The sequence below is a fragment of the Enteroscipio rubneri genome (assembly GCF_963929405.1).
Taxonomy (GTDB): domain Bacteria; phylum Actinomycetota; class Coriobacteriia; order Coriobacteriales; family Eggerthellaceae; genus Enteroscipio; species Enteroscipio rubneri.
The window spans coordinates 571,741-628,386 of the sequence record NZ_CAWVIN010000001.1; the positions used below are offsets into that span (position 1 = coordinate 571,741).

Genomic DNA, 56,646 nt, shown 5'->3' on the forward strand with positions numbered 1-56,646 from the left:
GCGTCGCTCGTTCGCCGAGACGGCGTATGGCGAGGAAGCCTATCTGGTGTTCGGACGCGAAAGTCGAGGGCTTGATCTGCATCTCATCGAGGCACATGCAAGCCGCTGCGTGCGCATTCCCATGCGCGAGGGCCTGCGCAGTCTCAATCTGGGCAACGCCGTGGCGGTGGCCGCGTACGAGGCCCTGCGCCAGCAAGGATGGCCGGGACTTTCGTAGGATCGATGTGATCATGTGCAGGGAGAATGCTCCCGGCTGTCGCATAGCCTCGTCGACGACGAGCTGTCGCATGCGATAGGAATGCCGCCCTAGCCGCCCAGGCCCTCGTTCGCTGCTTTAGCGGGATAAAGCGTTGGCCGGCATAACGAAATGTGTATACTTAATCACATTATCATGAAGCTCGTTCAAGGAGGTCGTCACTATGGCGCGTGTCTACAACTTCTCCGCCGGTCCTGCGGTGCTGCCTGAGGAGGTGCTTGCCCAGGCCGCGTCCGAGATGCTCGACTACCAAGGCTGCGGCATGTCGGTCATGGAGATGTCCCACCGCTCCGCCGCGTTCAAAAGCATCATCGAAGGAGCCGAGCAGGATCTGCGCGACCTCATGGGCATCCCCGACAACTACCGCGTGTTATTTCTGCAGGGCGGCGCGTCCACGCAGTTCGCCGCCATCCCCATGAACCTCATGCAGAACAAAGCGGCCGACTACATCGTGAGCGGCTCCTGGTCGAAGAAGGCCTTCAAGGAGGCCAAGATGTACGGCGACGCGCGCTGCGTGGCCTCCTCCGAGGACGAGAACTTCTCCTACGTGCCCGACGTGCGCGCCCTCGAGCTCTCCGATGACGCCGACTACGTCTACATCTGCCAGAACGAGACCATCTACGGCACCGTGTACCACGAGCTGCCCGACACGAACGGCAAGCCGCTCGTGGCCGACGTGTCGTCGTGCTTCCTCTCCGAGCCCATCGACGTCGAGAGGTACGGCCTCATCTACGGCGGCGTGCAGAAGAACGTCGGACCGGCCGGCGTCACCATCGTCATCGTGCGCGACGACCTCGTCACCGAGGACGTGCTGCCCGGCACGCCCACCATGCTGCGCTACAAGACGATGGCCGACAATGACAGCCTGTACAACACGCCTCCGTGCTACGGGATCTACATCTGCGGGCTCGTGTTCAAGTGGTTGAAGGCCCAAGGCGGCCTCGAGGGCATGCAGAAGCGCAACCGGGAGAAGGCGCAGCTGCTCTACGACTACCTAGATGAGAGCAAGCTCTTCAGCGGCACGGCACGCGTGGAGGACCGCTCCATCATGAACGTGCCGTTCGTCACGGGAAGCGACGAGCTGGACGCGAAGTTCGTCGCCGAGGCGAAGAAGGCCGGCATCGAGAACATCAAGGGCCACCGCAGCGTGGGCGGCATGCGCGCGAGCATCTACAACGCCATGCCCCGCGAGGGCGTGAAGGCGCTCGTGGAGTTCATGGAGAAGTTCGAGGCCGAGAACGCCTAGGCTGCGGCTCGCCGAATCCGATCATGCGCCGGCGCCCTGCGACAATGAGTACGCAGAGCGCCGAGCTGTCGAAGAAAGGAGAGCGGTATGCTCGACGGTCCTGTTTGGATGATCACCGGTGCCAGCCGAGGATTGGGAAGCGAGTTCGCGAAGGTTGCCCTCGAAGGCGGTTGCCGCGTTGCTGCGACCGCTCGTCGGCCCGAAGCGGTGAGCGAAGCGCTTGGAAAACAGGAAGGCCTCGTGGCGGTCGCGCTCGACGTGTGCGACACCGATACAATAGCCGATGCCGTGCAGCGCGTCCTTGACGCGTTCGGCCGTATCGACGTGCTGGTGAACAACGCAGGCTACGGCATCTTCGGCGCGCTCGAGGAGACCACCGATGCGGAAACGCGCGCAATATTCGACACGAACGTGTTCGGCATGATGAACGTGACTCGTGCGGTGCTTCCCGCGATGCGCGCGCAGGGGGCGGGCCGTATCGTCAATATCGGCTCCATGGCCAGCTTCGCCTGTGATCCGGGAGGAGCGCTCTACGATTCGACCAAGTTTGCCGTGGCCGCCGTGAGCGAGGCGTTGGCGCTCGAGATGAAGGGCTTCGGTATCGAGAGCATGGTGGTCGAGCCCGGCATGTTCCGCACGAACTTCTTCGACTCGAGTTCGATCCGTTCGCCCGAGGCGCCTCTCGACGTATACGACGGCACGCCTGCGCGCGGCGCCCAGGAGTTTTGCCTCGGCCACAACCATCGGCAGCACGGCGATCCGCGCAAGGCCGCGCAGCTTGTTTTCGACATCGTCTCGGCCGACGAGCCGCTCCCTTTGTGGCTGCCTGTCGGCAAGGACTCCGTCAAGAAGTTCGAAACGAAGCTCGCCGGCATGATCGACTCCGTCCAACCCTTCAAGGAACGCTGCTGCGACTGCTTCGTCGACAAGTAGCGCGAGCCGTTGTCAGCTGCCTGTCGCCACGACGGGGGCACTTGTGAAGTTTCCCCGGCCGAGTGCATGGGTGCCCGAGGTTGCGATAGACTGGTCAGCATTATGTCTGCAACGTTGCCGTATATCATCATCAGCGTCCTGTGCTTCGTTCCGGCCATCGTGCTGCACGAGGCCAGCCACGGGTTCGCCGCCTACAAGCTGGGCGACCCGACGGCGCAGCGCGCCGGGCGGCTTTCGTTCAATCCGCTCAAGCATGTGGATCCGTTCGGCACCGTCATCATGCCGCTGCTGCTCATCGCCATGAACATGCCGGTCTTCGGCTACGCGAAGCCCGTTCCGTACAATCCAGCCTACTTCGAGGATCCCCGCAAGGGTGACCTTATCGTGGGTTTGGCCGGCCCCGCCGCCAACCTTGCCATGGCTGCGCTGGCGGGCCTGGTCGCATGGGCGCTCTACCTTGTCCTGCCGGTGGCCCAACTCGTACAGCAAAACGAGCTCTTCTATTATTTCTATCTCATGTTCCTGCCAATGTTCGCACTCATCAACCTGTACCTCATGTTCTTCAACCTGCTGCCCATCCCCCCGCTCGATGGCTCGTCGATCTTTGCGTTCTTCCTGCCGCCGAAATACCTGCCGAAGTACTACAAGGTACAGCAGTACGCGCTGCCGGTGTTCCTGGTCGTCGTGCTCCTGCTGCCCTACGTGCTCCACTTCAACCCGATCGGGCTTTATCTCGACGCCACAGCCGGCTCGGTAGCCAACCTGCTGTTCCCGTTCCGCGTCTCGTAGGACCGCCCATGTCGTACAAGGTTCGCATAGACAGCTTCGAAGGGCCGTTCGACCTCCTGCTGTACCTGGTCAGTCGCCAGAAGGTGGACATCGGCGCCATCTCCATTACGCAGATTGCCGATCAGTACCTGGCCGAGGTGTCGCGCATGGACACGCTCGATCTCGATGTGGCGAGCGATTTTTTGCTGGTGGCCTCGACGCTTCTGGAGATCAAAGCCGAGAGTCTGCTGCCGCGCGAGCGCGATGCGGCGGTCGACGAGCTGGAGGAGCTCGCACCGAGCGAGGCGCGCGATATGCTTGTGGAACGGCTCCTTGCGTACAAGCAGTACAAGAACGCCGCGAGCGCGTTGCATATGCGCTTTGTCTCGGAGGGCCGCATGCATGCGCGACCGTTCGGGCCCGACGCGTGCTTTTTGAACCTCATGCCAGACTATCTCAAAGACGTGACGCTGGACGGCCTGGCACTTCTGGCGGCGCGCGCCCTTGCGCGGCGCGACGTGTTCCTTTTGGAATCCGAGCATATCGCCGCGAAGCCCATTCCGGTGGAGGTGCACGTGCGGGCCATTCATCAGCGCATCCGCAACAAGAAGGCGTTGCGCTTTTCGGAGCTCGTGAACGAGCGCACGCCGATCCCCGTCGTGGTGGTGACGTTCTTGGCCATCCTCGAGCTGTACAAGCGCGCGATGGTGAAGATCGAACAAGCCGAGCTGTTCGGCGATATCGACATCCGCTATATCGAGGGGTCTGGCGAGCTGCTGCTCGAGGGGGAGGATGCCCTCACGTCCGTGGAGGAAGGATAGGCTCCCATGTTCCAAGGCTTGCAGGAAAACCAGCTTAAAGGGGCCGTTGAGGCGCTGCTGTTCGTTACCGACGAACCGGTGGGAACCATCGCGCTCGCCGATATGCTGGAAGTGGAGCCGCTCGAGGCAGAGCGCGCACTCGTGGATTTGCGCGAGCAGCTGGCGGAGGAGAACCGCGGCATCCAGCTGCGCGAGGTGGCCGGCGGATGGCGCTTGTACACCCATCCGGTGTACCATGAGCTCATCGAGAAGTACGTGCTGTCATGGGATACGCGCAAGCTCTCGCAGGCGGCTATGGAGACGCTCGCCATCGTGGCATACATGCAACCGGTCACGCGAAGCGGCGTGGCTAGCGTGCGCGGCGTGAACTCGGACAGCTCCATCAACTCGCTCGTGGAAAAAGGACTCGTGCGCGAAGCGGGCGTTGCCGACTCTCCGGGCAATCCCACGCTCTACGCCACGACGCGTGCGTTTTTGGAAAAGTTCGGGCTGCGTTCGACTGTCGATCTGCCCGACCTCGACCAATTCGCGCCTGACGACGATACGCGCACCTTTATCCGAGAGCGTCTTTCTGCGACGCGCGAGGACGTGCGCATCGCCGAGGGCGCGCGCCTGGGCGGAGAGGGAGACGATCCTCTCGACGGCATGGAGTTCGAGCTTGATGATGAAGCCGCGGTCGTGAGCATGGAGACGCCGCGTGAGGAGGCTGCCGCCGATGCAGCTCAGCAGATGCTCGCTGAGGCCATTTCGAGCGGGTTCGGGCTTGTGGAGAAGATCGACTTCGAAGACCTGACGTTCGAGACGGACGATGAGTAACCCCGAGCCTCGCATCGTGCCCATGCGGCTGCAGAAGTTCCTCGCTCGGGCAGGGGTGGCGAGCCGACGCGGGTCGGAGAACCTCATGACGGCCGAACGCGTAACGGTGAACGGGCGGGTGGTGACCGAGCTTGGAAGCAAGGTGGATCCGCTCGTGGACGAGGTGGCCGTAGATGGCAAAGTGGTGCGGCTTGCCGATGGGCCGGTCACGCTCATGCTGCACAAGCCGGCCGGCTTCGTGACCACGATGTCCGATCCGCAGGGGCGTCCTACCGTGGCCGAGCTCGTGCCGACGGAGGCTTGCCCGGGACTTTTTCCGGTGGGCCGGCTCGACGCCGATACGACGGGGCTTCTGCTGTTTTCCACCGACGGAGAGCTGGGAAACGGGCTTTTGCACCCTAAACGCCACGTAGTGAAGCGCTACCTTGCTTGCGTGGAAGGTCGTCCCACGGAGCGCGAACTCGAAGCGCTGCGCCATGGCATCGAACTCGACGATGGACTCGCTCTGCCGGCCGACGCGCGCCTGCTCGAAGGCGGCGCGGCGATGCGCGCAGGCCGCGTGCTCGACGTGCCGCCCGCAGTGCCGCCGCGCTCCTCCCGCGAGTACGCGGATGCGTGCCGGGGGCGCGCTGCAAAGCGCTCGTTTGTGCGCATTTGCCTGCGCGAGGGGAGGAAGCGCCAGGTCAAGCGTATGCTTGGAGCCATCGGGCACCCAGTGGTGGCGCTGCATCGCGACTCGTTCGGGCCGCTCGAGCTGGGGGAGCTTCCTCGGGGCTCCTGGCGCGAGCTCTCGGCCGACGAAGTGGCAGCGCTGCATGCGGCGGCCGAGAGCCGCGATTAATGCTAGAATGATGCCGGATACGTCCGTTCCGGACGCATTCCATAAACGAAACGCATGATCATACGAGAGGGAGAGGTGCCGTACCGCATGGCGTACAAGCAATCAGCGCAGACGGATCGGACGGGTTTCGAGCGCATTGCCGTCGTCGGTTTCGGCCTCGTCGGCGCATCGTTCGCTGCTGCGGTCCGCTCCGTGCATCCGGGCACGAAGATGCTCGCCGTCGACGTCGACGCGCGCACGCTGCAGGAGGCCGTCCAGCGCGGCTGGGCGACGGAGGGCGCGCTGCCCGATGACCCAGTGTTCGAGCGATTCGTGCGCGAAGGCTGCGACCTCGTTGTGCTTGCGGCGCCCGTGGATGCGGTGGAGGGACATCTGAAGCGTCTTGCCGCCTGGGATTTCTGCGGGATTGTCACCGATACGGCATCCACGAAGGCTCGCATTTCCGAGGCAGCTGCAAGGATCCTGCCGCATCCTGAGCACTTCGTGCCCGGCCACCCCATGGCCGGCTCGGAGAAGAACGGTATCGACGGAGCGCGCCCTGATCTGTTCAAAGGCGCGCATTGGATCCTCTGCCCGGATGCGAACACGCCCGCCGAGCATTTTCCGCGCCTGCACGAGCTTGTCACCTCGCTCGGCGCACGCGTCATCGCGCTTCCGCGCGAGGACCACGATGCGGCCGTCGCCGTCGTGAGCCACGTGCCTCACATCATGGCTTCATCGCTCATGCATCTGGCGAGCCGGCATGCCGACGACCAGCAGGCGCTCATGCGCCTGGCCGCCGGCGGCTTCAAGGATTCCACGCGCATCGCGGCCGGCTCTCCCGAGTTGTGGTGCGGCATCGCGTTTGACAATCGCGAGGCTCTGGGAGAAGGGCTGGCTGAGATGCAGGGTATCATCGGCTCGTTCGCAGATGCGCTTGCATCTGACGACCGCGCAGCGCTCACGGCACTCCTGGCCGAAGCCGCCGAGGCTCGCCGGGCGCTGCCTGCGGCGTGGGTGCCCTCCACGGAGCGCCTCTTGGAAGTGCGCATTCCCATGGAGGACCGTCCCGGCGTGGTGGCCGAGGTCACTACCGTCACGAGCTCGGCGGGCTGCAATATCCAATCCATCGAGATCGACCACGTCACCGAGGACAGCGCCGTGCTCAGCCTCGTGCTCACCGATGAGGGCGACGTCGGGCGGCTGTCCGCGCAGCTCATCAATGCAGGTTTCTCAGTTTCGTTCAGCCCGTTGACGGCAAAGGAGCATACTCATGTCGCATGAAGCCATCCATACCGTCGTGAACCCCCTGCCGGCGCCTTTGCACGGTTCTGCTTCGGTGCCCGGCGACAAGTCTATATCGCATCGCGCCGTGCTGTTCGCGGCTATGGCCGAGGGCACCTCGCGGCTTTCGGGCGTGCTCGACTCCGAGGACGTGCGCTCCTCCATCAGGGCCGTGAGCCAGCTCGGTGCCGAAGTGTCGCTTGAGAAGCAACCCGACGGGAGCCTCGCCGGCGGCATCACCGGCTGGGGCTCGCGCGGCCCGAAGCAGCCCGACGGCGCAATCGACTGCGGCAACTCCGGAACCACCGCGCGTCTGCTTATGGGCGTGCTCGCGCCTTGGGACGTGCAGGCGGAGCTTGCGGGCGACGAGTCTCTCACGCGTCGTCCCATGCGCCGCATCACCGCTCCGCTTATGAAGATGGGTGCGCGCTTCTTGCCCGAGGGGCGGGAGACGCTGCCGCTGACGATATGCGGCTCGCCGCGTCTGCGCGCCATCACCTACGACGCACCCATGGCTTCGGCCCAGCTCAAAACTGCTGTGCTTCTGGCCGGCGTCTACGCTGACGGTACGACGACCTTGAACGAGCCTGCTCCCTCCCGCAACCATACCGAGCTCATGCTGCCCGAGTTCGGCGTGACCACCACAGCAGCCGAACGCACGGCCAGCGTGACGGGCCCCGCTCGCCTTACGGCCTGCGAGGTGCGCGTGCCGGGCGATCCGTCCTCAGCTGCCTTCCTCGTGTGCGCCGCCGTGCTCAAGCCCGATAGCTCCATCCAGGTGGAGAACGTGAGCTTGAACACCGCGCGTATCGGTTTCACACGCACACTCGAGCGCATGGGCGCCGAAGTGAGCGTGCGGCACATGGGCGCAGAGGGAAAGGAGCCTTTCGGTCTCATCTCGGCGTGTTACACCTCGAATTTGCATGGCTGCGAAGTGCCTGCCGAGAAGATAGCCGCCATCGTCGACGAAGTGCCCGTACTCGCGCTCGTCGCTGCTCATGCACGAGGGGTAACGGTGTTTCGCGAGGTAGGTGAGCTGCGCGTCAAGGAGACTGATCGCCTGGCCGCCATCGTGGAAGGCCTTGAGGTGCTCGGCGTGGACGCGTGGATCGACGGAAACGATCTGTACGTTGAGGGCCAGCCCGGCCTGCATACGCCCGAAGGGGCTCTGTTCGACTCGAAAATGGATCACCGCCTGGCTATGACATGGGCGCTTGCGGGGCTTTGCGGCACCGCGCCCGTGCAGGTGGCCCACTTCGATTCCGTGAAGATCAGCTACCCCCGGTTTCTCTCCGATATCGAAAGGTTGGCACGATGATCATCGCCATCGACGGCCCAAGCGGGGCCGGCAAATCCACGGTTGCGAAAGCTGTGGCCCGCGAACTGGGCTTCTCGTGTTTGGACACGGGCGCCATGTACCGCGCCGTGGCGTGGCGTGCTCTTGAGGACGGCGTCGCGCTCGATGACGCAGAGACGCTCGGGCGCATCGCGCGCGATTGTGAGATCGCGTTTTTGCACGAATCGAACGACCCAATGCCCAAGGGTGTCACCATCGGAGGCGTCGATGTGAGCTCGGCCATCCGCACGTCTGAGATAGATCGCGCGGTGAGCCCCGTGTCGGCCGTCCCTGCCGTGCGCGCAGCGCTCGTGAAGCAGCAGCAGCGCATCGGGCGCTCGGGCGACTACGTGGTGGAGGGCCGCGACATCGGCACAGTGGTGTTTCCCGAGGCCCCGGTCAAAGTGTTCCTCACCGCGTCGGCCGAGGAGCGCGCGCATCGCCGCGTGCGCCAGAACGTCGACCGGGGCGTGGGCTCCATCGACTACGACGAAGTGCTCGCCGACATCCGCCGTCGCGACGATCATGACTCCTCGCGCGCGGCCTCGCCCCTCAAGCCCGCCGAAGACGCCGTGCGTCTCGACTCCACAGGCCGCTTCATCGAGGATGTGATCGAGGACATCGTGGGGCTTGCACGCGAGAAGGACGCCCGATGAGCCTGCTTGTTCCCTACGAGAAGATGTGGGACATGCCGTTCGGCGGTTCGTCCGACGAGAAGCAGGCGCCCCACTGGTCGGGCAACCTCATCTGGGGCTTTCTTGCCTTCGTGTTCAAGATCTGCTTCCGCTACAAGGTGGAGCACCGCGAGCGCATCCGCGCGTTTTCGGGCAAGAGCGGTCTCGTGGTGGTGGCGAATCACACCTCGTTTTTGGATGTGGCGTTCATGTACCTGGTCACGCGGCCTGGGCAATGGATCCGCTTCATGGGGCGCGAGAGCCTGTTCGGTAACGCGAACGGCCTGGTGGGCCAGATCCTCTCGCGCGTGGGGGCGTTCCCCATCAAGCGCGACTCCGCCGACCGCACCGCCATTAAACGCGCAACGCGCATGTTGAAGAACGGTGAGATCGTGGGGATACTTCCCGAAGGCACGCGCCGCGGCAAGGGAACGAAGACGCCCGAGATCCATTCCGGCGCGGCGTTCATCGCGAAGATGGGGCACGTGCCCATCCTTCCCATGACCGTGCGCAATGCCGAGAATGTGAAGCGCAAGGGCGAGCGGCTGCATTTCCCCAAGATATCCATCGAGTACGGCAACCCGATCCTCGTGGAGGACTTCGACTTTCTCCCGAAGGAGGACCGTCTGGACGGCTGCACGTGGTACGCCATGCGCGAGTGCTTCGCGTTGTCGCTGCGCGTGCCGCGCGGGCAGGTGGACATGCCGGCGCTGTTCCCGGGCGGCAAGGACTTCACGGCATCGTTTGCCGAGCATCCGATCCCCGAACGCACCTCCGAGGAGGTCATGGCGCAGATCGAAGCGAAGAAAGCCGCGAAAGCGAAGGCGGCGAAAGAGACGGCCGCATGAAGGTGATCTTGGCGGAGCATGCGGGAGCCTGTTACGGTGTGCAGCGCGCGCTCGATATGGCCGTCGAGGCCTCTGCGGAAGGGGAGGGCGCATCTACGCTCGGGCCGCTCATCCACAACCCGCAGGTGGTGGCCGACCTTGCCGAGCGCGGCGTCCGCGCGGTGTCGGGACCGGAGGATGTGGAACGCGGCTCGGTGATCATCCGCAGCCATGGCGTCACGCCGGCTGTGCGCCGTATGGTGGAAGAGCGGGGATTGCCGCTCATAGATGCCACCTGTCCGCACGTCGCCCGCGCTCAGAAGGCCGCCGCTGCGCTCGCTCGCCGTTGCGGACGCGTGGTGGTGGTGGGCGAGGAGGGCCATCCGGAGGTTGAAGGCCTCGTCGCGCATGCGCGCGAAGCAGGCGGCGAGGTAGCCGTGGTGGCCGGTCCTGCCGATCTGCCTGATGGGCTTGAGGCGCCGGTGGGCATCGTCGTGCAGACGACGCAGACCCGCGAGGCGCTCGACGCCGTGGTGGCCGCTCTCGTCGCGCGCGGCATCGAACCTGAGGTGAAGAACACCATCTGTTTCGCCACGCGCCAACGCCAGGAATCGGCTGCGGCGCTGGCCGATGCCGTGGACGCCATCGTGGTCATCGGCGGGCGCAACTCGTCGAACACGACGCGCCTCGCCGATATCTGCGCTGCCGCCTGCCCGCGCACGCACCACATCGAGGCCCCCGAGGAAATTGAGCCCGCCTGGTTCGTGGACTGTGGAAGCGTGGGCGTGACTGCTGGCGCGAGCACGCCCGAGGACCAGATCGCCGCCGTGGTCGCTCGCCTTGCGATGCTGTGAGCACCGCGCAAGCGGGACGCATGCGCATCACCGAGCCAAGGAGTGCGCAAGGGGTCCCGCGAAGAAAGTCGTCGGATCCGCGTCGGGACGCATCTTCTCGGCGCTTTCTGCTATCATGCCATGAACGGTTCGCAACCGAATCGAAAGAATAGGTGCATATGCAGAACTCGAACACAAAACGCACGCTCTTCTCATCCCTCCTCCTCGCGCTCTGTGCGCTTGTCGCGGCAGCGGCGCTCGCCGGGCTGCCCCTGTCGCCCGCGTACGCGGTGACGTCGACCGAGAAGCAAGCCGAAGCCGATCTTCTCTTCGAGAAGATCGATGCCCTGCAGACCGATCTCAATGCGGCGAATGAGAGCTATGCCGGCGCGCTCGAGCGGCACGATGCGGCCGTGGCGGCTATGGATGAGGCGCAGAAGCGCATCGATGAAGCCGAGGCGCGCATCGATGAGCTGCAGGTTCGTTTGGGCGACAGGGCCGTGAGCCTGTACAAGACCGGGGGGTCGTCGTCCTTGCTCGACGTGGTGCTGGGATCGACGACGTTCGAGGAGTTCCTGACCGCGTGGGATATGCTCGAGCGCATCGCCGATCAGGATGCTGCGCTCGTGCAGGAGACGAAGGATGTCCGCGCCGAAGCTCAGGCGGCTCACGACGAGTACGCTGCGCAAGGGCAGGCGGCGACCGACGAAATGCAGAAAGCATCCGCTCTGATGGACGAGATCGAGGCCACGCAGGAATCTCTCCGTGCAGAGGCCGACAAGATTACGGTCGAGGTGGCCGAGCTGCAGGCTCAAGAGGAACTCGAAGCCGAGGCGGCGCGCCAAGCGGCTGCTGCGGCCGAAGCGACGAAGAAGGGCTCGTCGCAGGGGAGTTCCGTCGTGTCTGGATCGGGTATCTTTACGCACCCGTGTCCTTCTGGCAGCCTGACGAGCCCTTTCGGGTATCGCGAGTTCACCGGATCGTTCCATAAGGGCGTCGACTTCGGCGCAGCCGAGGGTACGCCCTACTACGCGGCCGACAGCGGTACGGTGATCTATGCCACCTATGACGGCGGTTACAACGGGGGTGCAGGCAACTGGATCGTGATCGCGCACGGCAACGGCCTCGTGACCAAGTACATGCACTCGTCGGCCGTATTCGTCTCGGTGGGGCAACATGTTGAACGGGGCGAGCATATCGGTGCCGTCGGCAACACCGGTCACTCGTTCGGCGCGCATCTGCATTTCCAGGTCGAGGTCAACGGCGCCGCTGTCGATCCGATGCGCTACCTGTAGCGACGGCTATGGGAGGGGGCGACGTAAGGTGACGCCATGCTTTGACGGGCGGCCGAGCACGTCATCCTATCCGCCTGCCGACGTCTTGCGGGCCGCCGGCGAAGATGCCGGTGGCGGCGCTTTGCCGGCGCCGGAAGACTTGCACGCCGAAGGATCGCCGCGAGCGTTCGTGTCTTCAGTCGCGCCCGGCAGCCCCGCCGACGATGCGGGCTTCGAACCGGGTTGCTTTCTGACTGCGGTTGACGGTCGGCCTTTGCGCGATCTCATCGATTGGCGCTGGTTGTCCTCGGACGATACGATCGCGGTGGGCTACATCGACCTCGATGGCGACGTCGGCGTGGTGGAACTGGATCGCGACGAGGGCGAGGAGTGGGGCTTCGGGTTCGAGGGCGTCGTATTCGACGGCGTGAAGCAATGCCGCAATGCCTGCACGTTCTGCTTCATGCGGCAACTGCCGCCCGGCATGCGCCCCTCACTCTCTCTGCGCGACGACGACTTCCGCTTGAGCTTCCTGTCCGGCACATTTGTTACGTTCACGAACCTCTCGCCCGACGACGAGGCGCGCATCGTCGAGCAGCATATCTCGCCCTTGCGGGTTTCCCTGCATGCGGCCGACACCGACGTGCGGCGCCGGATCATCGGCAGGCACGCCGCAGACGGCCTTCAGGCCCTCGATCGCCTGCTCTCCGCAGGCATCGAGTTCCACGCGCAGATCGTGCTCATGCCCGGCGAGAACGACGGCGGAGTGTTGGCCGATACGCTCGAATGGGCCTACGCGCGTCCCGGCATCCTCGACGTTTGCATCGTGCCCCTTGGGTTCACGAGGCATCAAGGACGCTTCGACCGCAGCTTCAACGACCCTGCCGCCGCACGCGCCGTACTCAACCTCGTGGAGCCCTTCCAACGACGCGCATGCGAGGAGCGCGGAACGGCATGGGCGTTCACGGCCGACGAGTTCTACCGCAACGCCTTCGGTCCGCGCCTGTTGGACGATCTTCCTCCAACGGAGCACTATGGGGACTTTGCCATGTTCGAGGACGGCGTGGGCATCGTCCGTTCGTTTGCCGACGATTGGGAAGACGCGCAGCGATCCGGGCTTGTCGCGCGCTGTGCCGAAGCGATGCTGCTCGCGGACGCGCGCGTGCATTTCATCTACGGCTTGGCGATGCAGGACGTCATCGCACCGCTCGTGGCTGCGAGCCCGCTCGAGGGTCTGTTCGATCCGCTCTTCGTGGAGAATGCCTTCTTCGGCGGCAACGTGGACGTGACCGGGCTCCTCTGCGGCTGTGACATCGTGGCGGCGGTGAAGAAGCAGGCCGGCGCTGGCGAGACCGGCCGGCGCGCTCCGATCTTCCTGCTGCCGTGCGTCGTTTTCAACGACGACGGCGTGACGCTGGATGACATGAGTTTGAAGGATATGGAAATGGCCGCGGGCGTGCCGCTGGCCGTGGTATCCTGTAATCCATCGGATTTCCTGGAGGAGATCATCGATCTGGCCGCGCAGTGACGTCGGCCCGCAACATCGACCGCTTTTGTGAGGATACCCATATGCCCCTGCCAATTGTTGCGGTGGTAGGACGGCCGAATGTCGGCAAGTCCACCTTCGTGAACCGCATAGCCCAGGCCGACGAGGCCATCGTCCATGAGATGCGCGGCGTCACGCGCGACCGTTCGTATCACGAGGCCGACTGGAACGGCGTCGATTTCAAGCTCATCGATACCGGCGGCATCGAGATGGGTGACGACGACGCGTTTCAGGGTTCCATCCGGGCTCAGGCGCTCGCCGGAGCAGACGAGTCCGATGTCGTCGTGTTTCTCGTAGATGGCAAGACGGGCATCAACGCTGACGACGAGGCCGTCGCGCGCATCCTGCGCCGCACGGCGAAGCCGGTATTCCTCGTCGTGAACAAGATGGACACGCCGAACCGTCTTGACGAGATGTACGAGTTCTACCAGCTGGGACTGGGTGATCCGTGGCCTGTGTCGGCCATGCATGGCCATGGCACGGGGGATCTGCTGGATGCGATCGTGGAGAAGCTGCGCTGCATCGAGCTGCCTCAGGATGTTGATGACGATCCGGGCATCAATGTTGCCATCATCGGTCGGCCGAACGCGGGCAAGTCGTCGCTCACGAACCGGCTCACGGCTGGCGAGCGCTCCATCGTGTCGGATGTGGCCGGCACCACGCGCGACGCCATCGACACCGTGATCGAGCACGACGGCCGTCGCTACACCATCGTCGATACGGCGGGCTTGCGCCGCAAGGCCCAGATCGACCAGGACGTGGAATACTATGGGTTCGTTCGCGCCATGCGCGCCATCGATCGCGCCGACGTGGCGCTGCTCGTCATCGATTCGACACTCGGGCTGACAGACCAGGACCAGCGCGTAGCGGGATTCGCCGCCGAGCGCGGCTGCGCCATGGTCATCGTCCTGAACAAGTGGGACCTCGTCGAAGGTCCCGAGGCCAAGGCCGAAATACGCGAGCGCATCGCCGATCGCATGACTTTCGTGGGCTACGCGCCTGTCCTCGCCGTATCCGCGCTCACCGGCAAGAAAGTCGATCGCATCTGGGAGGCCATCGATGAAGCGTACGGAAACTTCAGCCAGACCATTCCCACGAATAAGCTCAACACCTGGCTTGCGGCCATCCGTGAGACGGGCCACACGGTGACGCAGGGCAAGGCGATCCTGCGCGTGAAATACGTCACCCAGACGGCTTCGTGCCCGCCCCAGTTCACGTTCTTCGCCAACCGTCCCGATCTCGTGAACGACAACTACGAACGGTTCCTCGAGAACCGCCTGCGCGAGAGCTTCGATCTCGTGGGAACGCCGATCAGGTTCAAGTTCAAGAAAAAGGATTAAGGGGGAGCGCATGCAAGACGCGCTAGGTGCGGCCGGACTGTTTGTCGCGGCTTTCCTGTTGGGGTCGATTCCTTTCGGGCTCATCATCTCGAAAGTGTTCTACCATACCGATCTGCGCGAGCACGGCAGCGGCAACATCGGCACGACGAACGCCATCCGCACGATGGGCAAGGTGGGCGGCTACGCCGTGTTTGTACTCGATTTTGGAAAAGGCTTGCTGTCGGGCCTGCTTGCCTGGTGGTTCAGCTGGAACATTCTCCCAAGCGGGGGGCTGGCGCCCGGGGTGCTCGTCTCGTACGACACGATGCTCGCCGTAGCGTTCCTCGGCTGCGTATGGGGGCATGTCTTCAGCCCCTGGCTCAAGTTCAAGGGCGGCAAGGGCATCGCGGTGGCCGTGGGGTGCCTGTTCGTGACGTTCGGCTGGGTCGGTGCGGGTTTGGAGCTGCTCATCTTCATCGTGCTCGTCGTCGCCACCAAGCGCGTGTCCATCGGGTCGATCGCTGCCGCGGCGGCGTGCCCGTTCTTCGCGCTGTACTTCTTCTGGGGCGATTGGGCGGCGGTGGCGTTTTGCGCCGTCGCGGGCCTGACCGTGGTGTGGGCGCATCGGGAGAATATCAAGCGCTTGCGCGCCGGCACGGAAAGCCGCATAGGCGACAGGAAGAGAGCTTGAGAAAGCGCATAGCGCCGATTGCATCGGCGTGGAGCGCCAAGACGGTCAAGGCGGCCGTGAACGCCGGGCGAAGCGCGCTTCTGCTTGCGAATGAGGGCTTTGAGCGGCACGATCGACGGTATCGGCGCTTCGAGGTGCCAGTCGTTCCGTTTCCCTGGGGGATGCGCTCTCCGGACGACGCGGCACAACGGTGGAAGGGACTATCATGAAGATCGCGGTTATCGGGGCGGGTTCGTGGGGCACGGCGCTCGCGCAGCTGCTCGCAGGCAACGGCTGCAACGTGGGGCTGTGGGCCCGTAAACCCGAGGTGGTGCGGTCTGTCAACGGCAGCCACGTGAACCCGCGCTACCTGAGCGACGTCGAGCTGTCCGAAAACATCGTGGCCACGACTTCGTACAAAGATGCGCTCTTGCGCGCGAAAGCGGCCGTCATCGTCACGCCGTCAAACCTCATGCGCGGTGTGGCCTGCGCGTTGGCCGACGTCGTAGACGCCGATTTCCCGATCATCATATGCTCGAAGGGCGTAGAGGAGGGAAGCGGTCTTCTGCCGGTCGAAGTGTTCGAGGCCGAGATGGGCAACGCGAGCCGTCTGGCCGTGCTCTCGGGCCCGAACTTCGCTGCAGAGGTGATCCGCGGCATCCCGACGGGCACCGTCATTGCCAGCTCGGACGAAGGCACCGCAGCGTTTTTCCAAGAGCTGTTCGCCGCCGAGACCTTCCGCACCTATGTGAGCGACGATGTGTGCGGCGTGGAGCTGTGCGCTGCGTTCAAGAACGTGATCGCCATCGCTGTGGGCGTGTCTTATGGCCTCGGCTACGGCGACAACACGGCCGCCATGCTCATGACGCGCGGCCTGGCCGAGATGAGCCGCCTCGTCGTGCGTTGCGGCGGACAGGCGATCACCTGCATGGGGCTGGCCGGCACGGGCGACCTCGTGGCTACGTGCACATCCGAGCATTCGCGCAACCGTCGTTTCGGCAGACTCTTGGCCGAAGGCGGCACGCTCGACGGGTTCATCGCCGAGACGCACATGGTGGCCGAAGGCGCGCTCGCGTGCAAGACGCTCAAGACGCTGGCCGACCGCTACGACGTGGAGCTGCCCATAACCGATGTCGTGCGCGCTATCGTCTGGGAGGGCGCCGACCCGCACGATGTGGCAAAGACCCTGACGAGCCGTCCTCTCACTACCGAATTCTACGGCTTGTAGGAGGCTTTGCGCACCCGGCCGGCCGTTCGGATGCCGGGGAGGGGCGACGCTGGACCGCATAGCCCACGCCGATCCGAAGGTCCCTTTCGGGGGGGGGGGCTTGCCGTACTCGCGCACGGTGCGATCGGGTGCGGCGGCGCGCAGGTTTCGGCCGGTTGTCGGATCGACCACCGCGCGTTGACCGTCGAGCCGATCGCATCGCGCAACGCATTCTCGTATCGTAGAGTACTCCTTGTCGAAACGAACGCATCCCCATCGCAGCGCGGCTGTTGGGATGCAGATGTCGAAAGGAGATCGCGATGCTGGACCCGATGCGCTTATCCGCAATAAGCGATAGGGAAGTGCGTCCTGCGTCCTGCGCCGCGAACGAACACTGATACAACCTATACAGGGCCTGTCGTCTCGTCTCTCGTGTGAACCCCCCCCCCTCTCTCTCAAACCTCCGACGGGCCCAAGAGCATGCGCACCTTCCCCCTTCTCCTCTGTGCGTACTGCAAGCCCTCCTTCGGACCCCCCATCCGAAGGAGGGCGTTTTTATACCTGCGTTCGAAACGGCTCATCCCCGGAGTCGGTTGCGCGCAACCGCTCGAGGCAGATGTGCGCATCGACGAGCTTCTCCAGTCTCACCAAGCCGGTCCAGCGCGCAGCCGAGGGCAAGACGAGCCCGGGCTTGAACGCGATCATCGTCACCGTGATGTCGGCGGCGAAGGTGGGGCGGGCGGCGGCGCCCGATTGAGCCGAAAGGCCGCTCGGCGTATCGACGGCGACCGCGAAAGGGGCGTCTTTGGCGCGGGCCGGGAGTGCGCGCCGCGTGCCGAGTTCGTGCTCGCCACGCTCGTGCCGCCTGCGGCGGTGGCGTCCACGGCCCTTTCCCCGCCCGCCCTCGAAGCGACGCCGGTTAGCGGCTCTGATCCAGCTTGCATACGGCTCACGCACCTCGTCGCCCGAAAAGCCTGTCCCCAAAATCGCGTCGACAACCGCGGCGGCGCCGTCTACGGCGTCGATGAGCACATCGGCGTCGGGCGCGATGAGCACCGTGAGCGGCAGCTTGCGCGCCGATATCTCGGAGAACGTCTCGATTGCCGTCTGGCGGGCCGGTTCCGCACGGATTCTTTCGGCAAGCTCAGCTGCCACAAGGGTCGTTGGATACCCAGCTTCCGCAAGGATGCGGGCACATACCCACCCGTCGCCTCCGTTGTTGCCCGAGCCTGCCAGCACCACGACGGGAGCTGGATCGGGCACGTGCGCACGTACCGTGTCGGCAACGGCGCATCCGGCACGCTCCATGAGCTCGGAAAGTGGTGTGCCATCCTGCGCGATACGCCGCTCGAGCTCCCCGATCTCGGGTACGTCGAGCACCTGGCGCCTCTCGCGTTCGCGCTCAACCCCCGCGACTGTCATAACCCGCGTGTTGGACAGCAAGCCGTTGAGCATGACGAACGGACGTTTCTTCACGGCTGCCCGCATGGCCCGCACGATGAGCGATGCGCCCCAGATGGACATGAACGCGATCCAGACCCAAACGACGACCGCTCGATGCTCTACGGCGAACGCTGCGACGGCGTTCATCTCGCCGGCCTTCGACGGATCGAGATCCAATACGCCGAACAGCAGCGCGAAGGGAACCGTGGCGAACAGATAGAGCAGGCCGTAGCGCGCGAGGATCTGGTACCAACGGGCGCAGGAGGCGTCGGAGCGCACGATGCGCAATTTCAATAGCCGCTGGCCGAGCGTTTGGCCGTGCGAACATGCGGGCACGGCAACGAAGAAAGTTACGAGTGTTATGAGCTCCAGAGCCTGCACGGCGAACCCCCACGATCCGCCCGCTGCTTCGAGCGTCTCGCGCGCCCCAGCCGAAGCGACGATCGATGCGAGTGCACCCGCCGCCGCTTGGGCCAAGATCAAGTCGATGCCGAACGACAGCGCTCGCTGGGTGACGCTCGCGCGCACGCCGGCCTCGCGCGCCTCCTCGTCTACGAGGCGCATGTCGGGCAGCACGCGCATGGCGGGTCCGACCATCCAGAAGCCGATCATCGCGCCGAACGTGTTCAAAATCAAGTCATCTACGTCGAACAACCGGTACGGATGAGCATAGACTCCCCAAAGACCCGTGAGCTGCGTGAGCTCGAACGACAGCGTGACCAGAAAGCCGATAAAAAGCGTCTGCCACCAGGTGCGTCGGAAATAATAGCGCAGATACATGCCCAAAGGCACGAGAAGAAGCACGTTGAAAAGGGCTTCGTAGACGGAGGGGTCGCGCAGCGTGGCGAGCCAGGTGGAAGGATCGCCTGCCGAAAACGGCGTCTCGGCGAGGAACTCGTGCACAAAGCTGAACGGTACGAGCTGCGGGGTTTGGGCGTACGGCACCACGGCTGCGCGGTTCTCGGGCAGGGGCAGCAGCACGAGGAAGTACGCGCACAGAAGATAGAACACGAACGAATACACGACGAGGGTGTGCAGCCACGGAACGGAACCGAATTTGCGATATTGGAAGACGAGGTAGGGAAGCGTGATGACAAAGGCGAGCAACGGGAAAGCAACTGCCGCCAAAACGATGTTGGACACGTAGACGTTCATGAGGGGGAAGGAGGGCCTTTCTGGATGTTGGATAGATGCCGTGGGTCGCGATTCGATCGAATGGAGGCTAGTCGCCGTCCTCCTCGCATGCGCGGCTTTCAAGATCGAGCAGATAGGCTTTTATCTTCGAGCCGCCGGCGTAGCCGACGAGCGAGCCGTTCGCGCCGATCACGCGATGGCAAGGAACGACGATAGGCAGCGGATTCCTATTGTTCGCTCCTCCGACGGCACGGCATGCCTTCGGATTGCCGATAGCTGCAGCGACCTCGCTGTAGGAGCGCGTCTGGCCGTAGGGTATGTCGGAGAGCGCAGCCCATACGCGCTTCTGGAACTCCGTTCCCTCAGGAGCGAGCGGCAGATCGAAAGCGCGCCGTTTACCGGCAAGGTATTCTTGCAGCTGGTTTGCCGCGCGGTTTGTGAGCTCGGTCGCCCGCCGCTCGCCGGGGAGCGGCGGGCTGCCGAACGCGATGGCTGTGATAGCCGAGCCGTCCGAGGCTACCGTGAGGTGCCCGAGTGGTGTCTGGTAGGGATAGTACGTCAAGCATTTCGAAGCCATGATCGCCCCTTCCGGTCGATTTCGCATCATTATACTGCATGCCGTATTCCGACTCATGCATCTCGGCGTTGCGCGCATCGGGCGCCGCCCATCGCTTCTGCATGTGGTTTCTCCGCCGCCAGGCGTCGGAGAGACGCCGCGTTTGCGTCGTTGAGCTAGAATGGATGAAGCGATCAACGTGAGGAGTCCTGATGTTCGAACCGGTGAAGATAGCGCCTTCCATCCTGTCGGCCGATTTTATGGATCTCGGGCGCGATATCGCGCTCATTGAGGAGGCTGGCGCGGGGTATGTTCACGTCGACGTCATGGACGGCCATTTCGTCCCGAATCTGACGATGGGCGTGCCGGTGGTCAGACAGTTAAAAAAGGCCACATCGCTCCCGCTTGACGTGCATCTGATGATCGACAATCCCCTCGAGCAGGTGTCGTGGTTTCTCGATGCGGGCGCCGATTCCGTCACCGTCCATGTTGAGGCGCTCGACGAGGCTGGTCTGTTCCGGGCTGTTTCGGACATTCGCGGGTCGGGGGCCCGGGCCGCTGTGAGCGTGAAGCCGGCGACGCCGATCGAGGCCGTGGTGCCCGTCATCGGCGAAGTGGACATGGTGCTTGTCATGAGCGTGGAGCCGGGCTTCTCGGGCCAAAGCTTCATCGAAGGGAGCGATGCGCGCGTTGCGCGCGTCGTGGAGCTTGCACGCATGGCCGGCGCGAGTCCGCTCATCCAGGTGGACGGGGGGATTGGCGTTGCAACGGCGCCGTGCGTGGCCGCTGCTGGGGCCGATGTGCTCGTGTGCGGCAATGCGGTGTTCGCGGCGAAGGATCCTGGGGCGGCTCTTGAAGCCATACGCACGGCTGCCGAGGAGGCGCGTGCGGCCGCCCTCGGGCTATCCGACATACTGGACGAGGTTTGAGCAATGCCTGTGCCTTCGGATTACGTGTATCTCGACTACGCTGCCACGGCGTTGCCGCGCGCCTGTGCCTTGGAGGCCATGGCTCCATTTTTTGCTCCCGGATTCCTCGGCCTGATGCACGGGGCGAACGCGAACTCGCTGCATACGCCCGGTCGTACCGCCTTCGCCGCGCTCGAAGACGCCCGCGCTTCCATTGCGCGAGATCTGGGCGCACGTCGTCCCGGCGAGATCATCTTCACCTCGGGGGCGACCGAAGCCGACAACATGGCCGTGCTCGGTATTGCCCGCGCTGCAGCCGAAGAGCGTCGCCGGCACGGCCGCACGGCGTCGCCGCACGTTATCGTATCGGCTATCGAGCACGAAGCCGTCCTGGCGCCGGCGCGGCTTCTTGAGGCGGAAGGCTTCCGCGTCACGCGTCTCAAGCCGAACCGCCAGGGGTTCATCGAGGTCCACGCCCTCGAGGAGAGCCTCGATGAGGACACGGTGCTTGTGAGCGTGCAGGCCGCTAACAGCGAGGTCGGTAGCGTCCAGCCCGTGGCGGCGCTCGCGCACGCGGTCCACGCGGCAGGTGCGCTTATGCACACCGACGCCGTGCAGGCGCTCGGTAAGGCACACATCGATCTCGGTGCCCTCGGCGTGGACGCGGCGTCGTTCTCGGCTCACAAGATCGGAGGCCCGAAGGGAGTCGGGACCCTTTTTCTTAAGGCTCGCACGCCGTTCGCTGCGCAGATGCTCGGCGGGGGGCAGGAATCGGGACGGCGCAGCGGCACGCAGAACGTGGCCGGCGCCGTGGGGTTCGCGGCCGCCTGCCGCGAGGCTGCGGAGGAGCAGGAGGCCGAGGCTGCCCGTCTACGCGGCCTGCGCGATCGGCTCTATGGGTCGCTGACCGGCTTCGGACCGGTCGAGGCGACGGTCGATGTGGCGGAAGGCAGCGAGGACTTCCTTCCCAATATCGTCAACGTTTTGGTGGACGGTCTGGAGAGCGAGACACTCGTTCTCCGCTACGACCGCCAAGGCTTTGGCGTGTCGGGAGGATCGGCCTGCTCGTCGCGTTCGCTCGAGCCGAGTCACGTGCTGCGCGCGATCGGCATTGACGCCGATCGCGCGCTAGGGGCTCTGCGTATCTCGATGGGACGCGACACCCGGCAAAGCGATGTGGACGCGTTTATCAACGCGACAGCGACGGTGCTGGACTGGAACTGATAATCGGCCCGTACGCGGCGGGCAGCCGCTCGCGGGCCGCCGATGCGGAGGTATACCGAGCATGGAACTGATCACCACCCATACGCATACCTGCTTCACTAATCATGGCGAAGGAACGGTGGAAGAGCTCGTCTCGGCCGCTGCGGCCGCCGGTGTGGCCACCATCGCCGTGACCGAGCATTACCCGCTGACCGATGCGTTCGATCCGCGGCACTACCTGGCCATGCCCGAGCAGCGAGTGGGTGAGTACCTGTCCGCCATCGATAAGGCGCGCGCGGCCCATCCCGAGATCGAGGTCATCGTGGGCTGCGAACTGGACTGGCTTGGCGACGACGATGACCGCGACTTGACGGCGGAAGACCTCTCGCCGTTCCAGCTTATCCTGGGCTCCGTGCATTTCGTCGACCGGTGGCCTTTCGACGACCCCGCTCAGCGCGGGCGCTGGGACGAGGTGGGTGCCGACGATATCTGGCGCCGCTACTTCGAGGTGTGGTGCGAGGCCGTGTCCTCCGACGCTCCCTTCCAGGTGATGTCGCATCCCGACCTCGCAAAGAAGTTCAACTTCTATCCCAGCTTCGATCCTCAGCCGCTCTACGACCGGGCGGCCGAAGCGTGTGCAGCGGCGGGCCGCATGGTAGAGGTGAACACGTCGGGGACCTACTATGCCTGCAAGGAGATGTTCCCCGCGCCGGCCTTGCTGGCGACGTTTCGCCGTGCAGGTGTGCCCTGCACGGTGGGTACCGACGCGCACAAGCCCGAACATGTGGCTCGCGACATCGAGCGTGCATACCGTCTTATGGCGCGAGCCGGTTATCGAACGGTAACAGTGCCGACAGCCGATGGCGACCGCCGCGAGGTTACCATCGAGCTGTAAGCTCCTTCGGCCGAGTTGGCTGAACATATGAAAGGACATGACCATGGTTGCTGCGAAGAAGAACCGGGAAGACGGTGCGGGCGCGGAGGGACTCGCGCGCCGCGCGTCGGGCCCGTTATCGAAACAGATCGTCGCGATGACGACCGGAGCGCTCGAGCAGGCATTGCTCGCGGAGTTTCCGGCCGCCGACGCCGAGCCCTGGGATCGCACCGGGATGACGGTGGGCGATCCTGCTCGGTTGGTGAGCGGCGTGGCTGTCGCGCTCGATCCGACGGTGGAGGCCATCGAGGCGGCTGCCGAGCGAGGCGCGAACGTGCTCGTGACGCACCATCCTGCATACCTTGCTGCTCCCGATTCCTTCATGCCGGCATCGTCGGTCGCTGTAAATCCCGGCGCGGGGGTATGGCGCGCTGTCGAGCGTGGTGTGTCGGTCATGTCGTTCCACACCGCCCTCGATGTAAGCGCGCGCGTTCAGCGCGTGCTCCCCGGCATGCTCGGCCTTGCGCTGCAGAGCGTGCTCGTGCCCATAGAAGGATCGCATGCCAAGGGCTATGGGCAGCTGTGCGAGCCGGGAGAGGACGACGGCCTTTCGCTCGGCCAGCTGGCAGCCCGCTGCACGTCGGTGTTCGGACGCGCGCCGCGCGTGTGGGGCGATTTCTCGCGCGAGCTCGATCGCGTCGCCACGTGTACAGGCGCTGCGGGCGATGTGGCGCGCGCCGCTCTGCGGGCGCAAGCGGATTGCCTCGTGTGCGGGGAGATCAAGTATCACGACGCCCTTGAGTTCTCGCAGGCGGGTCTCGCCGTCATTGATATAGGCCATGACACGAGCGAGCTTCCTCTCGTTGCCGTGCTTGCGGCTGCCGTCCAGGCTGCCGGCATGCCCGAAGCCATGGTGTCTATCGTGGATCAAGGGGAAAACTGGGCCTATCCCGAAACGGTACGGGTATAATGGAGGAGGCGCCGCGGCCGCGGCGCCGTTTCCTCAGACGAAGGAGCCGCATGCGCGTAGACACCGACGATCTGGCCACGCTGTTGAAGATGCAGCACATCGACCTGGACATCATGCGAGCGAGCAAAAAGCTCCAGCAGCTCCCGCAACGAACGGCCATCCTTGAAGCTCGTACGAAGAAACGGGGAATCGAAGAAAAGCGCGATCAGCTCGACGCGCTTCACGCCGAGGCCGACGCGCGACTCGCGCGCATCAGCGAAGAGGACGGCCTGCTCGTCGAGAAGCAGCGACGTGTGCAGGAGGAGATCGATGCGTCGCATGGCGGCTATCGCGACGTGGAGGCTCGGTCGAAGGAGCTCAACGGGCTCGCGAAGCGTCGCAACACCTTAGAGGGCGAACTCTCGGCCGTGAGCGATGAGCTTTCGAAAATCGAGGGCGTGCAGGTCCAGGTGGCGAAGATGATGAGCGATCTCGATAAGCAGGAGGCGCAGGCCACGGAGTCGTTCGTGCGTGAAGGCGGCGCGCTCAAGCAGGATCTTGCCCGGCTCGAGACCGAGCGCGCGCATCTGAGCGCATCGCTGCCAGAGGACCTTGCCGCTCTCTACGAGAAGACGGCAGCGCGCACGGGCGGCGTGGCCGTAGGCAGGTTGCAGGGCGGTAGCTGCGGGGTGTGCCGCATGGCCATCGAGGGCGGACGGCTCATCGATATGAAGGCGAAGGGCAACGTGGCGCCGTGTCCCCAGTGCGGGCGCCTGCTCATCATAGAGTAGGCGAGGGGTTCGCGCTATCCCCTCGCAGGTTGCATCCTCTTCGAGATATGCACCGGTTCACGTATCCGATCTTCGCGTCGAAAGGGCGGGCTTCGGCCTGCACGCAGCAAGACGACCCTCGTCCAACGCAAAAAAGCCCGTGCGAACGGGCTTTTTCAATGCGAGATACTCGACGCCGACGGATCGACCGGCGAACCTGCTAGGCGCGCTCCACCTTGCCGGCCTTCATGCACTTCGTGCACACGTTGGCCTTGCGGACACGACCGTTCTTGTCTTTGATCGTGACCTTCTGAATGTTGGGACGGAACCAACGATTCGTCACGCGGTGCGAGTGGCTGATGCTGCGTCCCGCGACCGGTGCCTTACCGCAAACTTCACAAACCTTCGACATCGTTCTCACTCCATTACCTTGGTTGCTGAATCGGCTGCATGCCGTTGAGGGCAAAAAAGCCTTCATACTATAGCACATATGAGAAATGGGTTACAAGAATTTTTCGTGTAATATACTTTGCGCTGCGATCAGGCACGTCACCACGCCCCGATCCCTTGCGCTATACTGCGAAGGCAGGTTTCGGTCGCGCGCGGGAAGTCCGCGCCGTGAAAGGAATGCCATGAACGATACGATACCCGGCAACCTCCATGTTGCCAACGACGTGCTGGCCGACATGGTCGGCAATGCGGCGCTCGAATGCTATGGCGTCGTGGGCATGGCCGCGCCTTCGGCGGTCGACGGCATCGCCAAGATCCTGCCCGCTTCGCGTCTGAGGCGCGGCGTGGTGGTGACGTCCACCGACGCGGGCGTGCATGTGGAACTCTACGTTGTCATCGAATACGGTACGAATATCAACACGGTCTCCCAGAACCTCATCGACCAGGTCACGTTCGCTCTCACCGAGTACGCCCGCGTTCCGCTCGACGGCGTCGAGGTGCACGTGCAGGGCGTCAAGGTGCGCAAATAGCCCCGATTCCGCATCGGCCGCATCGCCGCGCATTCGGCGCGAAGCGGCCTCACGCTTAAGGAGAAACGAACCGTCATGTCAGAATCCTATACCGCGAACGACCTGCTCAATGCAATAGCCGCTGCGAGCAAGACGTTGGGCGAGCGCCGGGACGAGATCAACCGCCTGAACGTCTTCCCGGTTCCCGATGGCGACACGGGCACGAACATGTCGCTTACGCTGGAATCCGTCGTAGGAAACATCGCATCCTTGCCCATCGGGGCCGACGGCGTTGCGATTCGCAAGGCGATCACGACCGGGGCTCTTATGGGCGCACACGGCAATTCCGGCGTTATCACCTCGCAGATTCTGCGCGGCCTGTGCGAGGGCAGCGTCGGCTGCGAGGATGTCGACGCCGCCAGCATCGACGCAGCGCTCTCGCATGCGGTCGACGTGGCCTTCTCGGCGGTCCGCAAGCCGGTCGAGGGCACCATCCTCACGGTGCTCAAAGATAGTGCGGCGGCTGCCAAGCGTGCGCGCAAGAAGAAGCTCGCGACGGAGGAGGCGCTCGCCGCGGTCGTCGACGAGGCCTACGCCTCGGTCCAGCGCACGCCTGATCTGCTGCCCGTGCTCAAGGAGAACGGCGTCGTGGACGCGGGAGGATACGGGCTGGCCATTTTCTTCGATGCGTTCGCTTCCGCTCTGACCGGGCGCGAGGGCCCGATGCGCGACGAGCTGGCGTTTGCGCGCCAAGCCGCTCCGAAGGTCGAGATCGAGCAGATCAACGATTGGGAGGGTTCGGATTACCGGTACTGCACGGAGTTCCTCGTGCATTCCGACGAGGTCGACGTCGATGCAGCCAAGGATTTCTTGCCCACGATGGGCGATTGCGACCTCATGGTGGGCATGCATCCTAACTTCAAGGTGCACGTGCACTCGAACCGTCCCGACGAGGTGCTGCGGTGGTTCCTCGACCACGACGCGCAGGTCTCAGAGGTGCACATCCACAATATGCAGCAGCAAAGTGTCGCGCGCAGCGACGCTCTGGCTGCCGAGCGTCAGGCCGAGGTCAAGCCGCTCGGCTTCGTGGCCGTTGCGGCGGGCGAGGGCAACGCGAAGATCCTCGAGAGCCTGGGTGTGGACGTGGTCGTTTCGGGCGGTCAGACCATGAACCCCTCGACGAAGGACCTGCTCGACGCCGCCGGTCGCGTGAACGCCGATGCCGTCATCATACTGCCAAATAACAAGAATATCATCATGGCAGCCCAGAGCGCCTGCGAGCTGTCGGAGAAGCCCTGCGCGGTCGTGCCCACGAAAAGCGTGCCGGAGGCGTTCGCGGCTCTGTTCGGGGTCGATGAGTCTGCAAGCCTGGAGGACAACGTCGAGGCGATGACGGAAGCGTATGCTGACGTCAAGACCGGCGAGGTGACCACTGCCATCAAGGATTCGAAGGATGCGGCAGGCAATCCCATCAAAGAAGGCGATGTCATCGGCATCGCCGACGGCGCCATCGAGGCTGTCGGCTCGTGCGTGCAGGCCGTGGCTATGGAGCTGCTTGCTGCGATGGATGCCGATGACGCCGATACGCTCACCATACTAGCGGGCGAGGATTTTGCCGACGATGCCTTCGAAGCGCTCGTGGCTCGCATCGGCGAGGAGTTCGACGAGCTGGAGATCGATGCGCATCGCGGTGACCAGCCTTTGTATCCCCTCGTGATGTCCGTCGAGTAGGGAGGTTCCGCCCGCTTCGGCGATGAGCGGAACGGCCGATCCGCGCCCGCGCACCGATCCACGCTCTACGCGCACATCTTCGTCTGCAAAAGCACGATCGGACGCGCGGCGGGGACGATCCGTGCAAGAAGCGTTTCGCTGACGATAGGAAAAACCTGGAGGCTGCAAGAGTTGCCGAAAAACGCTGAAACGAGCGCCCCTGACCGCATGGCAGCCACGCTCGCGCTCGACGAACCCGTCGGGCGCGTCCGTTTGGTAAGCCCGGGGCGCGCTCGCGCGCTCGAGGGGCTCGGCATTCGAACGGTGCGCGATCTGGTGTCCCACTATCCACGGCGCTACATCGATCTGTCGCGCAAGGAAACCGTTGCTTCGGCGGCTATCGGTCAACAGTGCACGGTCGAAGGCGCGGTACACGAGATCAAGCTCAAGCGCCCCAAACCGCGCCTCTCGCTCGTGGAGTTGTCCGTCGTGGACGGCACGGGCGTGCTCATGGTGACGTGCTTTCGCCAACCGTGGCTCATGGATCAGGTGAAGCCCGGTATGCGCATCGCCGTGGCCGGCAAGCTGGAATTCAACTACGGTTTCAAACGGATGACGAATCCCTACCTGGAAGTGCTTGGAGATGAACAGGCTGCCGAAGGCATGATCATCCCCGTGCATCCGGCGTGCGAGAAGGTGTCTCCTGCGTGGATGCGACGGCTCGTGGGCAACGCGCTTGCGGCCTGCACGGGGATGTACGATCCGCTCCCGCTCGAGCTGCGCGCAAAGTACCGCCTCATGAGCAGGCAAAGAGCGCTCATGTCGATCCATTTCCCTCAGAGCGCCGCCGAGGCTGCCGAAGCGCGACGTCGTCTCGTGTACGAAGAGCTCCTGCTTCTCGAGATCATGCTCATGCGCGAAGAGCGCGGACGGGCGCAGGGCTGCACGCCGACGGCGCACATCGTCGATGGCCCGCGCGTTCGGGCGCTTGCCGCCGCGCTTCCTTTCGAGCTCACCGACGAGCAAAAGGCGGCACGCGACGAGATCCTCGGGCAGTTGGCGGATCCGCGCGCTGCGAACCATCTGCTGCTCGGCGACGTGGGTACGGGGAAAACGGTCGTTGCGGGCTTCGCTCTGGCCGCTGCCGCGGACACGGGATCCCAAGCGCTTTTCATGGTGCCGACCGAGGTGCTCGCACGCCAGCACGGCGCAAGTTTGGGGCCGCTGCTCGATGCTGCGGGCATCTCCTGGGAAGTGCTGACGGGGTCCACGCCTGCTTCCGAGCGCGCAGCCCTCGCGGAGCGGACGGCTGCCGGCGAAGTGGATGTCATGATCGGGACGCACGCCCTTCTTGAGGACGACGTGGCACCTCCTAGGCTGAGCCTCGTCGTGGTTGACGAGCAGCAGCGTTTTGGCGTCGAACAGCGCGCGCGGCTACTCGCGAAGGGCGGTGCACCCGACGCGCTCTACCTTACGGCTACGCCCATACCGCGTTCCCTTGCGCTTGCCCTGTACGGGGGCCTCACGCTCTCCTATATCAGGCGTCGTCCGCACGGGGCCGCCCGGCGCACAACGAGCGTACATCGGAAGACCGAGCGCGGACGCGCCTACGACGCCGCCCGCGCGGCGCTGAAGCGCGGCGAGCAGGTGTACGTTGTATGCCCACTCGTCGGCAAGGACGCTGAAGAGCGCGACGAGAAGGCCGGCGCCACGCGCCGTCGAGAACCTGACGAGGAAGCGTACGAGTATGCGGCCATCAGCATCGAGGACGAATCGGACCTGCTAGGCGACGATGCCGCTGCCGCCAAGCGCGAGGCCGCCTCGCTGCAAGGAGGCGTGTTCGCCGACTGGCGGGTGGAGCTTCTGCATGGACGCATGGGGTCGCACGAGAAGCAGCAGGCCATGCGAAGGTTTCGCGAGGGCGAGGCGCAGGTGCTTGTGGCCACCACCGTCATCGAGGTGGGCATCGACGTTCCCAACGCCACCGTCATGATCGTGGAGGATGCCGACCGGTTCGGCCTCGCGCAGCTCCATCAGCTGCGGGGGCGCGTCGGGCGCGGCGGCAAGCCGGCAGAGGTGCACCTGGTTTCGGCTTCAAGATCGGAGGTGGCCCTCGCCCGCCTGACGGCCATGGAACGTACGGACGACGGGTTCGAGCTGGCTGAATACGACTTGTCGCTGCGCCGCGAAGGAGACATATTGGGCAATCGGCAGCATGGCGCTTCGGCGCTCAAGCTTGTGAACGTCGTGCGCGACAGCGCGTTCATCGAGGCGGCCCATGCCGATGCGGCCGCACTTCTGGAGGCGGATCCCGCCCTTGTGATGCCCGCGCATCGAGCGCTTGCGCGCGAGGCGCGCAGGGCGTTTCCCGACGATCGGGCCGTCGAAGGAGGCTGACCATGAGGGTTATCGCAGGAGCGTTCGGAGGGCGTTCGCTGAAGGCGCCGAAAGGGGAAGGCACCCGCCCGACAACCGATCGGGTGCGCGAGTCGATGATGAGCGCGATCGCCAGCGCTCGGGGCGGTTTTGACGGCGCCAGCGTGCTCGATGCTTTTGCAGGTTCAGGCGCGCTTGGGATCGAGGCGCTCAGCAGAGGCGCGCGGTGCGCGCATTTCTACGAGCGCGCTCCGGAGGCGTCGCGGGTGCTGCTCGAGAACGTGCGTGCGATGGGACTGGATCCCCGTTGCGCCCGCGTCCATCGGGCCGACATTCTGAAGGATCCTCCTGTTCGGGCGCAGCCGTCCTTCGATCTCGTGTTTCTCGACCCCCCGTATGCCTTTGCGGCCACGGAGGCTCTGGGCGTTGTCGCGCATCTTCGCTCGGTCGGGGCGCTCGCCGAGGATGCGATCGTGGTGTACGAGCATGCCGCAGGCGACGAGATGCAGGTGGATGATGCGGCTAAAGCGTGCGATTTGTCTCTTGCGCGTCGCAAGAAGTACGGGGATACTGTCGTGGACGTCCTGCGCACCGTGCGCACAGAGGACGCCGGTACGGCGACAGAGAGGGAACGGCACCTATCATGAAACGCGCATTGACGCCCGGCACGTTCGATCCAATCACAAGCGGGCACCTCGACGTTATCACCCGCGCTGCGCAGCTGGTGGATGAGGTGGTCGTCGCGGTGGCGGCCTCGCCGAAGAAGCAACCGCTCTTCACGCTCGACGAGCGAACCGACCTTGTCCTTCGAGCGACCAGCCATCTGTCCAACGTTCGCGTCGAGCCGTTCGACGAGCTGCTGGTGGACTTGGCGGAGAAAATGGACGCCACGGTGGTTATCAAAGGCCTGCGGGCCATTACGGATTTCGAGTACGAGTTCCAGATGACGGCGCTCAACTATCAGTTGAATCGGGAAATCGAGACCCTGTTCATCATGTCGCCTCCGCAGTACATGTACCTGTCCTCATCCATCGTGCGCGAGATTGCGAGCCTCGGTGGCGATGTGACCCAATTCGTTCCGCCGTGCGTCAACGACGCGCTGAACGAGAAGTTCGGGATCGCGTAGAAGCGGGGCGGACAGGGCTTCGCATCGTTGGGAGGCGGTTGTGCGGGGCACGGGAGGCGAAGGGGGCATCGGCCGCGGCTGCGATGTGCGGTTGGCGGGACGATGCCATAAGCGGCGAGAGGAAGCGGCGCGCCGAGCGCGCCTCGCAGGCGAGAGAACGGACGGCTTCATGTTCAACGAGAACCTTGATGAAATCGTGGCGGGCATCGCTCGCAACTATAGCGCGCAAGAGATATTCTTCACTGATCCCGACCGGCATTTTCCCAATAAGAAGGCCGTGATCGGCATCATCAAGGATTTGCGCCGCGTTTTGTTCCCGCGCTACTTTGGCGACGAAACTCCCACAGGGGCCAAACCCGAGTACTTCATCGGCGAAACGCTCATCCGCGTGGAGGACTCGCTGCGTCGTGAGCTGCGCGAAGCGCTGCTGTTCCGTGGAGAAGAAGGCGTCGATGCAGCCGATGTGGATGCGCGAGTCGACGAGATTTGCCTCAACTTCTTTCAGAAGCTGCCCGAGATACAGCGTATCCTGCTCACCGATGTGCAGGCGGCCTTCGACGGCGATCCCGCCGCACAGAGCAAGGAGGAGATCATCTTCTCGTACCCTGGCTTCTTCGCCGTCTTCGTGTTCCGCATTGCCCACGAGCTGTATGTGCAGGGTGTGCCGCTCATCCCGCGCATCATGACCGAGTACGCCCATAGCGGCACGGGCGTCGATATCAATGCGGGCGCTCGGGTGGGCGAGTATTTCTTCATCGACCATGCCACCGGCGTTGTCATTGGCGAGACGACGGAGATTGGCGACCATGTAAAAATCTATCAGGGCGTCACGCTCGGAGCGCTGTCGACGCGAGCTGGTCAGCAGCTGGCAGGCGTGAAGCGCCATCCCACCATCGAGGACAACGTTACCATCTACTCCAACGCGAGCGTGCTCGGAGGCGAGACTGTGGTTGGCGAAGGCGCCATTATTGCAGGCAGCGCGTTTGTCACCTCCTCCATTCCAAAAGGCGCGCGCGTGAGCCTGAAGAACCAGGAGGTCAACGTGCGCCAACCCGAAAAGAAGCGCGATCCCAAGGATTGGGAGCTTTGCTAAGGGGCTCCGCCTGCGCTTTCGGAGCCGCTGCAACTCTCGTCCGTTTCGGCCCGTCGTTGTGTACCGTGGCAAACGCTTCCGTGTCGACACGGCTCCGACCGGGTAAAATGTGCATGCTTTGTGCATTGGAGGTTGGTTTCGACACCATCCATGCTATTATATTGCGACGCATGCGCGCGAAGGCCCGTGCACGTCAACGCAGATGAAACGCAGCACCTGGGTGGAAGGACAATCATGGACGAAACAGGAGTCTTGGGGCTGCTCGAAGAGCTCTCGATTCTGCTTGAGGACTCTAAGCCGGTGTTCGGTAAAGGAAACATGCGCCAGGTCGACATCGCCGCGGCGTTTGAGATTATGGACGAGATCCGCGATACGTTCCCGAGCGAGTTCGCCCAGGCCCGTCAGATCGTCCGCGAGCGTCAAAGCCTGCTTGACGATGCGGAGGCGGAAGCGAATCGCATGATCGAGGACGCTCGCAGCCAGGCGATGACCATCGCCAGCGAGCAGGAGATCGTGCGCATCTCGCAGCAGCAGGCCGATCAAGTGCTCGCTGATGCGCGTGAGTTGGAGCGCCAGACGCGTGCCGGTGCCGAGGACTACGCCGACGAGGTGTTCGGCCACGTCGAGCAGAGCCTCGATACGCTTCTGGGCAACGTGCGCCGTTGCCGCGATCGTCTGAACGCGAACTCCTTGGCTTCGGGCCGCTAGGCTATCCCATGGATCCGACACTGCGCATAGCCGTGCCGCCCGAACTCTTCGCGCCTGCGGAGAGTTCTCGTTTCGAGGGTGCGCTCGAGCTGCCCTCGCTGCAAGCCGGACCTGACGAATACTCTTTTCCCGATCCGTTGGCGTGGCACGTGGAAATCTCGAATACCGGGGACGCGCTTTTGGTGACCGGGACGGTGAGCGGCGAAGCCATCGGTTCGTGCGCCCGTTGCCTCGATGGGTTTCGCTTCGACCTGGAAGGCGAGATCGAGGGTTACTACTTGCTCGATGAGTCCCGATCGGCTCCTGAGGACATGGATGACGACGAGTTCGACGTTTTGCCTGAGGATCATGTCATCGATCTTGAGCCGCTGATCAAGGCGGCGTTGATTTTGGAATTTCCCCTCGTGCCCCTGTGCGACGAGGAGTGCAAGGGCCTATGCGCCGTCTGCGGTGCGAATCTCAATGAAGGCCCGTGCGAATGCGCGCCTACCGAAGGCGCGAACGACGGTCCGGCAAATCCTTTCTCGGTGCTTAAGGATTTCCCATTCGACGACAGATAGCTTGCGCCCCATGGCGCTCGCGTTGAGCGTCGGGGTCTTATGTTCGCTTCTTTCCGTATCGCATCTGTTGTAGATCTTCTACGACGACCGTCGTCGGTGCGAGACCGGCGTCGATCGCAACCTGCTCTTCGCAGCCGTTACCAGCGCATAGTGCAAGCCAACCCCGTTGCATCGAGGATTCCCGCTGCGGTATCTGGTTGAATAGGCCTTGCCCGAGGATTTCGCGATTCGGAGTCCTGTGCGGTGTGCTATCCTGCTGAAAGCGTATGCCGCGGATGCGACCCGGGTTGCATCCGCGTTTTTATCCGAGCGTCTTACGAGGACGCTGCAGATCGAGGCGCCCGAAACGGATCTGCCGGCCGAGACATCGGCCGGAGGGGGGCGCCGCTGGCGAGAGGTGGGGTCATGAACGAAGAGAACGCGGACGGTCGTCGGACGGTAGCCGTTGTCGGCGCCGGCATCGCGGGGCTTGCGGCGGGCGTCTACGCGCAGCAGAGCGGATTCGATGTGCACGTGTTCGAGCGAAACGACGAGCCGGGCGGAGCGACGATAGGCTGGGAGCGGGACGGATACCGCTTCGAGGGCGGAGCGCACTGGGTTCCTGGCACGGCCGACAGAACGTCGTTCAACGCGCTGTGGCGCGAGGTGGGTGCGCTTGACGACGAGGTGGCCGTTAAGCTTCCCGATCCATACTTCGCGTACGAGTCCGACGGCCGCGTCGCGCTGCTCTTCCGCGATCCGAAGCGCCTTCGCGCTCATCTGACCGAGCTTGCGCCGGAAGACGCGCGCGAGATCAAGCGCCTGTGTCGCGATGTTGCCCGATTCACGAAGGTGGACCTTCCCTTCGGCGACGTCAAGGGGGTCAAGGCAAAACACCCGCTGGAGTCGAATCCGTTCACGGCAGCATCCATGATGCCGGCGTTCACCCGCATGCCGTCGTACGCGAAACAGGACGTATCCAGCTTGCTGAACTGTTTCAGAAGCCCGCTCATCCGCGGCCTTCTGTCATGCATTGCCGGAGAGAACGAGAGTGCCACGTCCCTTGTCAGCACGCTTGCCCAGTTTGCGGCTGGCGACGGCGGCTACCCTGAAGGGGGATCCGCCGGCATGGCGAAGCGCATGGCCTTGCGCTTCGAAGAGCTGGGCGGCTCGCTGCGTTTCGGCGCTCCCGTCGAGCGCGTCGTGGTGAAGGACAGCATCGCAACGGGCGTCATCGCCGGAGGCGGGGTGCAGAGCTTCGATGCTGTCATCGTGGCGCAGGATACGATTGCTTCAGCGTTCTCCTTGTTCGATCCGCCTCTCGACAAGCCGTGGGTGCACACGATGCTCTCCGCGACGAAACCCCAGACCGGCATGGTGGTCGGCGTAGGTGTGGCTGCTGACCTCGGCGAGCTTCCCGAAAGCATCGGGTTCTCGCCTGCGGAACCCTTGCAGATAGCAGGGCGTTCGTTCTCCGAGATCACGCTGTGCAACTTCGCGGCATACGAGGGCCTTGCGCCCGAGGGCTGCACGGCGCTCACCGTTTCGTTGCCGGGCGATACGTATGATTGGTGGCGTGAGCGCGAGGCTGCAGGAGTCTACTCCGAAGAAAAGCGTCTCGTGGCCGAGCGCGTTATCGCTGCGCTTGAAGAGCGCTTCCCGCCCCTCGCCGGCAATGTGAAGACATGGGAGGTGGCGACGCCGCTCAGCTTCGAGCGCCGCCTGCACTCCTATCGCGGTTCCTGGATGTCCATTCTCAGGCCGAGCACGAATGTCTCTCCGCATTCGGCCAAGCCGCAAGGCATCGCGAACCTGTACTTCGCGGGCCAGCGCATGCTGTTGCCGGGCGGTATGGTCAACGCGCTCAAAACCGGGCGTATCGCCGTGCAATACCTGTGCAAAGATACGCGGACGGTGTTCCAAAACGAGATCTGAGCGCTTCGCCGATCGCTGGTTCCTGCTCGGGTTTCGAGAGGGCGCTTCATACGGAGCGCCCTTTCGGTTCGATGGGGTTGCGAGCTGTTTCTAATCGATCCTTGGATCCAGACCTGGGGAACGCCGGCTCACGGCCCTTCGGGCGCTCCGTGATTCTGCATTCGAGTCTCCTAGCCTTGGCTCCGCCCCTCTCGGCTCCCGTCTTTCCTCTTGACGCGGCTCTCCTTGACAAGTTTGCGAAGTTTCTTTACACTGTTAGTTAGTTACATGAGTAACAAACTAACAAGCATGGATGAATGAATGAGGAAAGGGGCGGAAGCATCGTGATCATCGACCCGGCCAGCGACGTGCCTCTGTTCGTGCAGATCGCCGAGCAGATTGAGGACGACGTCTTCACCGGCGTCTATATCGAAGGCGATCGCGTGCCCTCCACCAACGAGCTTTCGGCGCTGCTCGGCATCAATCCGCATACCGTGCTCAAAGGCATGAACATCCTCGTGGACGAGGGCATTATCTACAAGAGAAGGGGGATGGGAATGTACGTGCAGGACGGCGCGCGCGACAAGGTGCGCGTGAAGCGCAAAACCGCCTTTGACGAGCGCTATGTAGCGGCCCTTGTGGCCGAGGCGAAGAAGTTGGGTTTCACGAAAGAGCAGGTCGTCGATCTCGTCGAGAAAGGGTACGACCATGTCTGATGTCTCGTTTTCCGTGTTGGGCGCGCATGCGGGACGGGAGTCCAACAGCGTTTGCGCCGCGTCCGCCCAACCCGTCAAAACACCGGACGCAACGGCTGATCGTTGCCTTCGAGCCGATCATCTGACGAAGCGGTTCGGAAAGACGATGGCGCTCGACGACGTGTCGCTTTCCTTCGAATATGGCACTATCCACGCGCTTCTCGGCCGCAACGGCGCGGGCAAGACGACGCTTCTGGGCATCGCGGCCAACCGCCTCGTGCCCACGGAGGGGCGCATCCTCGTGGACGGCGAGCCGGTCACGGACGATCCGTGTGCGCTCTCGAAGGTGTTCTGCACGAGCGACGTGCAGACGATCCCCGGGTCCATGTACGTGGACGACCTCGTGGGATGGATGGGCCGCTTCCATGAGGGCTTCGATGCGAAACGCGCCGTGCGGCTGGCCAAGGCGTTCGATCTCGACCTGAAGGCGAAGACGGGCGCGCTCTCCACCGGCTACCGCACCATCTGCCAACTGGTGATGGCTCTCTCGCTGGACGCTGACTATCTGCTGCTGGACGAGCCGGTGCTGGGCCTGGATGCCGCACACCGCGAGCTGTTCTACCGGCTTCTGATGGAGGACTATCTGGCGCGGCAGCGCACGGTGGTCATCGCCACGCACCTTATCGAGGAGGTGGCGACGCTCGTGGAGCACGTCGCAATCATCGACGAGGGCCGGGTGCTCATGGCTGCGTCGGCCGACGAGCTGCGCGCGAGCGGCTACAGCGTGTCGGGTCGCGCCGACGACGTGCGCGCATACTGCGAGGGGCTCGATGCGCTCAGCGTGGACGAGCTGGGTGGCGTGGCGGTGGCGTACCTGTTGGGCAAGCCGGATGCCGCGCGCCTCACCGACCGGCTGGACACGGCGCCTATCAGCCTACAGAAGCTGTTTGTGAAACTGACCGAGAAGGGGGAGTGACCTCATGAAGCTCAAGGCGGCCTTTCGCTATCAAGCTGTCGAGCTCGTGCAGAGTGCGTCCGTGTTCTGCCTGATCATCGGTGCTATCATCGTCGTTTTCTTCGCGATGACGATCACTCGGATCGCCTACGTGTATGTGCCGAACCTGGGCTTTCTACCCTACGTCCTCATGCCGCTGCTCGCCTTGTCCACGTTTTCGGGCGATGTGCGGTTCCTCATGCAGATGGGGCTCGCGCGTCCCCAGATGATCGCAAGCACGGCGGCATCGCTGGGGGCGGCCTGCCTGTTTCTGGCCTCCATCGAGGCGGTATGCTCGGTCGTCTTTCCGTTCTGGCCGAGCGGGCAGTCGCTGTTCCTGATGTCGTACGGAGCCGGTAACGGCCCGGTGCTCGACTTCCTCTTCACGTTCCTAGGCTGCGCTGCGGCTTCATCCGTGGGGTTCGCGTTTGCGTCGCTGCAGATGCGCTTCGGCGCGCGGCGGGTCGTGCTGCTCACTGTCGCAGCAGTCGTCCTCGTGCTCGTTGCCCTACAAAGCAGGGGTGCAGCCTTGGTGGGAAACGGTCTCTCCTGGCTGCTCGGTTTTGGCGAAGGGGCAAGCTTGGCAAATCCGTTTCTCCTGTTCGCTGCAATTGCGGCTATCGGCGTTCTCATTGCCTGGGCGGCAGTCCGTCGCATCGAGGTGCGCTGAGCAAAGGGAGAGGTGTGCAATCGTCGGCAACCGGGCGGTGCACAGGGGGTGGCGGCTCGCTGACGGGTTCCGTCCGCAGGCCTGCCAGCCGGCGCCGGACGCCTACCATGAGCTGGGTAGGCATCCATCAAGGCGACAAGGCGGAAAGGCGAGAACATGGCCGAGCGTTCGATGAACGGCAGCGAGGGAGATCCTCGGCTGCGTGGCGGTCTCGATTTTTCGCAGGTCGCGCGCCATCTCGGGTTCGCGTTGGCTGCAGGAGTTGTCGGGGCTGCAGCTTCCATCGTGCTCTCGATCGCCGTTGACTTCGCCGGGCGGCTTTCGGCGCGCTTCGCGTGGATCCTGCTTGTGTTGCCGGTCCTTGGCATGTTGTCAGTGCTGCTCTACCGCGCGCTCAGGCTGCCCGCCCATCTGGCTACCGACACGATGGTCGACCGTCTGCGCCGAAACGACCTCGTGCCGCCCTCCCTCGCCCCGGGCATTCTCGCCGGAACGTTTTTGACGGTGCTCGGCGGCGGATCGGTGGGCAAGGAGGCGGCGGCGCTGCAAATGGGCGCGTCCCTTGGCGCCCTCGTAGGCCGTCCTTTTAAGCTCGCGCCCGTGCGTCGAGGTGCGTCGGCCATACCGCGGGGCTATGCGGCGGCCACGGGCATGGCGGCGTGCTTCGGCGCGCTCTTCTTCGCGCCGCTCGGTTCGACGATGTTCGTGCTCGAACTCGCCCGTTTCGACCGGGCCGTCGCGCGCCACGTGCCCACGCTCCTCGTGGCGTCGTTCGCTGCGTTTGGCATTGCGCGCGCAACGGGTATCGGCGACGTGATCCCTGGCGTCGCAGTGCCCCCGCTCTCTTGGTCGCTCGTTGCCCAATGCGTTCTCGTGGGGCTTGCCTGCGGAGCGGCGGGAACCGTGTTCGGCACGGGGCTGCGCCTTGCGCGGCGCGTCGTGCGCCATCGGATAGGGCGCCCTCTGATCGCTGCGGCTGCAGGCGGCCTTCTGTTCGCAGGCATTGTGCTGGCCTTCGGCTGGCAGGCTTTCGAGGGGACGGGCATGCCGCTTCTGCGCGGTGCGCTCGCGGGACATGCGGGTGGAGCGGACTTTGCCGTGAAGGCGGCGCTCACCGTGCTCGCGCTCGGGTTCGGGCTCAAAGGCGGCGAGATCATGCCGATGTTCACCGTGGGCGCGCTGCTGGGTTGCGCGCTCGGGGGGCTGACGGGTGCGGCGGCGCCGTTCTCGGCCGCGCTCGGGCTGGCGGCGTTCTTCGCGGCCGCGAGTCGCTGCCCTCTAGCGGCGCTGCTCATGGGCGCTGAAATATTTGGCCTGGCAGCCGCGCCGTATCTGGCGCTCGCGGTGGTCGTGGCCTATGCGGGCAGCCGCGATGTAGGCGTATTCGGTCACGGCGCTGCAAGCGAGTTGGTGCGTCTGCGCAGGCAGGAACGAGAGCGCGCGGCGGAGCTGGCCGAGCGAATGCAGAGACGGACGGGACGCTAGCCGTGCCCGTGCATGCTTACGCGCGAGGCGGCGCGTCTCGCAGACCGACCGCTCCAAGACGTCAAGCGCTGCGCCATGTGGCATTTTCGGCAGCTGCAGGCGTATCGGGCGCGATCGCGGCCACCGCGGCTACGCTCGCGCTCGACGTCGCCTCGTGCCTTTCGCACCGTTGGTCCTGGCTTTTGTTTGCATTGCCTCTTCTGGGCGTGGCATCCATCGGCCTGTTTCGGTTGTTGAAGCTTCCTCTTGGCGTCCAGCCTGGCTCGGTGGTTGAGGACGTCCGCAACGACGATCGTGTTCCTCCCGCTCTTGCTCCTGCAGCCCTGGTCGGGACGTTTTTCACGGTGCTCGGTGGAGGATCGGCCGGAGCGACGGCCACCTCGCTTGCCATGGCGTCTTCAGCAGCGTCGGGGTTGGGTCGTGCGTTCGGATTGGCTCCTCGCGGCGCGAAGGCACATCGGCTCGTGCATCGCGGTTGGACGGCGGCGTGCGGTATGGCAGCAGCGTGCTCCGCGCTCTACGGCGCGCCGCTGGCGGGTACGCTGTTCGCTCTCGAACTTGTGCGCTTCGACGGTGCGGTAGCCCGTCGGCTCCCGATTCTACTCGGGGCTTCCTTCGTCGCATGGCTCGTCGCGATGCCGCTCGCCGGGGGCTATGCTTTGCCGGCTGCGGCTGCTCCAGATCCTTCGTGGCAGGTCGCCGCCCTTTGCGTGCTCGTGGGGCTTGCTTGCGCCGCTGCGGGCACGGTGTTCGGTTGGGCTCTGCGTGCGCTCAGACGCGCTTTCGTGCGCTCGCCTGCGCACCCCGCTCTTGTCGTGGCCGCCGGAGGGGCGGTAGTCAGCGTGCTCGTGTTTGCCTTCGGGTGGCAGCGTTTCGAAGGCTCGGGACTGACCTTGGTCTACGCGGCGTTCGACGGGACGTCGGAGCCGTTTGATTTCGCTGTGAAGGCGCTGCTCACCACGGTAACGCTCGGCTTCGGGTTTAAAGGCGGCGAAGTGATGCCTTCGCTGTGCATCGGCGCGCTTCTCGGAGCGTCTTTCGCGGCCCTGCTGGGAGTCGATCCGTCGTTTGCAGCGGCGATGGGCTCGGTCGCCTTTTTCGCCGCGGCCGCACGCTGCCCGCTCGCTGCGGTGCTGCTCGCGGCTGAGACGTTCGGGTGGGCCGTGGCGCCGTGGGCAGCGCTGGCTGTGTTCCCGGCTTATATGGGAAGCACGGACGTGGGCATGTTCGGCCGTGGCCTCACGGGACGTTTATCGCGCGCGAAGCGGACCGCGCGCGATAAACGCCGCAGGGAAAAGGAAAGGTAGGCGCTACAATATCGACCATGAAAACTAGAACGAACCCCGCCACTGCATCGAAAGTCCATTCCGGCGGCGCTACGGCGCAGGAAATCGGCGGCTCAGAAGATGCTCCCTCGACCGCATCGGAGCCCTCCTCCGATGCGGCTACGGTCACGGCGCGCAAGGTGCTTGCGCGCTTTGCAGGCTACTACCGTCCCTACAAATCCCTCTTCTTCTTCGACCTCGTGTGCGCCTCGGTGCTCGCGGCGGTCGATTTGGCCTTCCCGCAGTTCCTGAACTTCTTCACGAAGCAGTTCTTCCTAGAGCCGCCCGGGGTCATCCTCTCCACGCTCGGATGGATAGCGCTCGGGTTCGCGGCGCTCTACGCCCTGCGCACAGCCTGCCAGTACTTCATCACGGCCTGGGGCCACATCATGGGCGCGCGCATGGAGGCCGACATGCGCATGGACCTGTTCAAGCAGTACCAGCGCCTGAGCTTCTCGTACTACGACCGCAACAACACCGGCGAGATGATGAGCAAGCTGCTCACCGACCTGTTCGATATATCGGAGCTCGCGCACCACGGACCGGAGAACCTGTTCATCTGCATCCTGAAGATCGTGGGATCGTTCGTGCTGCTGTTCATGATAAACGTGCCGCTCACGGCCATCATGCTGGCGGCCACGGCGGTCATGGCGGCCTACGCGTTCTGGCGCAACTACAAGAAGCGCGTCATCTTTACAGAGAACCGCAGGAAGATGGCCGACATCAACGCGCGGTTGCAGGACTCGCTCGGCGGCATCCGCGTGGTGAAGTCGTTCGGCAACGAGGGCGTGGAGATCCGGAAGTTCGGCGGCACGAACAAGCGCTTCGTAGACACGAAGGAAAGCTCGTATCGGTTCATGGGCGCGTTCCATGCGGTCAACTCGGTGTTCACCGGCGTGCTGTACACCGTGACCATCGTGGGTGGCGGCTACTTCGTTGCCACGGGCGGCCTGGCCGTTACCGAGCTTGCCATCTACGCCCTGTACATCGGCATCTTCCTGTCGCCCATCGAGCAGCTCATCAACTTCACCGAGCAGTTCCAGAAGGGCTACGCGGGCTTCCGCCGCTTCATGGAGGTGCTTGCCGTGCGACCCGATATCGCCGACGCGCCCGACGCGGTTGATCTCAACGCCGCCGAGCGCGCACGGCGACGGTCGACCGGCGAAACCGGAGCCGCGGGCCTGCCCATGTCGGCCGACGATGGCGATGGGGCTGTGGCCGGGGCGGTGCGCTATCGCGATGTGCGGTTCAGCTACGATGGCGTCCATGAGGTGTTGCGCGGGTTCGACCTGGCTGTTCCTGCGGGGACGACCATAGCGCTCGTGGGCCCTTCAGGCGGCGGAAAGACCACTGCGTGCTCGCTTCTGCCGCGCTTCTACGATCCGGTGCACGGATCGGTGGAGATCGACGGCATCGATATTAGAGGGGTTACCGTGGAGTCGCTGCGCGATGCTATTGGCATCGTGCAGCAGGATGTGTACCTGTTCGGCGGCACCATCCGCGAGAACATCGCCTACGGTCGTCCCGACGCTGCAACGCCCGAGATAGTGGAGGCGGCTCGGCGTGCGAACATCCACGAGTTCGTCATGGGCCTGCCCGATGGATACGACACCTATGTGGGCGAACGCGGCGCACGCCTGTCCGGTGGCCAGAAGCAGCGTATCGCCATTGCGCGCGTGTTTCTGAAAAACCCCCGCATCCTGATTCTCGACGAAGCCACGAGCGCTCTCGATAACGAGAGCGAGCAGGCAATCCAGGCTTCTCTCGAGGAGCTTTCCGCCGGACGCACCACGCTCGTGATCGCTCATCGTCTGTCCACGATACGCGAAGCCGATCTCATCGCGGTCGTGGAAGGCGGGGTTGTGGCAGAGCAGGGAACCCATGATGAGTTGCTGGCGTTGGGCGGCACGTACGCGCGCTACTATGAGATGCAGTTCGGGCCGAGGGTCTCGTCCGCCTGACGGCCGCGAACGGGCCGCCGCAAAGGGGCGAGGCGCTCCACTTTGCCCCTTTGCGGCTTCCCCGTGCACGGAACGCGATCTCTCGTGAAACGGGACGATCCGAATCGCTTCGACGCTTCGCGCCGGCATCGATGGGCCTGAACGATCTGTTTCGGATCTGTGAAACCTGCGTGCGGTTTGGGAAAATGTGCGAATCGACCCCTTGCGAGGGCTGAGGAGCTTTGATAACATATCGGTTCGCATGTTTACTAAGCGAAAACGAGCGAGCGGATGCCGCTCGGGTTACCTGAAGGAGATAGAGGACCATGGCAGTACCTAAGCGCAAGACGGGCCGTGCCCGCACCCATGCCCGCCGCAGCACCAACGATAAGATCGCGGCCCCTTCGCGTTCCGTATGCCCGCAGTGCGGGGAGGCCAAGCTTCCGCACCGCGTGTGCCCGAATTGCGGGTTCTACAAGAACCGTGAGGTCATCGAGACCGAATAGGCGGGTTCTCGTTTGCGCGTCGGTGCTTTGTCTGCCGCGCATCGACAAGCCTCCCCGCACCTCGCGCTTTTTGCGCGAAGCGCCGGGAGGCTTTTTGTGTGTTCGTCTATACTGTGTGAAGCTATGCGCTGCATGCATGCACCTGCTCGCCAGCGGCCGTCCATCTGCTTCGGGCCCGCGAGCGATCGGGCGCATGCGTCCACGCGACCCTGAGAGGAATGCGAGGATACCATGTCCCATAAGGTCACTATTGCTGTTGACGCCATGGGAGGCGATGAAGCTCCCGGTACAGTGCTCGAAGGCGTTGCCGATGCGCTTGCGGCCGATGAGAATCTGACCGTCATCCTCTGCGGTCCAGCCGACGTCGTGGAGCCGTTCGCTGCGACGCACGGTCGCTGCGAAGCGCGCGCGTGCTCCGAGACCATCTCCATGGCCGAGCACCCGGCCAACGCCGTTCGAACGAAGAAGGATTCGTCTATCGTGGTGGGCTGCCGCCTCGTGAAGGAGGGGGCAGCGCAAGGCTTCTTCTCTGCAGGTTCCACGGGCGCTTGCCTTGCTGCAGGCACGCTCGTCATGGGACGCATCAAGGGCATCGCGCGTCCGGCGCTCGCAACGGTCATCCCCTCGCCCGTGCGGCCCGTCATCCTGTGCGATATCGGGGCTAACGCCGACTGCAAGCCGGAATACCTCGTGCAGTTCGGCCAGATGGCCTCGGTTTATGCGGAAAAGGTCATCGGCATCGAAAACCCGCGCGCAGCGCTGCTCAACATAGGCGAGGAAGACGCGAAGGGCTCTCAATTTGCCCAAGAGGCGCATCGTCTGCTTGCTGAACGTCTGCCGAACTTCGCCGGCAACGCCGAGGGCGGCGACATCCTGCCTGCGAAGTTCGATGTCGTCATCACCGATGGCTTCACGGGTAACGTGTGCCTGAAGACCATCGAGGGCACGTCTAAGACGCTGTTTAGAACGCTCAAGGGTATTATGATGAAAACGCCCGTCACCAAACTTGGCGCTCTCGCCATCAAAGGCGGCTTGAAAGAACTCCAGGCTCAGGTGAGCCCCGACACCTACGGAGGCGCTCCGCTTCTAGGTGTAAAGGGCGCGCTGCTCGTGGGCCACGGCTCGTCGGGTGCTCTCGCCATCAAAAACGGCGTGCTTGCCACGATGCGCATCGTTCGTGCGGGCGTTTCTGAAATAATCGCGCAGACTGCGGCTACCACCAGCGCCTCCGCTACAATGAACAATGTACGGCGGGACGCATGAGCGCCTTCGAGGAAGCTGGCGAGCAGATGAAATTGCATGATGAATCCATGACGCTGAGCGACGAGCAGCGCGGCAAGCTGACGAGGGCTCAAGACATTCTGGACTATCGCTTCGAAGACGAACGGCTGCTGCTGTCAGCCATTACTCATCCTTCAGCAACTGAGGGCAAGTCTGTCAAGTACTCGTACGAGCGTCTCGAGTTTTTAGGCGATAGCATCTTGGGCGCTATTGTCGCAGCCACCGCCTTCCACCGCTTTCACGATTTGGACGAAGGCGGGCTTACGCGTATCAAGGTGGCGCTCGTGTCGGGTGCGAGTCTTTCCGATGTGGCCGACAGGTTGGGTTTCGCCGACATCATCGTTTTCGGCTCGTCGGAGACGGGCACGGGCAAGCGCGGACTGCATTCGGCCCTCGAGAACGTGTACGAGGCCGTGGTGGCCGCGCTGTTCCTGGACGGCGGGATACATGCGGCTCAGGCGTTCGTGGAACGGACGCTTATCCCGCGCATGTCCTCCGATTTGGCCAGCGAGCCTGAGAATCCCAAAAGCGCTCTGCAGGAGAAGCTGCAGGAGGATGGCATCACGCCCACGTACAAGCTCGTGGAAACGCAGGGCCCGCCGCACGATCGCACATTCGTAGCGCAGGTGTTTGCGGGAACGCAAGGGCTTGCTCGCGGCACGGGGCGCACGAAGAAGGAGGCTGAGAGCCAGGCGGCCAAGAGCACGCTTGCGCGCCTGGGCGAATTCTTCGGCTTGGGGATGGACGAGGAGACCCGTGCCGAGAAGGCTGCCGCTGCGGCGGCTAGCAAGCAGGCCAAGGCCGAGAAGGCCGCCGCAAAGGCAGAAGAGAAGGCCCGCAAAAAAAGCGAACGCGAACGCGAACGCGAGCTTGCCAAGCAGCGCAAACAGGGATAGCCGCCGATGTACCTGAAATCGCTTGTCCTCAAAGGGTTCAAATCGTTCGCAGATCGCAGCGTTCTCGCGCTCGAGCCCGGCATTACCGCCGTGGTAGGGCCGAACGGCTCGGGCAAATCGAACATCTCCGATGCGGTGCTCTGGGTGCTCGGCGAGCGCAACGCCAAGCACCTGCGCGGCCAGGCTATGGAAGACGTCATCTTCGCAGGATCTTCGGCTCGCAAGCCGGTCGGTATCGCCGAGGTGGATCTCGTGCTGGACAATGCCGACGGGACGCTTCCCATCGACTACGACGAGGTTGCCATCACGCGACGCATGTATCGCTCTGGCGAGAGCGAGTACCTTATCAACGGCACGGTGGCTCGCCGCATGGACGTGCTCGACATCCTGCACGATTCGGGTCTGGGCACGGGCACTCACTCGATCATCAGCCAGGGCAGCCTCGACTCCATCCTGCAATCGAAGCCGGAGGATCGGCGCGCTCTCATCGAAGAGGCTGCAGGCGTGCTCAAGCATAAGCAGCGCAAGGCGAAAAGCGAGCGTAAGCTGGCTGCGATGGACGCGCATCTGGCACGCGTGCGAGATGTGGCCTCCGAAGTGGAGCGGCAGCTGGGCCCGCTCGAGCGCAAGGCGAAGCGAGCGCGTGCTTACCAGGGCTTATCGGCCGAGCTCGCCGATCTGAGCCTTGCGCTTGCGGTGGACGATCTGCGCACGTTGCGCCGCGGCTGGGACGAAGCCGTGGAACGGGAGCGCACGCTTGTGGCCGAGCTCGAACAGCGCCGCATCGCCATCTCGCAGGCCGAAGGTCGGGCCGAGGAGCTGCAGGAAAAGATTCGCCTTGAAAGCGTGGATGCGGGCGAGCTTGCGCGGCAGCATCGTCGCGCTTCGTCGGCCGTCGAGCGGTTCGATGGCGCGGCGCTGCTCCTGCACGAGAAACGCCGCGCAGCCCAAAGCTACGAGGCGGAGCTGCGGGTTACGCTTGAGGCGAACAAGGCGAAGCGTGCTCGAGCCGAGTCCGATCGGGTTCAGGCCGCCGCACAGCTGACCGAGGTGCAGCATGAACGTGCGCAAGCTGACGCGACGGTGGCGCGTTTGGTGGGCGAGCAGTCCGAAAACGCCCGGAAGCGCCGCTCTCTCGAGCGCGAATCGGAGGAGCTCGAGCGGGCGAAGCGCGAGGACGAACGCGCGCAGGAGCAAGCGCGTCGCGAGCTTGCCGAGACGCAGGAAGCCCTCGCGAGCGGGCTTGCGCATGTGAAGCTTATCGAAGCCCACAGCAAAGAGCTGGAGCTACAACTGGAACGCGCGCAAGTCGAAGCGGCATCACGCGCGGACGAGGCATCGCAGGTCGCTCGGGAGCTTGAGGCGCTTGCGGAGGCGGAAGGCATGGCGCGCTCCCGCGTGGGCGAAGCGTTGGCGGCACGCGAAGCAGCACGCGCGGCGCTCGACGAGGCGCGCGATGCGGCATCGCTCGTGGCATCCAAGATCAAAGGACTCGAAGAGGTCGAGCGCGCAAGCGTTGCGGCCGGGCCAGCCCGTGCATGGGCGCTCGACAACGCAGCTGAACTCGACGTGCACCTCGTGCCCATCGCGCACGCCGTGCGCGCTTCCGAGGGCTTCGAGTCGCTCGTGGAGCGGCTGCTGGGCGTGGACGTGTCGGCGCTGCTTGTGGACGATTCCGCGCGCGCGAACGCTCTGGTTGCAGCACTTGCGGTGCGCAACGAGGAGGGCGAAGTGGTGCTCGTTCCGCGTGCGGGCGAAGCGAGGCGCTCGTGTCCAGCGCGCGATGCTGCCGCGGCGAGTCATGGACGCGCGCTCGTAGACGAGCTGTCCTACGACGAAATCGATGCCGCAGCAGTGGAGGCGCTTTTGGGCGATGTGGTGGTGTGCGACGACATCGATGCTGCGTTCGCCGCGCATGCGCGCCTCGAAGAGGATGTGCGTTTCGTGACGCACGATGGCTGCGTCGTGTGGCCGAACGGCAAGGTGACGCTCGGCGCCGCTGCCGTCGACAGCGAGGAAGGGGTGCTCGCGCGCGCACGCCGTGTAGAGGAGCTGCGTGCACAGCTGCGCTCCGTTGAGAGCGAGCGCGACCTCGCGGAAAAGCGCTCAACGGCAGCGGAGGAAACCCTCCGCGCCGCGCAAGGAGAGAGCCTGCGTCTGTCACAGGAGCTGGCAGAGTTGCGTGGCAAGGCGGATTCTGCGCGCGCCGAGGCGCATCGCGCTGAAGAGAAGCTGGCTGCCGTCCGGCGCGAGTTCGAGGACATCGAGCGACAGCGTGATGAGGCAGAGCGTACCGTGGCCGAGGCGCGCCCATCGGCAATGGCTCTCGAGCAGAAACTCGAAACGCTCAAGCACGAGCTCGAGCAAAGAGCCGAGCGACTTGAGGAGGCGCGCGAGGCGGTGGTGCCGCTGCGCAAGGAAGCCGCCCTTCTGCGCGATGCGCTGTCGGAGGCGAAACTCAAGGCTGCCACCCTCGCTGAGCGGCAGACCTACGAAAGTCGCGTGGTAGACGCGCGCGCACGCGACCTCGAGGCTGTGACGGCAAGCGATGTCGAAGCGCGTGAGGCGCTTGTCAGAAAGCAGGTAGCGCAGCGGCGCATTGAGCCGCTCCTTGCTGTTTTCGAAGAACTCGTTGCCAGTGCTCGCACATGGACGCGCGATCTTGAGGAGGCGGCCACGGCCGCGCAGGATTCTTCAGCGGGACTGCATACCGCGGTCAACGAGGCGCGCGCTGCTGCGCGCGCTGCGCACGATGCGTTCGATGACGCGAACGCGCGCCTTTCGGCTGCGCGCGTCGACAAAGGTCGGCTCGAAGTGCAAGTGGATGCTGCGGTGAACGCAATCGTCCATGATTGCGGCACGCCGCTCGATCGCGCGCTTGAGCTTCCTGAGTTGGAAGATCGCGGTGCTGCCGAAGACGCTGCCTTCAAACTGCGCCGGCGCATCGCCAACATGGGCACCATTAATCCCGATGCCGCTGAAGAGTATGAGCACATCAAGGAGCGCTACGACTACCTGGCTGCTCAGCTGGCCGATCTCGACGGCGCACGCCGAGCGCTTTCGAAGATCGTGCGCGTCATCGATGCGCGCATGAAAGACGACTTCATCCGCACGTACGAGGCGGTGGATGCGAACTTCCGCGAGATATTCGCCGTGTTGTTCCCGGGCGGTTCAGCCGAGCTAGCGCTGTCCGATCCAGATGATTTGGAGAATACGGGCGTAGAGGTGACGGCGCAGCCGCGCGGCAAGCGCATCACGAAGATGATGCTCATGTCCGGCGGCGAAAAGTCCTTGACGGCGCTCGCGCTCCTGTTCGCGGTGTACCGCATTCGCACGACGCCGTTCTACATCCTCGACGAGGTTGAGGCTGCGCTCGACGACTCGAACCTCCGTCGACTCGTATCCTATCTCGAGGGGCTGCGCGATTCCACCCAGCTCATCATGATCACGCACCAGCGGCGCACGATGGAGATGGCCGACGTGCTGTTCGGCGTGTCCATGCAGGCGGACGGCGTGACGAAGGTGGTCAGCCAGAAGCTCGAGAACGCTCTGCGCCACGCGGAATAGCGCAGCGGCCTGCGCGCGGGATGGGGAGCGGGCGATGGCCGCGCTCCCGCCGCGGCCGCTATGTCTACTTCACCAACAAGTAGACGATGTTGGCGAGCGCCCAGACGAAGAACAGCACGCAGTTGGCCTTCGCCAGGACGTCAAGCACCTTGTTCGACAGCTTCTCGCCTTTGACCAGCACATCGGCGTTCAGCAGCGAGAAGAAGAGGATCATGAGCGAGTAGCCGTTCATGTTGCCCTCGTTGCCCGTGACCAGTGAGTAGACGAAACCCGCCCATATGAAGGGCAGCATGACCAGGGTGATCGTCCGGAACAGGCTCGCATCCTGCCGCTTGCGAAACTCGGGGTCCTTCCGCTGCTCGAACCAGCCCTTCGCCTGCCCGCTTGCAGCAGCTTCCAAATGCTCTTCAGCCATGATGAAACGCTCCATTTCCAGATAGAGTATAGTAAGATCGAACGTATTCGCTTGCAAGCAGGATGATTGTAGCATAGTATCCATCATTGATATAGTAGAGGGAGCGAAATGGCGAAGAGGAGCCCGTACGAGACGGGGGAGCTGTCCGACAGCATCTTCCTCATCCTCTTAGCCACGCTCGAGCCGGTGCACGGCTACCGCATCATGCAGAGGATCAAGGAGTCCACGCAGGGTACGGTGGAGATTGGGCCGGCTACCATGTACACGACGCTCAAGAAGCTCAAAGGCGCGGGGTGGATCGCCGAGATCGCCGACGAGAGCGAGGCGCCCGAGGAGGAGAGCCGCATTTGCTACGCGGCCACCGAGGAGGGCCGCGCGGTGCTGAGGCGCGACTTCGAGCGGCGTCGACAGCTGATGGCGCTTGCCGAGGGGCTGTTGGTCGGGACGAGCGGGCTCGGTGCGGGCGCCGGGGCGACGGGCGAGGGAGAGCATGGCGAAGACGACCTATAGGATGTGCGGGGGCCTTGCGGTGATGCCGGGCCATGACATGGCAATGCTCAAGCGCATGAGCGCGAAGGGCTGGCACGTAGTCGGCATCAACCGGGCGCTTCTCTACCGCTTCGAGCAGGGCGAGCCGCACGGCTACGACTACGCGGTGGACTTCCAGCGCGACTTCTCGGAGGAGGCGCGGGAGCTGTACGGTCTCGGCGGCTGGGAACCCGTCGTGCTGGGGCCCGGTTGGCAGATCGTGCGCGCCGAGGCCGGCACCACGCCGCTGTACACCGACGACGACGCGGAATCGGAGACGCTTCGGGAGAGCCGGAAAGGCCTGGGCCTGCGCGCGCTTCTCTGCGCGGTTGCCGCGGCGTTGTTCTTCGTGCTCCAGTCACGACTTTCGGCCCAGGGTAACGAGCCGGCGTCGTGGGCATGCCTCGCGGCGTGCATGGTCCTCGCCGCCGGGTTCGTCTTCTCGCTCTTCCCCTTCGTCGGATATACGCGTTCTCTGCGCAAGATCCACGACGAGCAGGAAGCGGACCCGCGCCGCTGACGTGCAGTCCTATTTGGGATACACTGTTCAGGTTGTTGAGAAAGGAGCCCGCACATGGGATTTTTCGATAGGATCAGCGAGGGGCTCTCCCGCTCGCGCGACAAGTTCAAGGAGCAGATGAACGTCCTGCTCGACCGTGGGCCCGACGTGGACGACGAGTTCTGGGACGGCTTGGAGGAGACGCTCATCCTGGCTGACATCGGGGGCGCGGCGGCCAGCGAGATCGTGGAGAACCTGCGTGACACGGCTACGCGCCGCGCGCTTCCCGACGCCTACGCCGTGCTCGACCTATTGAACGACCGTATAGCGGCCACATTCACACCGGGAGGCGACGAGGTGTTCGGCGGAGGTGAGGCTATCGTGCTGTTCGTGGGCATCAACGGCACCGGCAAGACCACCACGGTGGGCAAGATAGCTAAGGAGGCGACCGATGCGGGCCGCCATGTGCTTTTGGGCAGCGCCGATACGTTCCGCGCGGCGGCCATCGAGCAGCTGGAGGTGTGGGCGCAGCGCGCCGGCGTGCCCATTTGCACGCGCGAGCGCGGCAGCGATCCGGCCAGCGTGTGCTACGACACCATCGAGCGCGCCGAGGCGGAGGGTGCCGACCTCGTGCTGGTGGACACCGCCGGGCGCCTGCACACGTCGGCCGACCTCATGCGCGAGCTGGAGAAGGTGGTGAGCGTGGTGCGCAAGCGGGCGAACATGCCGGTGTACACCGTGCTCGTGACCGACGCGACCACCGGGCAGAACGGTCTGGCGCAGGCGCGCGAGTTCGATCGCGCGCTCGACCTGGACGGCGTCATTGTCACGAAGCTCGACGGCACAGCGAAGGGCGGTATCGTGCTGGCCGTATCCCACGAGCTGGAGCTGCCAGTGCTCAAGATCGGCGTGGGCGAGGGCCTGGACGATCTCAAGGACTTCGACGCGCACGACTTCGCGCTTGCCCTCGTCGGCGACTTCGACGAACGCGGGTAGACGGCTCTTCGACCTTGTGCGCGGCAAGCGGGCCGACGTTCCTCTGTCATCCTGGGCGTATGAGCGAAGCGAGCGGGGTCGGAGCATCCTCTTGTCCGACAAGGCGCGTGCGCGCAGGAAGGCTACGCCATCTAGGCGGCATCATCGCCGACGCTGCGTAGCGGTCGGAAAGCGGGCTGGTCGATGGAGATTCTCCGCGCCGAACCGAAGCGTGCTTGATGATTGGCGGCTGACTCCATGCCGGCGGGTGTCGTTTCGCGAGCCGTTAATAAGGTGAAGTTCGCCGAGGGCGGCGGCGTTCAAGTATAATCTCTTCCAGCGAACAACATGACCGATGACGGGGGCGCATTTCCATGCTCGATAACCTCTCCGAACGCCTTCAGGGCATCTTCTCCGGCCTGCGCGGTAAGGGCCGCTTGTCCGAAGACGATATCAACGACGCCATGCGTGAGATCCGCCTGGCGCTTTTGGAAGCCGACGTGAACTTCAAAGTGGTGAAGGGCTTTATCGCCCGCACGAAGGAGCGCTGCCTGGATGCCGAAGTGCTCGACTCGCTCACGCCAGCACAAAACGTCATAAAGATCGTGCTCGACGAGCTCACCGAGCTTCTCGGTCGCACGGACTCCAAGCTTGAGTTCTCAAGCCGCATTCCCAACGTCATCATGCTCGTAGGTCTGCAAGGCTCCGGTAAGACGACGGCTGCCGCGAAGCTTGCCTATCGTCTCAAACAAGAGAACCATTCGCCGCTCCTCGTGGCCTGCGACGTGTACCGTCCTGCTGCAGCCGACCAATTGGAAACCCTCGGTTCCGAGATTGGCGTGCGCGTGTACCGCGGCGATGGCCAGGATCCGGTCAAGATCGCGAAGGAAGGCGTGCAGGACGCCATCGACAGTCTTCGCGACGTGGTGATCGTCGACACGGCGGGCCGTCTCCATGTGGACGACGAGATGATGGACGAGGCCGAGGCCATCAAGCGCGCCGTCGAACCCGAACAGATTCTCATGGTCGTCGATGCCATGACCGGCCAAGATGTGGTAAACGTGGCGGCTGCCTTCGCCGAGCGCGTGGATTTCGACGGCGTCATCATGTCCAAGATGGATGGCGATGCACGCGGCGGCGGGGCGCTTTCCATCAAACAGGTCACGGGTAAACCCATCAAGTTCATCTCGTCGGGCGAGAAACCCGATTCCCTCGAGGAGTTCCATCCCGACCGCATGGCCAAGCGTATTTTGGGGATGGGCGACGTGATCAGCCTTATCGAGAGTGCCGTTAAGGTGCAGCAGGAGGAGGTCGAGCAGGAGCAGACCGAGCGCATGATGCGCGCTCAGCTCAACCTCAACGACTTCATCGAGATGAACCGTCAGATCCGCAAGATGGGCGGAGTGTCCAAGCTTGTCGCGGCCATGCCGGGAGGAGACAAGGCTATGGCGAAAGGCCAGGTGGACGAAGGAGCACTTGACCATATGGAAGTCATCATCAACTCCATGACCAAGGCCGAGCGCGAGAAGCCCGAGCTGCTGAACGGCAGTCGACGCGCCCGCATCGCGGCTGGAGCCGGGGTGTCGGTGTCGGACGTGAACCAGCTTATCAAGAAATTCAGCGAGACAAAGAAGATGCTCAAGAAGATGATGCCTGCAGTCGAGGAAATGCAAGCAGGCAACAAGCGCAAAAAGGGAAAGAAGGGCAAGAAGGGCCGCAGGCGCGGTTTGCCCGGCATGCCTGGCGGTATGAGCATGGCCGACCTCAAGAAGATCCAGGATATGATGCAATAGCGTTTGAGCGACCTAAGGTCACGCCACGGTTTCGGGGAGGGCTGGAGGCGAGTAGCTTGCTCGGCGTTGCGGCCCGCATGACGCATTGCAGGCTTGCACATCGGTCGAAGGAGGTCGTTGCCCTGGTCGTCGCGCCGCAAATCAAGCCGGATTTCGAAATTTCCTTGAGGAAGCGTTTGGGTCGCAGTCGTTGAAGCGAGCGACGAGATTGCAGAGGCATGCAAGCGTAGGAGCCGTTTTCCGATCGACTGGGGAACAACGGTTTCGACATCCTGCTCGTTGAAGGGAGCGAGGGAAGGGGCGCGATGCCGAGCGTACTCATAGTCGACGACGACGCGGATCTGTCCGCCATCGTGGCGCGCTACCTCGAAAGCGAGGGGTTCGCGGTCGTGCGCGCCGCGAGCGCCGAGGAGGCCTACGACGTGCTGAGCGCCCGTCCGTTCGACCTCGTGCTGCTCGACATCAACCTGCCGGGCGACGACGGCTTCGCGGCGTGCGAGGCCCTTCGGCGCGCGAGCGACGTGCCTATCGTGTTCGCGTCGGCGCGCACGAGCGAGACGGACCGCGTCGTCGGGCTCGACACGGGCGGCGACGACTACCTGCCCAAGCCCTACTCTCTGCGCGAGCTGCTCGCGCACGTGAACGCGCTGCTCAGGCGCTCTCGGGGGCGCTCCGGCGGCGCGGGACGGCCGCTCGTCGCGGGGCCGTTCGCCCTCGACGAAGCCGCCGGGACGCTCGCGAAGGACGGCGTCGTCGTGGCGCTGTCGCCCAAGGAGTTAGCGCTCGCCCGCTTCCTGATCGCGCACGAGGGCGAGGTGGTGTCGAAGGAGCGCCTGTTGGCCGAGGTATGGGGCGCGTTCTCGGAGGTGGAGCCGCAGACGGTGTCGGTGCACATGAGCTGGCTGCGCGCGAAGGTGGAAGACGACCCTTCCCGCCCGGCCCATTTCAAGACCGTGCGGGGGAGGGGCTACCGCTTCGACGCCGAGGGCGGGGCGTCGTGACGGCGGCTTCGCGCGAGGGCGCGCGCATCGCGCGACGGCTCGTCGGCATCGCCGCCGCCGCGACGCTCGTCCTCGCCCTGGCGGCGCTCGCGGCCACGGCCCTGCTCGCGGGCGACGGGCCGGCCGCCGAGATGCGGGCGCAGACCGTGGAGCTGAACGCGGCCCGCGCCGAGCTGCCCGAAGGCGCGGACGCGGAGGCCGCCGACGCCGCGCTCTCGCGCGCGCAGGATGCGCTGCGAACGGCCGCCGACGCGCGCGGCGGCCTCCCCGTCGCGCTCGTCTGGGCGCTCGCCGCGCTCGGCGCGGCATTCGCATGGGGCGTCGTCGCCTACCTCTACGTCGGCGTCGTGCGCCCCTTCATGCGGCTGGAGGCGTTCGCGCAGGACGTGGCTGCGGGCAACCTCGACACCCCGCTCGCCTACGAGCGCAACAATCCGTTCGGACGCTTCACCTGGGCGTTCGACAACATGCGCGTGGAGATCAAACGCGCCCGCGCCGCCGAGGCCGAGGCCGTGGAGCAGGGCAAGACGGCCGTCGCCGCGCTGTCGCACGACATCAAGACGCCCATCGCGTCCATCCGCGCCTACTCCGAGGCGCTCGAGCTGGGCCTCGCGCGCGACGAGGAGGAGCGCGAGGGCTACGCGCGCACCATCGCGCGCAAGTGCGACGAGGTGACGTCGCTCACCGACGACCTGTTCCTCCACGCGCTCGCCGACCTCGACCGCATCCAGGTGCGCTGCGAGGAAGCGCCCATCGCCCGCGTCGTGGCCCGGGCGGTCGCGGACTTCGACGCGGGCGGCACCGTGACGCTCGGGCGCCTCGACGAGGCGCAGGCGAGCTGCGACCCGAGGCGCCTCGAGCAGGCGATCGGGAACCTGCTGGCGAACGCCGCCAAGTACGCGCCCGGCGCGGACGTGGAGGTGGAGGGCGTCCTCGACACCGCCGCGCGCGCCTATCGCGTGCGCGTGCGCGACCGCGGCCCCGGCATCCCGCCCGAGGACCTGCCGTTCGTCGCCGACCGTTTCTACCGCGGCTCGAACGCCGGCGATGCGCCGGGCGCGGGCCTCGGGCTGTTCATCGTGCGCTACCTGGTTGAGCAGATGGGAGGCGGCTTAAGCCTCGAGAACGCCGAGCCCGGCCTCGCCGCCATCCTCGAATTCCCCCTCGCATCTTAAGGACGCCTTAATGTTCGCGCGGCTACGATGCCTTCCAACGAATAGGCGAGACGAGAGGGCATCATGAAGAATCCCATCATCCAAACCGAGCGGCTGTGCAAGAGCTACGCGGCCGACGGGGTGCAGACCCACGTGCTGAGCAACGTCGACCTGACGCTCTACGAAGGCGATTTCACCGCCATCATGGGGCCGTCGGGCTCCGGCAAGTCCACGCTTCTGTACTGCCTTTCCGGCATGGACGCCCCGACGGCCGGCGACGTGCGCTATCGAGGCTCGTCCATCACCGGCTTGCGCGAGCGCGACATGGCCGAGCTGCGCGCGCAGCGCTTCGGGTTCGTGTTCCAGCAGGCTCACCTTGTGTCGAACCTCACGCTGTTCGAGAACGTGGCCGTACCCGGCTATCTGAAGGCCGGCCGCTCGGCTGCCGACACGCGCGCGGTCGCGCAGGCGTTCGTCGAGCGCATGGGGCTCGATGCCGACGCGCATCATCTTCCCAGCCAGGCCTCCGGCGGCCAACAGCAGCGCTGCGCCGTGGCGCGCAGCGTGGTGAACGATCCCGACATCGTGTTCGCCGACGAGCCCACCGGGGCGCTCAACCGCGCGAACACGCTCGAGGTGCTCTCGCTGCTTTGCGAGCTGAACGGCAGCGGCCAGTCGATCTGCATGGTCACGCATGACGTGCTGTGCGCCCTGCGCGCGAACCGCGTGCTGTACCTGGAGGACGGCTCGATCAAAGGCGAGCTCGAGCTGCCGGCCTTCCGCGGCGACGGCGGCGGCGCCTACCTCAAGGCCCGCGACGCCCAGGTGAACGCCTGGCTGTCGTCGCTGGCTTGGTAGGGGGTGCGAGATGGCGCTCATGCGAACGCTCGTCGCAGCCGGCCTCAAACGGGGGAAGGGCTCGTTCGCGGGCATCTTCCTGCTCATGGCCCTCACCGCCGCTGCGCTCACCTTCACCGTGAGCATGTACGCGGACTTGAACGCCCGCGAGGAGGCCGCGCTAGCCGAGATCGGGGCGGGCGACGTGTATGCCGTCGATATGGCGACGAACCTCACTGACGAGGTGGCCGCCGAGGTGGAGGCGCTGTCCGAGGTAAGCGAGGCGCGGTTGAACGGCGCCCTCTCCGTTCCCGTGAGGTTCTACGATGCGGGCGGCGAGGCCGTGGACAAGAACCCCACCTCGGGCACCGCGCTTGTGGCTTGGGGCGACGCCCTCGGCTTCCGCCTGTTCTCCGACGACGGGACGCGTCTCGTCGACGGGGCTTTCGAGCCGGGCCCCGACGAGGTCTACGTGCCGGCGTCGCTCAAGGTCGCTCCTGGCGTTCAGGTAGGCGACGAGCTGGAAGTGCTGGTGGGCGACGAGGCACGCCGCTTCACCATCGCGGGCTTCTTCGAGGATCCTCAGCTTGGCACGCCGTTTCTGGAGATGAAACGCTACGTGGTGGCGCAGGGAGCCTACGACGAGGTGGGCTCGCTCGTCGACGCGACCGTCGCGCAGGGCGGCGAACCGGCCGACGTTCTTTCTTCCTCGTCGAAGATGTCGGCGTATCGCATGGCCGAGATCAACGTGCGCTTGTCGGACGAGGCCCGCGCGACGGGCACGACCTCGACCGACCTCGCCCGGCTCATCGCGGATGAGGTGGCCTGGGCGAACACGGCAACGGGCATGTTCGCCGCCGACACGCTTGCCGGCTATGCGATGATGGTCGTGGTCATCGGCGGCGCCGTCCTGGGCGTGTTCGCGCTGCTGCTGTTCGTGATAGCGCTCGTCATCTGCACGCACGCCATCGCGACGTCCATCGAGGAGGATTACGCGGATTACGGCACGCTCAAGGCCCTCGGCTTGTCGAACCGCTCGCTGCGCGGCATGCTGGGCGTGGAGTACGTGGGCGTGAGCCTTCTGGGACTCGCGGCCGGCCTCGGGTTGGGCTGGGCGCTCGTGCCTCCCGTCCTGCCGTTCTTCGCGCAATTCACCGGCGTGCTGGCGACGAACGCAGCGCCTCCTGCGGCGG

At 64.5% G+C, this 56,646-nt stretch carries 53 protein-coding genes (2 of these 53 cut by a window edge); 49 read left to right on the top strand and 4 right to left on the bottom strand.

From position 1 onward, the window contains the following. The 17 genes from ABGT83_RS02475 to ABGT83_RS02555 all read left to right on the top strand — a co-directional run. A protein-coding gene (locus ABGT83_RS02475; protein WP_187143290.1) for a tRNA (cytidine(34)-2'-O)-methyltransferase crosses the window boundary here: on the top strand, positions 1–217 show its end. The gene continues 245 nt to the left of window position 1, outside the view; 217 of the gene's 462 nt are visible here — the last part of the coding sequence; its start codon lies off the left edge, out of view; the stop codon is at positions 215–217. A gap of 202 nt (positions 218–419) precedes the next feature. Continuing rightward, positions 420–1,502, top strand: coding sequence for a 3-phosphoserine/phosphohydroxythreonine transaminase (serC, locus tag ABGT83_RS02480; RefSeq protein ID WP_346685743.1), 1,083 nt, complete (start codon positions 420–422; stop codon positions 1,500–1,502). Between the two features lie 87 nt (positions 1,503–1,589). Beyond that, positions 1,590–2,435, top strand: a complete 846-nt coding sequence (locus ABGT83_RS02485) for an SDR family NAD(P)-dependent oxidoreductase (protein WP_346685745.1) — start codon at positions 1,590–1,592, stop codon at positions 2,433–2,435. A 102-nt stretch (positions 2,436–2,537) separates the two neighbouring features. After that, positions 2,538–3,224 (top strand): site-2 protease family protein, encoded by a 687-nt coding sequence (locus ABGT83_RS02490; RefSeq protein WP_103264905.1) that lies wholly within the window; start codon positions 2,538–2,540, stop codon positions 3,222–3,224. An 8-nt stretch (positions 3,225–3,232) separates the two neighbouring features. Next, a complete protein-coding gene (locus ABGT83_RS02495; protein WP_103264906.1) occupies positions 3,233–4,024 on the top strand; it encodes a segregation and condensation protein A in 792 nt (263 codons plus the stop codon). Positions 4,025–4,030: 6 nt separating this feature from the next. Beyond that, on the top strand, positions 4,031–4,840 hold the full coding sequence (gene scpB, locus ABGT83_RS02500; RefSeq protein WP_103264907.1) for an SMC-Scp complex subunit ScpB: 810 nt from the start codon (positions 4,031–4,033) through the stop codon (positions 4,838–4,840). Further along, positions 4,833–5,681 (top strand): pseudouridine synthase, encoded by an 849-nt coding sequence (locus ABGT83_RS02505; RefSeq protein ID WP_103264908.1) that lies wholly within the window; start codon positions 4,833–4,835, stop codon positions 5,679–5,681. Before scpB ends, ABGT83_RS02505 begins: the two co-directional genes overlap by 8 nt. Before the next feature lie 54 nt (positions 5,682–5,735). Further along, positions 5,736–6,944 carry a prephenate dehydrogenase/arogenate dehydrogenase family protein gene (locus ABGT83_RS02510; protein ID WP_239926406.1) on the top strand — a complete coding sequence of 403 codons (1,209 nt, stop codon included), beginning with the start codon at positions 5,736–5,738 and terminating at the stop codon, positions 6,942–6,944. Further along, positions 6,934–8,262: a 3-phosphoshikimate 1-carboxyvinyltransferase gene (gene aroA / locus ABGT83_RS02515; protein WP_103264909.1), complete on the top strand. Its 1,329-nt coding sequence runs from the start codon at positions 6,934–6,936 to the stop codon at positions 8,260–8,262. Before ABGT83_RS02510 ends, aroA begins: the two co-directional genes overlap by 11 nt. Then, positions 8,259–8,936 (top strand): (d)CMP kinase, encoded by a 678-nt coding sequence (gene cmk, locus ABGT83_RS02520; RefSeq protein ID WP_103264910.1) that lies wholly within the window; start codon positions 8,259–8,261, stop codon positions 8,934–8,936. Before aroA ends, cmk begins: the two co-directional genes overlap by 4 nt. Further along, positions 8,933–9,802 carry a lysophospholipid acyltransferase family protein gene (locus tag ABGT83_RS02525; protein WP_103264911.1) on the top strand — a complete coding sequence of 290 codons (870 nt, stop codon included), beginning with the start codon at positions 8,933–8,935 and terminating at the stop codon, positions 9,800–9,802. Before cmk ends, ABGT83_RS02525 begins: the two co-directional genes overlap by 4 nt. After that, positions 9,799–10,635: a 4-hydroxy-3-methylbut-2-enyl diphosphate reductase gene (gene ispH / locus ABGT83_RS02530; protein WP_103264912.1), complete on the top strand. Its 837-nt coding sequence runs from the start codon at positions 9,799–9,801 to the stop codon at positions 10,633–10,635. The genes ABGT83_RS02525 and ispH overlap by 4 nt, the downstream gene beginning before the upstream one ends. A 158-nt stretch (positions 10,636–10,793) precedes the next feature. Then, positions 10,794–11,909 (top strand): murein hydrolase activator EnvC family protein, encoded by a 1,116-nt coding sequence (locus ABGT83_RS02535; protein ID WP_103264913.1) that lies wholly within the window; start codon positions 10,794–10,796, stop codon positions 11,907–11,909. Between the two features lie 169 nt (positions 11,910–12,078). Further along, positions 12,079–13,416 (top strand): DUF512 domain-containing protein, encoded by a 1,338-nt coding sequence (locus ABGT83_RS02540; RefSeq protein ID WP_346685749.1) that lies wholly within the window; start codon positions 12,079–12,081, stop codon positions 13,414–13,416. Positions 13,417–13,457: 41 nt separating this feature from the next. Further along, positions 13,458–14,774, top strand: a complete 1,317-nt coding sequence (der, locus tag ABGT83_RS02545) for a ribosome biogenesis GTPase Der (protein WP_346685750.1) — start codon at positions 13,458–13,460, stop codon at positions 14,772–14,774. A gap of 10 nt (positions 14,775–14,784) precedes the next feature. Next, entirely contained in the window at positions 14,785–15,444 is a 660-nt protein-coding gene (gene plsY / locus ABGT83_RS02550) for a glycerol-3-phosphate 1-O-acyltransferase PlsY (protein WP_346685751.1), read from the top strand. A 205-nt stretch (positions 15,445–15,649) separates the two neighbouring features. Further along, complete coding sequence (locus ABGT83_RS02555) at positions 15,650–16,651, top strand: NAD(P)H-dependent glycerol-3-phosphate dehydrogenase (protein ID WP_103264917.1); 1,002 nt, start codon at positions 15,650–15,652, stop codon at positions 16,649–16,651. Between the two features lie 534 nt (positions 16,652–17,185). On the opposite strand, the gene ABGT83_RS02560 is transcribed toward ABGT83_RS02555, so the two are convergent. Next, positions 17,186–19,228, bottom strand: coding sequence for an NAD(P)H-hydrate epimerase (locus ABGT83_RS02560; RefSeq protein WP_346685753.1), 2,043 nt, complete (start codon positions 19,226–19,228; stop codon positions 17,186–17,188). Between the two features lie 67 nt (positions 19,229–19,295). Then, positions 19,296–19,784 (bottom strand): methylated-DNA--[protein]-cysteine S-methyltransferase, encoded by a 489-nt coding sequence (locus tag ABGT83_RS02565; RefSeq protein ID WP_157938976.1) that lies wholly within the window; start codon positions 19,782–19,784, stop codon positions 19,296–19,298. A 191-nt stretch (positions 19,785–19,975) separates the two neighbouring features. On the opposite strand from ABGT83_RS02565, the gene rpe reads away from it, so the two are divergent. The 5 genes from rpe to ABGT83_RS02590 all read left to right on the top strand — a co-directional run bounded on the left by rpe (position 19,976) and on the right by ABGT83_RS02590 (position 24,488). Then, positions 19,976–20,692: a ribulose-phosphate 3-epimerase gene (gene rpe, locus ABGT83_RS02570; RefSeq protein ID WP_346685755.1), complete on the top strand. Its 717-nt coding sequence runs from the start codon at positions 19,976–19,978 to the stop codon at positions 20,690–20,692. A gap of 3 nt (positions 20,693–20,695) precedes the next feature. Next, the gene (locus tag ABGT83_RS02575) at positions 20,696–21,895 is read left to right on the top strand and encodes a cysteine desulfurase family protein (protein WP_346685757.1); all 1,200 of its coding nucleotides are present in this window, start codon (positions 20,696–20,698) and stop codon (positions 21,893–21,895) included. A gap of 61 nt (positions 21,896–21,956) precedes the next feature. Next, entirely contained in the window at positions 21,957–22,769 is an 813-nt protein-coding gene (locus tag ABGT83_RS02580) for a histidinol-phosphatase HisJ family protein (RefSeq protein WP_346685758.1), read from the top strand. Positions 22,770–22,812: 43 nt separating this feature from the next. Beyond that, on the top strand, positions 22,813–23,718 hold the full coding sequence (locus ABGT83_RS02585) for a Nif3-like dinuclear metal center hexameric protein (protein WP_103265829.1): 906 nt from the start codon (positions 22,813–22,815) through the stop codon (positions 23,716–23,718). A gap of 50 nt (positions 23,719–23,768) precedes the next feature. After that, positions 23,769–24,488 carry a zinc ribbon domain-containing protein gene (locus ABGT83_RS02590; protein ID WP_103265830.1) on the top strand — a complete coding sequence of 240 codons (720 nt, stop codon included), beginning with the start codon at positions 23,769–23,771 and terminating at the stop codon, positions 24,486–24,488. Between the two features lie 199 nt (positions 24,489–24,687). Here the strand turns inward: ABGT83_RS02590 and rpmB are convergent, their stop codons facing one another. Beyond that, a complete protein-coding gene (rpmB, locus tag ABGT83_RS02595) occupies positions 24,688–24,879 on the bottom strand; it encodes a 50S ribosomal protein L28 (protein ID WP_103265831.1) in 192 nt (63 codons plus the stop codon). Between the two features lie 220 nt (positions 24,880–25,099). Between rpmB and ABGT83_RS02600 the strand changes: the two genes are divergently transcribed. The 19 genes from ABGT83_RS02600 (at position 25,100) to smc (ending at position 48,251) form a co-directional block, all read left to right on the top strand. Then, positions 25,100–25,447 (top strand): Asp23/Gls24 family envelope stress response protein, encoded by a 348-nt coding sequence (locus ABGT83_RS02600; protein WP_103265832.1) that lies wholly within the window; start codon positions 25,100–25,102, stop codon positions 25,445–25,447. Positions 25,448–25,522: 75 nt separating this feature from the next. Then, on the top strand, positions 25,523–27,157 hold the full coding sequence (locus tag ABGT83_RS02605; protein WP_103265833.1) for a DAK2 domain-containing protein: 1,635 nt from the start codon (positions 25,523–25,525) through the stop codon (positions 27,155–27,157). A gap of 207 nt (positions 27,158–27,364) precedes the next feature. Further along, a complete protein-coding gene (locus tag ABGT83_RS02610; RefSeq protein ID WP_346685761.1) occupies positions 27,365–29,533 on the top strand; it encodes an ATP-dependent DNA helicase RecG in 2,169 nt (722 codons plus the stop codon). A gap of 2 nt (positions 29,534–29,535) precedes the next feature. After that, a complete protein-coding gene (rsmD, locus tag ABGT83_RS02615) occupies positions 29,536–30,159 on the top strand; it encodes a 16S rRNA (guanine(966)-N(2))-methyltransferase RsmD (RefSeq protein WP_103265835.1) in 624 nt (207 codons plus the stop codon). Beyond that, positions 30,156–30,638 (top strand): pantetheine-phosphate adenylyltransferase, encoded by a 483-nt coding sequence (gene coaD, locus ABGT83_RS02620; RefSeq protein ID WP_103265836.1) that lies wholly within the window; start codon positions 30,156–30,158, stop codon positions 30,636–30,638. The genes rsmD and coaD overlap by 4 nt, the downstream gene beginning before the upstream one ends. Before the next feature lie 169 nt (positions 30,639–30,807). Continuing rightward, the gene (locus ABGT83_RS02625) at positions 30,808–31,731 is read left to right on the top strand and encodes a serine O-acetyltransferase (protein ID WP_103265852.1); all 924 of its coding nucleotides are present in this window, start codon (positions 30,808–30,810) and stop codon (positions 31,729–31,731) included. Positions 31,732–31,965: 234 nt separating this feature from the next. Then, positions 31,966–32,439, top strand: a complete 474-nt coding sequence (locus tag ABGT83_RS02630; protein ID WP_103265837.1) for an ATPase — start codon at positions 31,966–31,968, stop codon at positions 32,437–32,439. 8 nt (positions 32,440–32,447) lie between these two features. Next, positions 32,448–32,999 carry a YceD family protein gene (locus tag ABGT83_RS02635; RefSeq protein ID WP_103265838.1) on the top strand — a complete coding sequence of 184 codons (552 nt, stop codon included), beginning with the start codon at positions 32,448–32,450 and terminating at the stop codon, positions 32,997–32,999. 405 nt (positions 33,000–33,404) lie between these two features. Continuing rightward, positions 33,405–34,913 carry a phytoene desaturase family protein gene (locus ABGT83_RS02640; protein ID WP_346685764.1) on the top strand — a complete coding sequence of 503 codons (1,509 nt, stop codon included), beginning with the start codon at positions 33,405–33,407 and terminating at the stop codon, positions 34,911–34,913. A 296-nt stretch (positions 34,914–35,209) separates the two neighbouring features. Next, positions 35,210–35,608 (top strand): GntR family transcriptional regulator, encoded by a 399-nt coding sequence (locus ABGT83_RS02645; RefSeq protein WP_239926658.1) that lies wholly within the window; start codon positions 35,210–35,212, stop codon positions 35,606–35,608. Continuing rightward, on the top strand, positions 35,601–36,563 hold the full coding sequence (locus ABGT83_RS02650; protein WP_346685766.1) for an ABC transporter ATP-binding protein: 963 nt from the start codon (positions 35,601–35,603) through the stop codon (positions 36,561–36,563). Before ABGT83_RS02645 ends, ABGT83_RS02650 begins: the two co-directional genes overlap by 8 nt. A gap of 4 nt (positions 36,564–36,567) precedes the next feature. Next, a complete protein-coding gene (locus tag ABGT83_RS02655) occupies positions 36,568–37,251 on the top strand; it encodes a hypothetical protein (protein WP_103265841.1) in 684 nt (227 codons plus the stop codon). 156 nt (positions 37,252–37,407) lie between these two features. After that, entirely contained in the window at positions 37,408–38,736 is a 1,329-nt protein-coding gene (locus ABGT83_RS02660) for a chloride channel protein (RefSeq protein WP_239926660.1), read from the top strand. Between the two features lie 77 nt (positions 38,737–38,813). Further along, complete coding sequence (locus tag ABGT83_RS02665) at positions 38,814–40,043, top strand: chloride channel protein (protein WP_239926662.1); 1,230 nt, start codon at positions 38,814–38,816, stop codon at positions 40,041–40,043. Positions 40,044–40,060: 17 nt separating this feature from the next. Further along, positions 40,061–42,022: an ABC transporter ATP-binding protein gene (locus ABGT83_RS02670; RefSeq protein ID WP_346685768.1), complete on the top strand. Its 1,962-nt coding sequence runs from the start codon at positions 40,061–40,063 to the stop codon at positions 42,020–42,022. Positions 42,023–42,327: 305 nt separating this feature from the next. Further along, complete coding sequence (gene rpmF, locus ABGT83_RS02675) at positions 42,328–42,507, top strand: 50S ribosomal protein L32 (protein ID WP_103265843.1); 180 nt, start codon at positions 42,328–42,330, stop codon at positions 42,505–42,507. Positions 42,508–42,738: 231 nt separating this feature from the next. Then, the gene (gene plsX / locus ABGT83_RS02680; protein WP_346685769.1) at positions 42,739–43,770 is read left to right on the top strand and encodes a phosphate acyltransferase PlsX; all 1,032 of its coding nucleotides are present in this window, start codon (positions 42,739–42,741) and stop codon (positions 43,768–43,770) included. Positions 43,771–43,817: 47 nt separating this feature from the next. Further along, positions 43,818–44,684 carry a ribonuclease III gene (rnc, locus tag ABGT83_RS02685; RefSeq protein WP_103265856.1) on the top strand — a complete coding sequence of 289 codons (867 nt, stop codon included), beginning with the start codon at positions 43,818–43,820 and terminating at the stop codon, positions 44,682–44,684. Positions 44,685–44,690: 6 nt separating this feature from the next. Next, positions 44,691–48,251 (top strand): chromosome segregation protein SMC, encoded by a 3,561-nt coding sequence (gene smc, locus ABGT83_RS02690; protein WP_103265845.1) that lies wholly within the window; start codon positions 44,691–44,693, stop codon positions 48,249–48,251. A gap of 64 nt (positions 48,252–48,315) precedes the next feature. On the opposite strand, the gene ABGT83_RS02695 is transcribed toward smc, so the two are convergent. Then, positions 48,316–48,666: a hypothetical protein gene (locus ABGT83_RS02695; RefSeq protein WP_346685771.1), complete on the bottom strand. Its 351-nt coding sequence runs from the start codon at positions 48,664–48,666 to the stop codon at positions 48,316–48,318. A 108-nt stretch (positions 48,667–48,774) separates the two neighbouring features. Between ABGT83_RS02695 and ABGT83_RS02700 the strand changes: the two genes are divergently transcribed. The 8 genes from ABGT83_RS02700 to ABGT83_RS02735 form a co-directional block, all read left to right on the top strand. Next, a complete protein-coding gene (locus ABGT83_RS02700) occupies positions 48,775–49,176 on the top strand; it encodes a PadR family transcriptional regulator (protein ID WP_346685773.1) in 402 nt (133 codons plus the stop codon). Then, positions 49,157–49,714, top strand: a complete 558-nt coding sequence (locus ABGT83_RS02705; RefSeq protein WP_346685775.1) for a DUF2812 domain-containing protein — start codon at positions 49,157–49,159, stop codon at positions 49,712–49,714. The genes ABGT83_RS02700 and ABGT83_RS02705 overlap by 20 nt, the downstream gene beginning before the upstream one ends. Before the next feature lie 54 nt (positions 49,715–49,768). Further along, complete coding sequence (gene ftsY, locus ABGT83_RS02710) at positions 49,769–50,689, top strand: signal recognition particle-docking protein FtsY (RefSeq protein WP_103265848.1); 921 nt, start codon at positions 49,769–49,771, stop codon at positions 50,687–50,689. A gap of 353 nt (positions 50,690–51,042) precedes the next feature. After that, positions 51,043–52,461, top strand: a complete 1,419-nt coding sequence (ffh, locus tag ABGT83_RS02715; protein WP_346685777.1) for a signal recognition particle protein — start codon at positions 51,043–51,045, stop codon at positions 52,459–52,461. Between the two features lie 305 nt (positions 52,462–52,766). Then, on the top strand, positions 52,767–53,462 hold the full coding sequence (locus tag ABGT83_RS02720; RefSeq protein WP_346685779.1) for a response regulator transcription factor: 696 nt from the start codon (positions 52,767–52,769) through the stop codon (positions 53,460–53,462). Next, positions 53,459–54,637 carry a sensor histidine kinase gene (locus ABGT83_RS02725; protein WP_346685781.1) on the top strand — a complete coding sequence of 393 codons (1,179 nt, stop codon included), beginning with the start codon at positions 53,459–53,461 and terminating at the stop codon, positions 54,635–54,637. The genes ABGT83_RS02720 and ABGT83_RS02725 overlap by 4 nt, the downstream gene beginning before the upstream one ends. Positions 54,638–54,700: 63 nt before the next feature. Continuing rightward, positions 54,701–55,474 carry an ABC transporter ATP-binding protein gene (locus tag ABGT83_RS02730; protein ID WP_096228429.1) on the top strand — a complete coding sequence of 258 codons (774 nt, stop codon included), beginning with the start codon at positions 54,701–54,703 and terminating at the stop codon, positions 55,472–55,474. Positions 55,475–55,484: 10 nt separating this feature from the next. Continuing rightward, a protein-coding gene (locus tag ABGT83_RS02735; protein ID WP_346685784.1) for an ABC transporter permease crosses the window boundary here: on the top strand, positions 55,485–56,646 show its 5' end (the start). It continues 1,280 nt past the right edge of the window; the window shows 1,162 of its 2,442 coding nt (coding positions 1–1,162); it begins with the start codon at positions 55,485–55,487; its stop codon lies off the right edge, out of view.

What these genes read in the sequence shown, in the direction of transcription:
- serC (WP_346685743.1), top strand. Translation starts at nt 420, where the DNA reads ATGGCGCGTGTCTACAACTTCTCCGCCGGTCCTGCGGTGCTGCCTGAG.
- ABGT83_RS02485 (WP_346685745.1), top strand. Translation starts at nt 1,590, where the DNA reads ATGCTCGACGGTCCTGTTTGGATGATCACCGGTGCCAGCCGAGGATTG.
- ABGT83_RS02490 (WP_103264905.1), top strand. Translation starts at nt 2,538, where the DNA reads ATGTCTGCAACGTTGCCGTATATCATCATCAGCGTCCTGTGCTTCGTT.
- ABGT83_RS02495 (WP_103264906.1), top strand. Translation starts at nt 3,233, where the DNA reads ATGTCGTACAAGGTTCGCATAGACAGCTTCGAAGGGCCGTTCGACCTC.
- scpB (WP_103264907.1), top strand. Translation starts at nt 4,031, where the DNA reads ATGTTCCAAGGCTTGCAGGAAAACCAGCTTAAAGGGGCCGTTGAGGCG.
- ABGT83_RS02505 (WP_103264908.1), top strand. Translation starts at nt 4,833, where the DNA reads ATGAGTAACCCCGAGCCTCGCATCGTGCCCATGCGGCTGCAGAAGTTC.
- ABGT83_RS02510 (WP_239926406.1), top strand. Translation starts at nt 5,736, where the DNA reads ATGATCATACGAGAGGGAGAGGTGCCGTACCGCATGGCGTACAAGCAA.
- aroA (WP_103264909.1), top strand. Translation starts at nt 6,934, where the DNA reads ATGTCGCATGAAGCCATCCATACCGTCGTGAACCCCCTGCCGGCGCCT.
- cmk (WP_103264910.1), top strand. Translation starts at nt 8,259, where the DNA reads ATGATCATCGCCATCGACGGCCCAAGCGGGGCCGGCAAATCCACGGTT.
- ABGT83_RS02525 (WP_103264911.1), top strand. Translation starts at nt 8,933, where the DNA reads ATGAGCCTGCTTGTTCCCTACGAGAAGATGTGGGACATGCCGTTCGGC.
- ispH (WP_103264912.1), top strand. Translation starts at nt 9,799, where the DNA reads ATGAAGGTGATCTTGGCGGAGCATGCGGGAGCCTGTTACGGTGTGCAG.
- ABGT83_RS02535 (WP_103264913.1), top strand. Translation starts at nt 10,794, where the DNA reads ATGCAGAACTCGAACACAAAACGCACGCTCTTCTCATCCCTCCTCCTC.
- der (WP_346685750.1), top strand. Translation starts at nt 13,458, where the DNA reads ATGCCCCTGCCAATTGTTGCGGTGGTAGGACGGCCGAATGTCGGCAAG.
- plsY (WP_346685751.1), top strand. Translation starts at nt 14,785, where the DNA reads ATGCAAGACGCGCTAGGTGCGGCCGGACTGTTTGTCGCGGCTTTCCTG.
- ABGT83_RS02555 (WP_103264917.1), top strand. Translation starts at nt 15,650, where the DNA reads ATGAAGATCGCGGTTATCGGGGCGGGTTCGTGGGGCACGGCGCTCGCG.
- ABGT83_RS02560 (WP_346685753.1), bottom strand. Translation starts at nt 19,228, where the DNA reads ATGAACGTCTACGTGTCCAACATCGTTTTGGCGGCAGTTGCTTTCCCG.
- ABGT83_RS02565 (WP_157938976.1), bottom strand. Translation starts at nt 19,784, where the DNA reads ATGGCTTCGAAATGCTTGACGTACTATCCCTACCAGACACCACTCGGG.
- rpe (WP_346685755.1), top strand. Translation starts at nt 19,976, where the DNA reads ATGTTCGAACCGGTGAAGATAGCGCCTTCCATCCTGTCGGCCGATTTT.
- ABGT83_RS02575 (WP_346685757.1), top strand. Translation starts at nt 20,696, where the DNA reads ATGCCTGTGCCTTCGGATTACGTGTATCTCGACTACGCTGCCACGGCG.
- ABGT83_RS02580 (WP_346685758.1), top strand. Translation starts at nt 21,957, where the DNA reads ATGGAACTGATCACCACCCATACGCATACCTGCTTCACTAATCATGGC.
- ABGT83_RS02585 (WP_103265829.1), top strand. Translation starts at nt 22,813, where the DNA reads ATGGTTGCTGCGAAGAAGAACCGGGAAGACGGTGCGGGCGCGGAGGGA.
- ABGT83_RS02590 (WP_103265830.1), top strand. Translation starts at nt 23,769, where the DNA reads ATGCGCGTAGACACCGACGATCTGGCCACGCTGTTGAAGATGCAGCAC.
- rpmB (WP_103265831.1), bottom strand. Translation starts at nt 24,879, where the DNA reads ATGTCGAAGGTTTGTGAAGTTTGCGGTAAGGCACCGGTCGCGGGACGC.
- ABGT83_RS02600 (WP_103265832.1), top strand. Translation starts at nt 25,100, where the DNA reads ATGAACGATACGATACCCGGCAACCTCCATGTTGCCAACGACGTGCTG.
- ABGT83_RS02605 (WP_103265833.1), top strand. Translation starts at nt 25,523, where the DNA reads ATGTCAGAATCCTATACCGCGAACGACCTGCTCAATGCAATAGCCGCT.
- ABGT83_RS02610 (WP_346685761.1), top strand. Translation starts at nt 27,365, where the DNA reads ATGGCAGCCACGCTCGCGCTCGACGAACCCGTCGGGCGCGTCCGTTTG.
- rsmD (WP_103265835.1), top strand. Translation starts at nt 29,536, where the DNA reads ATGAGGGTTATCGCAGGAGCGTTCGGAGGGCGTTCGCTGAAGGCGCCG.
- coaD (WP_103265836.1), top strand. Translation starts at nt 30,156, where the DNA reads ATGAAACGCGCATTGACGCCCGGCACGTTCGATCCAATCACAAGCGGG.
- ABGT83_RS02625 (WP_103265852.1), top strand. Translation starts at nt 30,808, where the DNA reads ATGTTCAACGAGAACCTTGATGAAATCGTGGCGGGCATCGCTCGCAAC.
- ABGT83_RS02630 (WP_103265837.1), top strand. Translation starts at nt 31,966, where the DNA reads ATGGACGAAACAGGAGTCTTGGGGCTGCTCGAAGAGCTCTCGATTCTG.
- ABGT83_RS02635 (WP_103265838.1), top strand. Translation starts at nt 32,448, where the DNA reads ATGGATCCGACACTGCGCATAGCCGTGCCGCCCGAACTCTTCGCGCCT.
- ABGT83_RS02640 (WP_346685764.1), top strand. Translation starts at nt 33,405, where the DNA reads ATGAACGAAGAGAACGCGGACGGTCGTCGGACGGTAGCCGTTGTCGGC.
- ABGT83_RS02645 (WP_239926658.1), top strand. Translation starts at nt 35,210, where the DNA reads ATGAATGAGGAAAGGGGCGGAAGCATCGTGATCATCGACCCGGCCAGC.
- ABGT83_RS02650 (WP_346685766.1), top strand. Translation starts at nt 35,601, where the DNA reads ATGTCTGATGTCTCGTTTTCCGTGTTGGGCGCGCATGCGGGACGGGAG.
- ABGT83_RS02655 (WP_103265841.1), top strand. Translation starts at nt 36,568, where the DNA reads ATGAAGCTCAAGGCGGCCTTTCGCTATCAAGCTGTCGAGCTCGTGCAG.
- ABGT83_RS02660 (WP_239926660.1), top strand. Translation starts at nt 37,408, where the DNA reads ATGGCCGAGCGTTCGATGAACGGCAGCGAGGGAGATCCTCGGCTGCGT.
- ABGT83_RS02670 (WP_346685768.1), top strand. Translation starts at nt 40,061, where the DNA reads ATGAAAACTAGAACGAACCCCGCCACTGCATCGAAAGTCCATTCCGGC.
- rpmF (WP_103265843.1), top strand. Translation starts at nt 42,328, where the DNA reads ATGGCAGTACCTAAGCGCAAGACGGGCCGTGCCCGCACCCATGCCCGC.
- plsX (WP_346685769.1), top strand. Translation starts at nt 42,739, where the DNA reads ATGTCCCATAAGGTCACTATTGCTGTTGACGCCATGGGAGGCGATGAA.
- rnc (WP_103265856.1), top strand. Translation starts at nt 43,818, where the DNA reads ATGACGCTGAGCGACGAGCAGCGCGGCAAGCTGACGAGGGCTCAAGAC.
- smc (WP_103265845.1), top strand. Translation starts at nt 44,691, where the DNA reads ATGTACCTGAAATCGCTTGTCCTCAAAGGGTTCAAATCGTTCGCAGAT.
- ABGT83_RS02695 (WP_346685771.1), bottom strand. Translation starts at nt 48,666, where the DNA reads ATGGCTGAAGAGCATTTGGAAGCTGCTGCAAGCGGGCAGGCGAAGGGC.
- ABGT83_RS02700 (WP_346685773.1), top strand. Translation starts at nt 48,775, where the DNA reads ATGGCGAAGAGGAGCCCGTACGAGACGGGGGAGCTGTCCGACAGCATC.
- ABGT83_RS02705 (WP_346685775.1), top strand. Translation starts at nt 49,157, where the DNA reads ATGGCGAAGACGACCTATAGGATGTGCGGGGGCCTTGCGGTGATGCCG.
- ftsY (WP_103265848.1), top strand. Translation starts at nt 49,769, where the DNA reads ATGGGATTTTTCGATAGGATCAGCGAGGGGCTCTCCCGCTCGCGCGAC.
- ffh (WP_346685777.1), top strand. Translation starts at nt 51,043, where the DNA reads ATGCTCGATAACCTCTCCGAACGCCTTCAGGGCATCTTCTCCGGCCTG.
- ABGT83_RS02720 (WP_346685779.1), top strand. Translation starts at nt 52,767, where the DNA reads ATGCCGAGCGTACTCATAGTCGACGACGACGCGGATCTGTCCGCCATC.
- ABGT83_RS02730 (WP_096228429.1), top strand. Translation starts at nt 54,701, where the DNA reads ATGAAGAATCCCATCATCCAAACCGAGCGGCTGTGCAAGAGCTACGCG.